General features: G+C 65.4%; 40 protein-coding genes and 1 pseudogene (1 of these 41 running past the window's edge). 14 read left to right on the top strand and 27 right to left on the bottom strand.

Translation table 11 applies throughout. The features are described from left to right. On the bottom strand, positions 1-817 hold the 5' portion of the coding sequence (locus VF643_RS05825) for a glycosyltransferase family 4 protein (protein ID WP_331042434.1). It extends 326 nt beyond the left edge of the window; only the first 817 of its 1,143 coding nucleotides appear in the window; its start codon is at positions 815-817; the stop codon falls past the left edge of the window. Positions 818-1,385: 568 nt separating this feature from the next. Between VF643_RS05825 and VF643_RS05820 the strand changes: the two genes are divergently transcribed. Then, the gene (locus tag VF643_RS05820; RefSeq protein ID WP_331042433.1) at positions 1,386-3,473 is read left to right on the top strand and encodes a hypothetical protein; all 2,088 of its coding nucleotides are present in this window, start codon (positions 1,386-1,388) and stop codon (positions 3,471-3,473) included. Positions 3,474-3,536: 63 nt separating this feature from the next. Next, positions 3,537-4,517, top strand: a complete 981-nt coding sequence (locus VF643_RS05815) for a glycosyltransferase (protein ID WP_331042432.1) — start codon at positions 3,537-3,539, stop codon at positions 4,515-4,517. A 12-nt stretch (positions 4,518-4,529) separates the two neighbouring features. On the opposite strand, the gene VF643_RS05810 is transcribed toward VF643_RS05815, so the two are convergent. Then, positions 4,530-5,897 carry a lipopolysaccharide biosynthesis protein gene (locus tag VF643_RS05810; protein WP_331042451.1) on the bottom strand — a complete coding sequence of 456 codons (1,368 nt, stop codon included), beginning with the start codon at positions 5,895-5,897 and terminating at the stop codon, positions 4,530-4,532. 429 nt (positions 5,898-6,326) lie between these two features. Between VF643_RS05810 and VF643_RS05805 the strand changes: the two genes are divergently transcribed. Further along, complete coding sequence (locus VF643_RS05805) at positions 6,327-7,235, top strand: hypothetical protein (protein ID WP_331042431.1); 909 nt, start codon at positions 6,327-6,329, stop codon at positions 7,233-7,235. Positions 7,236-7,811: 576 nt separating this feature from the next. Here VF643_RS05805 and VF643_RS05800 read toward each other — a convergent pair. The 3 genes from VF643_RS05800 to VF643_RS05790 all read right to left on the bottom strand — a co-directional run bounded on the left by VF643_RS05800 (position 7,812) and on the right by VF643_RS05790 (position 13,621). Continuing rightward, the gene (locus tag VF643_RS05800) at positions 7,812-9,206 is read right to left on the bottom strand and encodes a hypothetical protein (RefSeq protein WP_331042430.1); all 1,395 of its coding nucleotides are present in this window, start codon (positions 9,204-9,206) and stop codon (positions 7,812-7,814) included. A gap of 222 nt (positions 9,207-9,428) precedes the next feature. Then, positions 9,429-11,648 carry an Ig-like domain-containing protein gene (locus tag VF643_RS05795; RefSeq protein WP_331042429.1) on the bottom strand — a complete coding sequence of 740 codons (2,220 nt, stop codon included), beginning with the start codon at positions 11,646-11,648 and terminating at the stop codon, positions 9,429-9,431. Positions 11,649-12,082: 434 nt separating this feature from the next. Continuing rightward, the gene (locus VF643_RS05790; RefSeq protein WP_331042428.1) at positions 12,083-13,621 is read right to left on the bottom strand and encodes a TolC family protein; all 1,539 of its coding nucleotides are present in this window, start codon (positions 13,619-13,621) and stop codon (positions 12,083-12,085) included. 109 nt (positions 13,622-13,730) lie between these two features. Here VF643_RS05790 and VF643_RS05785 point away from each other — a divergent pair, with 109 nt between their 5' ends. Further along, entirely contained in the window at positions 13,731-14,447 is a 717-nt protein-coding gene (locus VF643_RS05785; protein WP_331042427.1) for a polysaccharide biosynthesis/export family protein, read from the top strand. A gap of 71 nt (positions 14,448-14,518) precedes the next feature. Beyond that, positions 14,519-15,889, top strand: coding sequence for an outer membrane beta-barrel protein (locus VF643_RS05780; protein WP_331042426.1), 1,371 nt, complete (start codon positions 14,519-14,521; stop codon positions 15,887-15,889). 31 nt (positions 15,890-15,920) lie between these two features. Here the strand turns inward: VF643_RS05780 and VF643_RS05775 are convergent, their stop codons facing one another. From VF643_RS05775 to VF643_RS05745, 7 genes are all read right to left on the bottom strand, one after another. Continuing rightward, positions 15,921-18,086, bottom strand: coding sequence for a GumC family protein (locus VF643_RS05775; protein ID WP_331042425.1), 2,166 nt, complete (start codon positions 18,084-18,086; stop codon positions 15,921-15,923). A gap of 52 nt (positions 18,087-18,138) precedes the next feature. After that, entirely contained in the window at positions 18,139-19,518 is a 1,380-nt protein-coding gene (locus VF643_RS05770; RefSeq protein ID WP_331042424.1) for an HlyD family type I secretion periplasmic adaptor subunit, read from the bottom strand. Then, on the bottom strand, positions 19,515-21,314 hold the full coding sequence (locus VF643_RS05765; protein WP_331042423.1) for a type I secretion system permease/ATPase: 1,800 nt from the start codon (positions 21,312-21,314) through the stop codon (positions 19,515-19,517). The genes VF643_RS05770 and VF643_RS05765 overlap by 4 nt, the downstream gene beginning before the upstream one ends. A gap of 40 nt (positions 21,315-21,354) precedes the next feature. Next, positions 21,355-22,662, bottom strand: a complete 1,308-nt coding sequence (locus tag VF643_RS05760) for a UDP-N-acetylglucosamine 1-carboxyvinyltransferase (protein WP_331042422.1) — start codon at positions 22,660-22,662, stop codon at positions 21,355-21,357. Beyond that, positions 22,659-23,807, bottom strand: a complete 1,149-nt coding sequence (murB, locus tag VF643_RS05755) for a UDP-N-acetylmuramate dehydrogenase (protein WP_331042421.1) — start codon at positions 23,805-23,807, stop codon at positions 22,659-22,661. Before murB ends, VF643_RS05760 begins: the two co-directional genes overlap by 4 nt. Positions 23,808-24,464: 657 nt before the next feature. Beyond that, complete coding sequence (gene ligD / locus VF643_RS05750) at positions 24,465-27,002, bottom strand: DNA ligase D (protein WP_331042420.1); 2,538 nt, start codon at positions 27,000-27,002, stop codon at positions 24,465-24,467. 4 nt (positions 27,003-27,006) lie between these two features. Further along, entirely contained in the window at positions 27,007-27,888 is an 882-nt protein-coding gene (locus tag VF643_RS05745) for a Ku protein (RefSeq protein WP_331042419.1), read from the bottom strand. A 139-nt stretch (positions 27,889-28,027) separates the two neighbouring features. On the opposite strand from VF643_RS05745, the gene pdxH reads away from it, so the two are divergent. From pdxH to VF643_RS05730, 3 genes are read left to right on the top strand one after another with little or no spacing between them, the layout of a single operon-like run. Further along, positions 28,028-28,603 (top strand): pyridoxamine 5'-phosphate oxidase, encoded by a 576-nt coding sequence (gene pdxH, locus VF643_RS05740; RefSeq protein ID WP_331042418.1) that lies wholly within the window; start codon positions 28,028-28,030, stop codon positions 28,601-28,603. Beyond that, positions 28,600-29,547: a cation diffusion facilitator family transporter gene (locus VF643_RS05735; RefSeq protein WP_331042417.1), complete on the top strand. Its 948-nt coding sequence runs from the start codon at positions 28,600-28,602 to the stop codon at positions 29,545-29,547. The genes pdxH and VF643_RS05735 overlap by 4 nt, the downstream gene beginning before the upstream one ends. Beyond that, the gene (locus VF643_RS05730; RefSeq protein WP_331042416.1) at positions 29,544-30,341 is read left to right on the top strand and encodes a PhzF family phenazine biosynthesis protein; all 798 of its coding nucleotides are present in this window, start codon (positions 29,544-29,546) and stop codon (positions 30,339-30,341) included. Before VF643_RS05735 ends, VF643_RS05730 begins: the two co-directional genes overlap by 4 nt. Before the next feature lie 72 nt (positions 30,342-30,413). Here the strand turns inward: VF643_RS05730 and VF643_RS05725 are convergent, their stop codons facing one another. From VF643_RS05725 to VF643_RS05710, 4 genes are read right to left on the bottom strand one after another with little or no spacing between them, the layout of a single operon-like run. Further along, positions 30,414-31,058: a hypothetical protein gene (locus VF643_RS05725; RefSeq protein ID WP_331042415.1), complete on the bottom strand. Its 645-nt coding sequence runs from the start codon at positions 31,056-31,058 to the stop codon at positions 30,414-30,416. 27 nt (positions 31,059-31,085) lie between these two features. Continuing rightward, a complete protein-coding gene (locus tag VF643_RS05720) occupies positions 31,086-31,802 on the bottom strand; it encodes a hypothetical protein (RefSeq protein WP_331042414.1) in 717 nt (238 codons plus the stop codon). Then, on the bottom strand, positions 31,799-39,997 hold the full coding sequence (locus tag VF643_RS05715) for a filamentous hemagglutinin N-terminal domain-containing protein (protein WP_331042413.1): 8,199 nt from the start codon (positions 39,995-39,997) through the stop codon (positions 31,799-31,801). The genes VF643_RS05720 and VF643_RS05715 overlap by 4 nt, the downstream gene beginning before the upstream one ends. After that, positions 39,997-41,787, bottom strand: coding sequence for a ShlB/FhaC/HecB family hemolysin secretion/activation protein (locus VF643_RS05710; RefSeq protein WP_331042412.1), 1,791 nt, complete (start codon positions 41,785-41,787; stop codon positions 39,997-39,999). Before VF643_RS05710 ends, VF643_RS05715 begins: the two co-directional genes overlap by 1 nt. Before the next feature lie 208 nt (positions 41,788-41,995). Between VF643_RS05710 and VF643_RS05705 the strand changes: the two genes are divergently transcribed. After that, on the top strand, positions 41,996-42,649 hold the full coding sequence (locus tag VF643_RS05705; protein WP_331042411.1) for a response regulator transcription factor: 654 nt from the start codon (positions 41,996-41,998) through the stop codon (positions 42,647-42,649). Positions 42,650-42,662: 13 nt separating this feature from the next. Continuing rightward, positions 42,663-43,952 (top strand): HAMP domain-containing sensor histidine kinase, encoded by a 1,290-nt coding sequence (locus tag VF643_RS05700; RefSeq protein WP_331042410.1) that lies wholly within the window; start codon positions 42,663-42,665, stop codon positions 43,950-43,952. A gap of 49 nt (positions 43,953-44,001) precedes the next feature. Here VF643_RS05700 and VF643_RS05695 read toward each other — a convergent pair whose 3' ends face one another. The 7 genes from VF643_RS05695 to VF643_RS05665 all read right to left on the bottom strand — a co-directional run bounded on the left by VF643_RS05695 (position 44,002) and on the right by VF643_RS05665 (position 51,172). Further along, entirely contained in the window at positions 44,002-46,089 is a 2,088-nt protein-coding gene (locus VF643_RS05695) for an acetate--CoA ligase family protein (RefSeq protein ID WP_331042409.1), read from the bottom strand. Between the two features lie 168 nt (positions 46,090-46,257). Next, positions 46,258-47,094, bottom strand: a complete 837-nt coding sequence (locus VF643_RS05690) for a p-hydroxycinnamoyl CoA hydratase/lyase (protein WP_331042408.1) — start codon at positions 47,092-47,094, stop codon at positions 46,258-46,260. Positions 47,095-47,179: 85 nt separating this feature from the next. Beyond that, positions 47,180-48,604 (bottom strand): aldehyde dehydrogenase, encoded by a 1,425-nt coding sequence (locus tag VF643_RS05685; RefSeq protein WP_331042407.1) that lies wholly within the window; start codon positions 48,602-48,604, stop codon positions 47,180-47,182. Positions 48,605-48,684: 80 nt separating this feature from the next. Continuing rightward, positions 48,685-49,140 (bottom strand): MarR family winged helix-turn-helix transcriptional regulator, encoded by a 456-nt coding sequence (locus tag VF643_RS05680; protein ID WP_331042406.1) that lies wholly within the window; start codon positions 49,138-49,140, stop codon positions 48,685-48,687. Between the two features lie 59 nt (positions 49,141-49,199). Further along, entirely contained in the window at positions 49,200-50,465 is a 1,266-nt protein-coding gene (locus VF643_RS05675) for an MFS transporter (RefSeq protein ID WP_331042405.1), read from the bottom strand. 105 nt (positions 50,466-50,570) lie between these two features. Beyond that, positions 50,571-50,909 (bottom strand): hypothetical protein, encoded by a 339-nt coding sequence (locus VF643_RS05670; RefSeq protein ID WP_331042404.1) that lies wholly within the window; start codon positions 50,907-50,909, stop codon positions 50,571-50,573. Beyond that, on the bottom strand, positions 50,906-51,172 hold the full coding sequence (locus tag VF643_RS05665) for a hypothetical protein (protein WP_331042403.1): 267 nt from the start codon (positions 51,170-51,172) through the stop codon (positions 50,906-50,908). Before VF643_RS05665 ends, VF643_RS05670 begins: the two co-directional genes overlap by 4 nt. 13 nt (positions 51,173-51,185) lie before the next feature. Between VF643_RS05665 and VF643_RS05660 the strand changes: the two genes are divergently transcribed. Next, positions 51,186-51,881 carry a calcium-binding protein gene (locus VF643_RS05660; protein ID WP_331042402.1) on the top strand — a complete coding sequence of 232 codons (696 nt, stop codon included), beginning with the start codon at positions 51,186-51,188 and terminating at the stop codon, positions 51,879-51,881. A 166-nt stretch (positions 51,882-52,047) separates the two neighbouring features. On the opposite strand, the gene VF643_RS05655 is transcribed toward VF643_RS05660, so the two are convergent. Further along, a complete protein-coding gene (locus tag VF643_RS05655) occupies positions 52,048-53,436 on the bottom strand; it encodes a sugar transferase (protein ID WP_331042401.1) in 1,389 nt (462 codons plus the stop codon). Between the two features lie 172 nt (positions 53,437-53,608). Continuing rightward, positions 53,609-53,731 (bottom strand): hypothetical protein, encoded by a 123-nt coding sequence (locus VF643_RS05650; protein ID WP_331042400.1) that lies wholly within the window; start codon positions 53,729-53,731, stop codon positions 53,609-53,611. 284 nt (positions 53,732-54,015) lie between these two features. On the opposite strand from VF643_RS05650, the gene VF643_RS05645 reads away from it, so the two are divergent. The 3 genes from VF643_RS05645 (at position 54,016) to VF643_RS05635 (ending at position 56,941) form a co-directional block, all read left to right on the top strand. Then, the gene (locus tag VF643_RS05645) at positions 54,016-54,483 is read left to right on the top strand and encodes a PilZ domain-containing protein (RefSeq protein ID WP_331042399.1); all 468 of its coding nucleotides are present in this window, start codon (positions 54,016-54,018) and stop codon (positions 54,481-54,483) included. Between the two features lie 171 nt (positions 54,484-54,654). Further along, positions 54,655-55,956 (top strand): UDP-glucose/GDP-mannose dehydrogenase family protein, encoded by a 1,302-nt coding sequence (locus tag VF643_RS05640; RefSeq protein ID WP_331042398.1) that lies wholly within the window; start codon positions 54,655-54,657, stop codon positions 55,954-55,956. Position 55,957: 1 nt separating this feature from the next. Further along, positions 55,958-56,941, top strand: coding sequence for an NAD-dependent epimerase/dehydratase family protein (locus tag VF643_RS05635; RefSeq protein WP_331042397.1), 984 nt, complete (start codon positions 55,958-55,960; stop codon positions 56,939-56,941). Positions 56,942-57,019: 78 nt separating this feature from the next. Here VF643_RS05635 and VF643_RS05630 read toward each other — a convergent pair whose 3' ends face one another. Then, the gene (locus VF643_RS05630; RefSeq protein ID WP_331042396.1) at positions 57,020-57,388 is read right to left on the bottom strand and encodes a hypothetical protein; all 369 of its coding nucleotides are present in this window, start codon (positions 57,386-57,388) and stop codon (positions 57,020-57,022) included. 158 nt (positions 57,389-57,546) lie between these two features. Further along, a pseudogene (locus VF643_RS05625) lies at positions 57,547-57,671 on the bottom strand (IS630 family transposase); the annotation flags it as partial.

Raw genomic sequence — 57,671 nt, 5'->3', positions numbered from 1 at the left:
GGAAACCCGCGAACACCACGCGGTTGCTCGCGCGGGCGAGCAGGTCGCGGGCGTATGCGTCCTGGTGGTCGGCGCCACCGGCGATCACCAGCGTGCGCGGGTCGCCGCTCTGCGCGTGCGCCGCGATCAGCTCGTGAAACGCCTTTTCGGGAACTAGCCGTCCGACCCCCAATATGTAGCCGCGGGGGCTAAGGCCGAAGCGCGCCAGCACTGCCGCGTCCCAGCTGCCGTCGCTCCCGCGGAATACCGCGCCAGCGCCGTTGGGAATGGCGTGGATGCGATCAGCCTTGTGCACGAATCGTTTCCGCAGCGAGCGGGCGACGGCTTCGGACACGACAATCGTCTCGTTCGCGCCGCCGACCGCCAGCCGCTCGGCGAGCTGGAGCAGCGCCTTGGCGGGGGCGTTCCACTTCGCGCGGTCGTAATCCTGCCCGTGATGGGTCAGCAGCACCCGCATCCCGAGCGCGCGTGCGAACGGCGCCAGCAGCCCGGGCCCGATCGCGTGAATGTGGACCAGCCGGGTGCGGCGGCGGAAGCGCAGGAACAGGATGGCGACGAACGTGTGGAGGATCGTTTCCAGATATTTGTTGCGCAACGCCGGCAGTGGCCAGAGTGCCAGGCCGTTCCATTCGCGCCGGGTCGCATCGACATATGGCGAACGCTCCGTCAGGTCTATCGGGCGTCCAGGTGAGAGCCGTCTGAGCCGCGGGTAGAGCTGTTCGACATGGGTTTCGATACCGCCCATGACTCCGGGCACGCCGCGCAGGCCGACAACGCCGATCCGTTCGGTTCCGGGAAGTAGGCGCGGCGCGGTCATGACGAAAATCCGATGCTGGGCTGGTCGCGCGACGCGCTGTTGCCGCTGCTGTAGCGCAGGCTAGGCGGGCGGTTCAACGCGTCAGCGCGGCGCCGAGCGAGAACACGGCGACCCAACTCGCCATGCCAGCCGTAATCATGGCAGTGATTCGGCGGCTCGCGCCCAACCGGCGCTGCAGTTGGGCCGCAGGTGAAACGCAGCGCGGCGGCATTCCGACCCGTCGCGGTTCGTCCGATGCCCTGTCGTATCGCGGAGACCCCGGGTAAGCGCCTGTGAGGCCGAGCAAGACATGTGGCTTATTCCTTACAGGCTTTCGCAGCGAATATGTCCTTCAGTGGATGAAGTTCGACTTTGCCGACATCGTTAACGTAGTGCACACGGTTGTGATACAGACCAAATTCTAGCATTCCAATTTGCCGGCTACTTCAATCCGTCAACCACTCATCTGTAGCTAATCGTGCTTTAACGGTCCTGCGTAAGTCGCTGGTGAAGGCCCACGTGCGAGTTTTGGAACATCGGGAAGGGGTTTGGACCTCGCCCCAATTGTTCAACGGAGCGGAAGCGTATCATGGCCGATCTCTTCATCACCCCAACCGGCAGCGGCAACAAGAGCGGCTCCAGCTGGAGCAACGCCGCTACCTTCACGGCAATCAACAGCATCGCCAAGAAGGCGGGTGACGGAGGCACCGTCTTCCTGGCGGCCGACAAGGGCGTCTACAATGTCACGGGATCGGTCAACATCGCCCAGGCCGGAGTCACGATCACCGGCATCAACACCGACGGCACCGCGGGCATGGCCACCTTCAACGGGACGCGCGCGGCCGATTGGACGGACGGCAAGGCTGAGGGTGGCGAGCTGTTCCGCATCGCCAAGGGCGCAAACGAAGTGTCCTTCAGCAACATTGCGGCGAACAACGTCGGCACCGTGTTCCGAGTATCGGGCGACCTGTCCGATCTCAGCATCGAGCACGTCACCGCAGACAACGTGTCACGCTTCTTCCAGACATACGCCTCCGACAAGAGCGCCGCGATCAGCGGCCTCTCGATCACCGATGTGGATGTCACCGGCTTTTCCAAAGGCGTGATCCGCCTCGCATATGATACCAACGACGTGCTGATCCAGGACGTTCGCGGCGACAGTGAGGGACAGGACGCCGCCGACGACTTTGCGATCGGCATCCATCTGGAAGGCACCACGCACGACGTCGTGATCCGCCGCACCATCATGGAGAACGCGAAGAGCACGGGCGGTGCCAAAAACTATTGGCAGGGCGACGGTTTCGCGAGCGAGGGCAGCACCTACAACGTCCTGCTCGAGGACACGGTCGCCCGCGGCAACACCGACGGCGGGTACGACATGAAGTCCGATCACCTGACGATGGTCCGCGCACTGGCGGAGGGTAACGGGCGCAATTTCCGGTTCTGGGGCGTCGACAATGTCGTCAAGGACTCGGTCGGCCTCGACCCGCACAAGATCGGTGGCATCAGCACGCAGAGTCAGGTCTTCGTCTCGCGAGGCGCAGAGGTCCGGTTCGAGAACAGCCTGTTCAAGGATTCGGGGTCCAGCACCAAGGCGATCTACAACGAAGGCGGCAAGGTGAGCTTCGTCAACTCGACGCTGGAATTGGCGAGCAGCGCCACCGCGTTCTTCGGCAAGATGAACGGCGGCGTGGATACGCTCAAGGTCGTGCGGACCGATGCGACCGGGGGCTGGTCCGCCGGATCGGTGATGGATGGCGTCGCCGACCTCTTGGCTGGGCCAGATGCGGCACCAGTAGTCGTGACGCCCGTGCAGCCCGACCCTGTCGTGCTGCCGCCGGTTGTCACGGAACCCGCCCCGGCACCGACGCCGGCGCCTCCGGCTCCGGTCGTCGCGCCGCCGGTCGTGGTCGCTCCGGTGCAACCCGCCCCGATCGTCACGCCACCGATCGTCGTCACACCGGCGAACCCCGCCGCCGAGCTGCACCGGGTGACCGGCACCGCAGCGAACGAAACGCTGAACGGCACCGCGGCGCGCGACACCTTCTACTTCGACGTGACCGCAGGAAGAACGGGCGTCGACACCGTCCGCGGCTTCGATGCGAACGACATCCTCGTCACCAAGCGCGCGCTGGTCGATAACAACAAGGACGGCATCATCACCTTCGGCGCCGGCACGCTCGACCTGGGCGACGGCGCAAGCAAGCTGCGCCTGGCGGACGTGTCCAAGGCAGGCCTGCGCTTCCTGGGCGCAACCGAGGATGGCTTCGCCTACGGCGAGGCGGCGGTACGGCCCAAAGGCGCCAAGGAAGGCAAGCTCGGCGCCGCCGATACGTTGACCGGCGGTTCGAAGGACAGCGCGACCGACAAGTTCTTCTTCGATCTCGATCTCGGCCTGTCCCTGGGCGTGGACACCGTCGCGAAATTCGGCGTCAAGGACGTGGTGATCACCACCGCGGCGCTCGGCGACGGCCCCGCCGGATCGGTGATCCAGGCGATCGACGGGTACTTCACGCTCGGTGACGACGGGGTCGACTTGGGATCGGTTGCGGCGTCCGACTTGGCGGCGCGCGCGGTGACCGCGCTCGAATTCGATGGGGCCCGTGTGATCGACGGTGTCGAATACTACGTCTACTCGAGCGTCGGCTCGGCGGTGGGCATGGAAGTGCTGGGCTGAACCTAAGCGGTTGACACTCCTCCTCTCCGCCGCGACAGCCTCAGCGGTATGTGGGGAGAGGGAGTGTCAACAGGCCTGAAAGTCTCGGTCGTCTCCGTGTTCTACAATCGCGGCGGGCTGCTGGACGAGACGGTCGCGTGCCTGCTGGCGCAGACCGCGACCGACATCGAGATCATCATCGTCGATGACGGATCGACCGACGACACGGCCGCCAAGCTGCGCGCGATCGACGATCCTCGCGTCCGGGTGCTGATCAAGGCCAACACCGGCTTCGTCAACGCAATGAACCAGGGCGTTTCGATGGCCCGCGGCGAATATGTCGCGGTTCACGGATCGGGCGATTATTCCTTTCCGCAGCGGATCGAGCGCCAGGCGGCGTTCCTCGACGCGCATCCGGAGGTTGGGGTGGTCGGCTGCCGATGGCGCGCCCCCAATCGCGACATCGGGCCCGTCGGCGCAGCCGAACGCGGGCCGATGCGTGCGGTCATGTTGCGGCGCAATCCATTCACCCATGGCGAAGTCATGTACCGACGCGCTTTGTTCGAGCGGGTCGGCGGTTATCGCCCGGCGTTTCGCTTCGCGCAGGATCGTGACCTGTGGCTTCGCATGGGTCGCTTCTGCGACTATGCGGTTATCCCTGAGCTGCTCTATGAGCGCCGTTTCCTGGACGACGGGGTCAGTCGCGACTGGCAGAAGCTTCTCTTGCAGAAGAAGCTCTCCCAATTTGCGGTGCAGTCGGCGGTAGCGGCCGGGTCCGACGGCGTTGATTGGCTCGACCGCTATGGCCCGGCGGCTTTCCTGTTTACGCGGCGGACCGAGCATGTCGCGCGCAAGCTGACGCTCGAAGGCTTGCGCTGGCTGCGCGATGATCGGCTGGAGGGCGGCCAAGCGTTGCTGGAGGCGGGCCTGCGCGAATATCGCAGCGTCTATACTGCCATGGGAGCGTTGCTTGGACGGGCGTCGGTTTCGCCCAGGCTGTTGCCGCTCGTACGGCTGCTGCTGAAGCGGCTCAGCCCGGCGTCGGATCGCGATCGCGAAACCTGAGCGGCAACGCTCCTATTTCCCCCGTAGCCGGCGTGGCAGGATCGCGTCCATGGCGCGCCGAGCGAGCACCCAATCGCCAGATTGCGGGAGCACGATCTCGCGCATACGGATGCCGGTGACTCGCGCGTAGAGCACGACGTAGCCGACCGTCGCCACGACATAGCCCAAGCTGGACGCGATCGCCGCCCCGGCCGCTCCGCTCCGCGGGATCAGCCAGAGCCCGAGGGCGACGTTGAGCACGAGCACTGGGATCATGACGACCATCGCCGCCCACGGCTTGCCGCGTCCGGCGAGGTCGGTGTTGAGCAGCTTGAACACGATGAACGCGGCGATGCCGGGCAACAGCAGCAGGCAGATTTCGGCGCTGTCGGCGAATCGGGCACCATAGAGCAGCGGAAACAGGTATTTCGCCACGATCGCAAGCCCGCCGGCGATGAGCAGCGAAGCGAGAAAGGAGAAGCGCGTGAGCGCCAGCAGCTTGGCCGAGAAGGCGCGTTCGTCCTGGGCATTGACCCCGCGCGACAGCACCAGCGAGCCGAGCACGCTCGGCACCTCCCAGATCAGCTCGGCGATCACGATCGCCTGAGCGTAGAGGCCTACCTCGCGCAGGCTGCCGAGCCGGGTCAGCAGCAAGATCATGATGCGGTAGTTGAGCAGGAGCACGACCATCGCGGCGGCGTAGCTCACCCCCTTGCTCTGCAGCGCAGCGGCGAGGCCGCGATCGAAGCCGAGTCGCAGCGGGGTATCCCGGTGCAGCAGCCATAAAGCATAGGCCGCACCTGCCGCCGATCCGGCTACGCTCGCGACCAGCACGCCTTTCACGCCCAGACGGAATCCCCAGCCGAGCAGCGCCACCAGCAGGAGGTTGATCAGCGCGGGCCGCCAGCTCGCACGACGAAACGCGGCGATTCGCTGCCGACCGAGAAACACGCCGCTCGCGTAGCTCGCGACAAGCGAAAAGGGGATGGCGGCCACAGCAAGCAAGCGAAGACCCCAATCGTCTGCGGCGACTCCGGCCAGTTCAAACCAGCCGAACGATAGGAGCATGGCAGCGGCGCTGGCCATGACGGCAAGGGAAAGCAGAGTCGGGACGAGCCGTTCGGCGGGATAAAGTCCGCGCCCCAGGTGAAACGCCGTCGATTGGCGGATCCCCATCTCGGATATGTTCACCGCGATCTGTGCCGGCACGCTGAGCGCCGCGATTAGCCCGCGCCCTTCGGGGCCGAGCAGGCGCGCGACGAGAAGGCCGGACAAGAACTGCGCGGCCTTCACTGCGATTCGGCTTGTGGCGACTCCAACGAGATCGTGGGCGAATCCGCCGCCGCCCGGCGGTCGCTTCGACGGCTTCGTCGAACGGGTCGTCGGTTCGGGATCGTACATGCTCGGACGTGCCATAATCTTTGCGTAGTTGATTATGTGCTAAAATGGATCATTTTCTTGGGTTTGCTCGACTTCACTTACGGGAACCCTGATCCATGAAGGTGCGTTAGCCACCTCCGGTAAGATTGACGGGCTGCGCTTTGTGCCCCAATCACCAGACGGTGACGACAAAAAAGCCCTATCGCTCAGAGGGTTGAAACCTTTTCTCGCTGCAGGGAGGCTCGAAAATCGATGCCGTGCGTGAGATGACGTGATTTTTACCATAGCCCTAAAAAGTGTACGAGCTCTTCGCGGATATTGTTGACACTTCGTTAGGGAACAGGCATTTGGCGGCCAGGGTTTGGAGAGGCCTGGGAGCGTGATCGCGATCGACAGCGGTCTCAGCTTCATATTCCATCAGTTGAACCTAGTTTACCAGGGAGAAGAGTAATGCCTTTGGACGGAAATTTCAGCCTGTTCCCGACGTATAATGCGGCGAATATCCGAGATTTCGGCGGCGGAAACGCCGGCGAGACCCTGATCAGCACGGCAGGCGCCGATGCGTTCCTGTTCCGTTCGTCGGCTTCGGGCCGCAACGACGCGATTGTTGGCTTTGAGGCTAACGACTCGCTGATCGCCGATCAGGACATTTTCGACGGCAACGGTGACGGCTACATCGACTTCGGCGGCAACAATGTTCTCGACGTCGAGCGTACCGGTGCCGGCAACAGCAAGCGCGGTGACTATTCGGTTTCCGTGGCGGGTCAGGGCGGCGACTCGATCCAGACGATCCGTTACCTCGGTTCCAAGGATGGTAGCTTCGTTTATGCGTCGGCAGATACCCGCGACCAGCTGCTCGGCCACTTCAAGAAGGGCTTCGACAGCACCCAGGGCTTCACCGGCGGCGACAGCTCGCTGACGGGCTTCGCGACCCGCTACGACAGCTCGGTCGCGACCGAAACCTTCAACGTGGGCAACACGTCGGCGGCGATCCTGTTCGACAACCAGCTCGGCCTGAACCTCGGCGGCGACACCGTGAACGGTTTCGGCACCGACGACCTGTTGATCTTCACCTCGGCTCTGTACGATGGTGACCGCGACGGCTTCATCCGCTTCGACAAGAACCGGGTGCTCGACGTATCGGCGCAGGATCCCGACGCGCGCGATCCGGTTACGGTGGCAAACGGCGACAGCACCGGTGCTCCGGGCGGCCAGGTCGACGTGAACGGCGCTACCGACGTTCTGAAGATCGAGTTTCTCGGTTCGAAGACGATCGGCACCGGCCTCGAAGCTGTGACCTATTATTATTATGGTCATATCGACGGCAACTATGCTCTCGACGGCGTCGGCGGCGTATAAAAACCCGTTAGTTTGACGGTTTGAATGGGCTCGTCCTCTCATGAGGGCGGGCCCATTTGCTTGTGGGGGCCACCGGACGCGTTCCGGGAGTTGGGCTCAAACAGCTGCATGTGAAGCGGTCGCATCGTGGCTGAACGGTGAAGCCGGCCTCCCTCGCTGTGCATGGCGGTTTGCACGCCAGCCATCCTGTCTGGACGCCGGCAGGACCAATAGACCGGGCTGGCGAAAATGGCCGCATTGCCGCCGTGGAGCCGGTTGGCACCGATGCAAGGTGCCGCGCGCTCTGATCGGCAGCCGCTGCGAGCGACGGGCACGCCGCGCAATGCCGTTCGCGGCTGCCCCGATTGCAGAGCGTAGCACCAGTGACACTTGCAAACCGGCATCCAGACGCAACGCGCAGGTCTGTGTCGACACTCACAATGCCAAGGACAGCGTCCATCGCCGCTGTTCAATCGTGCAGATCGTGACCCGATCGCGAGCCAATGGCCTCGGCTCACCTACCCGAGCGAAGCGATCGACGAAGGTTGCGCGCGTCCTACGGGACGGGCTCTATCACCGATCGTAGCGGCGGGTATATCAGAGGCCGCTCCGCCGCGCTGTATCTGCTGGATATCGCCGCCCCGACAGATCGACCGCCCCGCTCCCCGCGGGTCGCGAATCACGCTGCGAACGCCGCGCCCGTGCGGCATAGTGCGCGGTGAGCCCGCACAGGAGGGCGTAGAAGATCATCCCTTCGATCATCCACATCGGCATCGTCGCCATATTGAGCAGGATGAACGAAAGATGCGCGGAGATCAGTTTCCAACGAATGTCCGGCGGGGCGAGTGCCGCCATGCCAAGAAAGCCACCCCACAGGATGAGCATGGCAAGCACGCCGACGATACCAATCTCGTACAGTGCAGAGACCAGCGTGTTGTGAGCGTAGATGTCCATCACGCCCGACCATGACTCGGGACCGAAGCCGACCACCTTCTGCCACGCTTCCCCCTCGTCCCAGGCGTAAATGTATCTGCTCCAAATCGCCGGGCGTCCCGACAACAGCCGACGGTCCTCGGTCGACAGCGTGGTCGGCGGCTGGATGATGTCGAACCCTTTCTCGTAGATCACCCCAAGGTCCGCGAATCGTTCCTGACTCGTCACCGCCATGCCCGTCAGCCCCAATGCCACCACCGCGGCGACGAACGCTCCCGCCAGCTTGCGCTGATCTGGGACGAACAATCGCGTGAGCGCGACGAGCAGGGTCACCGCCGCCAGCGGTGCAGCACCGAGGATCGAGGTTCGGTAATTGGCCGCCAGAAGCCCGGCGACGCACCAGAGCAGGAGCGCGAGGCGAATGGGAAAGCGCACCCGGTCGGCGAAGCAGGTGACCAGAACCGCGGTGACGAGCAGCATCGAATACGCTGCCTCGTGATTGAACCCGCCGATGTAACTGGCTGACCCGTCGATTTCCCCCGCCTTTGTAAGACCCAGCGGAACGCCGAGAATCTGGAAACCCAACGGTATCAGCGCGACGGGCAGGAGCAGGCCCATCAGCCGCGCGGCACCGACGTCGTCCGTCGCCTGGTAGGCAAGCACCGCCAGCACGCCGAAATAGGCAAATTTGATTAATGCGCTGCTCGCTTGCGCAATATCGCCGTTCGCCACGGCGCTGACTGCCATGACCAGGATGATCGGCGCGAGCGGCATGACGATGCGGCCGAGTCCCGGCCGCCGCCGAATGACCAGCAAACCCGCAGCACAGATCGCAACGGAAGCAAGCGCATTCCAACTTAGCCCGAGCGGCGATGCCTTGTAGGTATAGACGTGTGCCGCCGCCAAAGCCGAGCGCATGCCGACCGCGACGATCAGGAACGACGCGGGAACGCTGCCTGCCCGTCGCGCCTGATATGCACTGAGCAGAAGGACGAGAAGGATCGCAGGGAGCAGCGCCCAGACCGGCAGCCCGACGGCACTCACTTTTTCGGGGTTCATCCGTCGCTCCGGCGGTGGAAAACGGCGCGGGTATGCCCGACTATCCCGGTGATATGCTGTCCGGCGATCGCCTGGGCGCGCAGATGTCGATGACGTATCCGACCCGATGTCATCGGGTGCGTGTAGCAGACGCGGAGATCGGTGAAAGTGCCTGTTGCGTGCCGGACGAGGCAGACAAGGCAAAGCCGGCCCGACAAGATGTCGAGCCGGCCGGTTGCAAGGTTAGAATGTCAACTGCGCAACGTCCGAAGCCGATCCTTCGAGGCTGTAGACGTAGTAGGTGACGCCTTCGCGGACCATCGCGCCGTCGAACTCCAGCCCGCCGACCTGGGCACCGTCCATTCCCGTCATCGTCACGGAGCCGCCCTCGCCGGCAAGGATGACGTCGCCGGGTCCACCGACTCCGCCAGACAAGCCCAGCTTGCCGCTGGTCAGGGCGATGCGGCCGTCGCCGTTGCCGTCGACCAGCGCCGTGGTCGTGACCAGCAAATCCTTGGCCCCGAAGTTGACAACCGTGTCGTTACCGAGATCGATGTCGAGTGCGGTGTCGAAGAAGAATACGCTCTTCTTCTTGTCGCCGGTATCGCCGCTGAGCAGGTCGTCGCCGAGCTTGCTTTCCACCGTGTTCTTGGGGCGCACGACCAGGGAAGCGTAAACCGACAGACCGGCCTCGTCCGTGCCCATGTACCTGAGCGATCCCATACCCGGCGTGGCGATCGTGTCCTTGAAGCCCTCGGGCGAGTCGACCACCAGCTTGGACTTCTGGTATTTGATGATTCCGTCGCCGTTGGCGTCGGACAACGCGCCCTTGGTAACAAGAATGTCGTTCTTGCCGAAATTGACGATCCGGTCGTTGCCAGAGTCTGCGTCCTTATCGAAATAGAACGTGTTCTGGTAGGACGCGCCGGTCAGCACGTCATCACTCGCGGCCGAACCGTCAAGCGTGCCTGCGCGCTGCAGGAGTGCCGAATCGGGCAACGAAGGGTTGACCGGCGGCGTGGGCGTAGGCGCGGTGACCGTGACCGACACCGTCGACGTGGACGATGCCTTGCCGTCTGAGGCGGAGTAGGTGAAGCTGTCGCTCCCCGCATATCCTGCCTTGGCGACGTAGGTAAACGAACCGTCGGCTGCCAGGGTAACCGTACCGTTGGCCGCGCCCGAAGCCAGTGAGGCGGTCAGCTTGCCGCCTTCCGGATCGATGTCGTTGCTGAGCACATTGCCAGTGCCGGTAGCGGTCCCCACGACGCTTACTGCGTCGGCGACAGCGACCGGTGCCGTGTTCGGAACAGCGGCGACGCTGATCGACACCGTCGCGCTCGATGACGCCTTGCCGTCGGACGCGGTGTAAGTAAACGTGTCCGACCCCACGAAGCCTGCCTTGGCGGCATAGGTATAGGTGCCGTCCGCGGCAAGCTTGACCGTGCCATTCGCCGGGCCGGACTTGAGCGCCGCGGTCAGCGCGTTGCCGTCTTTGTCGGTATCGTTCGACAATACGTTGCCGGTGCCCGCCGCGGTTCCCACCACCGAAAGCTTGTCGGCGACAGCCACCGGAGCGGTGTTGTCGTCCACCGGTTTGGTGGGAACGGTGGGGCTTTCCAAATTGATCGCCGCGATCGTCCCGGCGAGATCATTGGTCAGACCCATGTAGAAGGTCAGCGTCGTCGCCTGACCGGCTTTCAGCGTGCCGACGGAGAACGTCATGTTGATCGCCGCGTCGCCCTTCATTGAATAGCCGGCGGCCTGGGGCGTGTTATGCGCCGCGGCGGCATAGGGGTCTTCGTTGATCCAGCCATAGGTCGAAGCAACGGCGCGGAAGTCGTTCGCGTAAAAGAAGGCCGGATTCGACGTGCCGCTGGCATAGGCCGCGACCAGCGCCTCGCGCCCTCCTTGTTTCACGATGGCATTGTTCGTGGAGTAGGTCGCGCCATGATCCGGATCGAGCGTACGCATGTAGCGGACATCCGCCATGTCGGTGCTGGACTCGTTGGTCAGCGTGATGTCGAAGCGCAGATACTTGGCATCCTGGCTCAGTGTGATCGCCTGAGCGACGTCCAGCTTCTCCTTGGTCTCGCCGTGCCATGTTGCCTGAGCCTGTGAGGCCGATTTGCTCACGTCCCCGGAACCTGCGATTTCGGTCAGGCCGTCCAGCATTTGATTGGACTGGATGTGGGTCTTGCCACCGATCTTGTACCCGATGTTGAAGCCTTCGATCGACACCCCTCCGAGCACCGCGTCGTTGACCGTACTCGCCTTGCCTTTCCCGAATCCGTCAAAATCCGCGAACAGGCCGGTGCTGATGTAACCCTGCGCGATGTTGGTGCTGTAACTGGTGGGCGCAGCGCCCACCGTGCCGAGCGAACCGAATTTGTTGATGCCGACGGACAGGAAGCTGCCCTGGAGAAAAACTTCGCCGCCAGTGGTTTCGGTGCCTAGAATTGCCATGTGAGCATCCTAATCGAGTGAAAAGATCCCCCGACGGCTGGCTCGAGATCAAGCCGTGCCGCCGCCGCTAAGGTCGGGGTCCATCACGGTCCCTCCCTATCGACGTTGTCGCATTGTCCAACCTTACCGAAATGCTACAACAATAGTTTCCGGTTCGTTAAGGCTGTGGTCCGAGCGCCCTGCGATTGTACGCCCGTATTCGTTAGGGAAGATGCCCCCCGGCGTCCCTGCGGAGGTTGTTAGCCCTGCAACCAAGTAAGTTCGCTCTCATTTCGATCAAACGTTGCGTTTTGGCGATGAAATCAGTGGCTTCCAGGGAACTCTCTCGCCGCTAGAGCGTGCGGCGACTAAAATCGTGTAGATTGGTTGCCCGAAAGGCGGGACGTGACTGTCCGCAGCGGGTCCGTGGACTTCCTAGTGTCGGCGCAAGGGAGTCAGCGTGTGACGGCGGGCTGCTGCACGGGCGGCACAGCGTCGTTGACCGGCGCCGTCCAGGCCGCTGGTGGCGTCAGACCGGATGCAGGAAGCGTAACAGGGCGAGTGGAACCAACCGGAAAGCTCGTACCCAGCGGCCCCTCCGGCGCCGGCGTCGCGGCGGGCGCAATGGTAGGGTTGGGAGCAGCCGCTACGTCAGGCGCCGGACGGATGCGTGATGACGGCACCTGGATCTGGTCGATCGGCTTCAGTACAACCTGGAACGGCCCGAACTGACGCGACCGGCGACGTTGTAGGTTCTCCTCGGCATCGTATACGGCAACCGCCTGGTCGATCGCGGCGGCCTCCAGCCGACCCAGAAAAGCGAGCAGCACCGCCTGTCCGGCATAGCGGTCATAGCGCGCTGTGGCGACAATGACCTGCGCGTTGAGAAGACGCTGCTCGGAGTCGAGCACTTCGAAGTTCGACCGGAACCCTTCCTGGAACCCGCGTCTTACACCGATGATCGCCTGCTCCGCAGCCCGGACCCCGGATTCGCCGGCGATCAGCTGGTCTCGCGCGGTGAGTGACCGGTTCCAAGCGCTCTGCACCTGAACGTTGATGTCGCGGCGCGTGGCCTCGACCAGAAATTGCTGCTGCTGGCGGATCGCGATCGCTGCCCGAACTCGCGAATCGACCACGCCTGCGGTCAGCAGCGGCACGCTCAAGGTGGCCTGCCCGCTGAACAATCGTCCAAAGTCCCGTGTCGCGTAACTCACCGGACTGCCGACGCCCGCGTTGGCAGACACGCTTAGAACGGGGTTGCGCTCGGCACGTTCGCGCGCGACCTGGGCACCGGCGGCGCGCTCACTGAGGATCGCCTGCCACAGGATCGGGCTTTCGGTTTCGGCCACACGGTACGCATAGTCCAGAGACAGCGGCATGCCGGGAAGCGCAGGTTCGGGATCCAGCACCCCTGGATCGCGGCCCACCACGCTTGCGAATCGAGCTCGGCCTTGCTGAAGCCGGGCACGTCCCGAGGCGAGCTGCGTCCGCACGATCTCCAGCTGTGCCTGCGCCTGAGCGATGTCCGTTCGGGTCAGATCGCCGCCGCGCTCGCGGGCAACCGCCTGCTCCACCCAGCGCTCGTAGCTCTGCACCGACCGTTCCTGGATCCTGACGATCTCCTGATCGCGACGTACGGAGACATAGGAGTCGACGACCTCCAGCAGGATTTCGTTCTCGGCCTGACGCAGTTGCTCGCGCCCGGCCAGCACCGTCGCCTCCGCTGCGGAAACCTGCGCCGCGGTGCGCCCGCCGTTGCTGATGATCTGGGATGCGCCGATACTCGCGTTCAGCGAGCGCGATTTCAGTGTCGCGAAATCGCCGAAAATGTTGCGCTGCTGCTGCGACGCATAGTCCAGCTGTGCCACTACCCCGGCGTTCAGGCGATAGGGCGATGCCGCCTGGATCACCTGCTCGTCGGTTGCACGCAGCTGCGCGCGCTGCGCCTCCAGCCGCGGATTGTTGCGGTACGCGTCGGCGATCGCCTGCCCCAACGTGTCTGCCTCAGCTGCCCCAGGCAGTCCGCAAAAGGCAGCACCGGCCAGTGCCCAAACGATGATCCTACGCATATGAAATTCCCTCAACCCCAAGGCTGCCTAACACATGGCATTTGCGCTGCCAAACCGGTTTGAAGCGGGCCGTGCCATAAGCGATATCGCGCGTGGCAATCGTATCGGCGCTTGGCACATTCGCACTCGCGGGGCTATGATGCGTAGTCTAAGTCGTAAGGGGAAGCCGGTGAGCGTAGGAAGAATGCGGGCACGCAGCTTGAGTGGACTCGCAGGCGCGGCTCTCCTGCTGTCCGCTTGCGAAAGCATGGAGACGGCACCGCTTGCGGCGACGGCGCTGCCGCCCGCAAGTGACGTGTACCGCCTGGGGCTCGGCGACAAGCTGCGGGTCAATATCTATGGCGAACCCGCGCTGAGTGGCGAATATCAGGTGTCGGGCGGCGGCGTAGTCGCGATGCCGCTGATCGGTGACGTCCAGGCGGTGGGCCTCAGCGCGCGCGAACTGGAGGCGGCCCTGGTCGCTCGCTATGCTGGCGGATATCTCAACAGTCCTCGCGTTGCCGTCGAGGTTTATGACTTCCGGCCTTATTTCATCCTGGGTGAGGTGCAGCGTCCGGGCCGGTTTCCGACCACCGAAGGTACGACGGTCCTGAGCGCCGTCGCGACCGCAGGCGGATATACCTACCGGGCCAATCGCAAAAAGGCATATCTGCGGCGCGCCGGCGAGACTGTGGAGCATGAGGTCAGCGTCAGTGAGAACCCAAAGATCGCGCCTGGCGATGTGATCCGCGTCGGCGAGCGCTACTTTTGATCCGGCGGCACCCGCGCGCCGAGGGAACGGCGTCGAACGGACTTGGGCTTGTGCGGCGAGGTTTGGCCGGCATGGGTCTGACCGCCGCGGTGCTCACCGCACCCGCGGCGGGGCAGAGCATCGGGCAGAGCATCGGGTCGACACGGTCCGACTTGCCGCTGCCGCTCGACCGGAGCACGATGGGCCAGACGGGAACCGTTCGCGGCGATCCGTTCCTGCGACTGCCGCGCGTCGACGTCGGAGCGGATTCGGGGGTTGCCGATGCTTCGACGGTCCTGACGCGAGGTGTGACGGTGCAGGATCGCCCGCGGCCCGAGTTCAGCAACGAACCCGTACCGGTCGGTGCGTTTCTGCTGACCGCGGAGGGCGGCGCTCGGCTGGGCTACGATGTCAACGTCTTTCGCCAGCGCCAAGGTGCATCGGATGCTTATGGCCTGTTGACCGCGAACGGACGGCTGGCTTCAAACACGTCGCGCCATTTGCTGCTGTTGGAGGGTGGCGTGGCGGAGCGCGCCTACACCAAGTTCACGACCGAAAGCGGGCTCACCTATGCCGGCCATGCCGGGGGGCGACTCGACATCGGCCAGCGCGACTCGCTCTCGCTCGACGTGCGGCACGAACATCAGTTGCGTGAGCGCAACACCGCGACCGAGATCCTCTCGACGCGGCGTCCCGTGCGAGTCGATCAGACCGCGTTGACGCTGAGTGGGCACAAGCGACTGGGCCGGATCGGATTCGACCTTGCGGGGGTGGTAACCCGTTCCGACTACGAGGACGCGGAGACCGTCGACAGGATTCCGATCGACCTGGATGTACGCAACAACCGTTCCTACGGCGCCAGACTTGACGTGTCCTACGAACTCGGCCCGGGTCCGATCGCGTTCGCGGCCGTCCGGACCGAGCGGCGGCGGTACGACCGGCGCATCGTGGAGGGCCGAAATCGCGACTCGAAACAATATGAGGTTCTCGCGGGACTGCGTGGCGACATCACACCGCTGCTCCGCGGCCAGATCGGTGTGGGCTACATCTACGCCGAACTGAACGACGGCCGCGGGGCGGGGGGGCCCAGTGTGGACGCGCGGCTCGATTACCTCCTCACCGATCTGACCACCGTCTCCTTCGAAGGCCGTCGCGAACTCCGCAACGTCGCGTCGATCACCACGCCTGAAGCGCTTGCGTCCCGGCTCACGTTACAGGTCGATCACGAACTGCTGCCCAACCTGATCCTGTCCGCGACTGCCGGCTACGACCGGGCAAGCTATCTGGATGAGGACGGCGGATCGACGGAGATCGAGGGCCGGGTCGGGGCGACATATCTGATCAACCGCCGCTTCCGGCTGACCGGCGGCGTCGGCTACCGTAATCGCAACGGCTTTGGTCGAATCGCGGACCGCGATTACAACCAGCTTGGGGCCAACATCGGCATTGTCGCCCGCTTGTAGGCCGTTGTGAGGCGATCGAGAATGATGCCATTCAGGCGTAATAGCTCTTGAACTTGTTGTAGTAGGTCATCTCATCGCCGTAGCCGCCGCGTGCCTGCGCCGTCAGGTTGACCACTGTCAGAGCGGCTCCCTGTACGCTGGCCCCCGCACGGGCCAGCATATCAAGCGCCAGCTGCGCGGCGCGGACGGGGGTTCTGCGCCAGCGAGCGACAAAGAGAACCCCGTCCGCCATGCTCGCAACCGCGCGCGCCTCGGCGAGCGGGAGGATGGGAGCCGTGTCGAGCACCACGAAGTCGAACCGACTCCCGAGATCGCGCACCAACTGCTCCATCTTCTCCGAGGTGAGCAGGTCGTATCCTTGCGCGCCCTTCTTGCTCTGCCCCAGCACCAGCATGCCAGTCGGCTCGTCGCGCAGCAGCGCCTGGTCTAGCGTCGCCTCTCCTGACAGAACCTCGATCAGCCCGATATTCGCCTCCCCCGCCATTATCGATCGGCTCGACGCACGACGGCGCATGTCGCAGTCGACGAGCACGACCCGCATGCCCGCCAAGGCCGCAGACCGCGCCAGACAGATTGCGGTGGTCGTCTTGCCCTCGCTGGGCAGCGCCGAGCAGATCGCCAGCGTGCGGACCGTCTGGTCCGCATGGCCGAGCCGCAAGGCGGTCCTGATGCTGCGGAACGCTTCGCCAAAGATCGTGCCGTCATTAGCCACGAGGTAATCGGCCGGACCCATCTTCCCGCGCGCGGCACCGCCGGCACCAGGAACGCTACGCAGGTCGGGCACGTTGGCGAGCACCGGCAGGCCGAGTTTGCCTTCAATGTCCTGGCGCGACTGGAATCCGTTTTCCAGAAGCTCCAGCAGAAGCACCAGGACGGTGGCGGCGAGTAGCGCGGCAATGAGCCCGCCAATCAGAAACAGCGGCAGTTGCGGGAAATCAGGAGCACCGGGCACCGGAGCCTGCGAAATCACGTACGCGTCGCTGCGATCGGTGCCCTGACCGGCGACGGCCTGACGGTAGCGATCGAGGAAAGCCTGATAGAGCCCGCGGGCGCTTTCCGCGTTGCGTTGAAGCTCGGCGAGCTGCACTGACGCGGTGTTACCGGCCCGGAGCCCCCCCTGCGCGCGATTGAGCGCGGCAGAGAGCGACGCGCTGCGGCCGCTCGCTTCACGCAAGTCGGCCGCAAGCGTGCTGCGCACTCGGCGCGATTCGTTAGCGATGTTGCCGTTGATGTCGGCAAGCTGCCGGTCGATTCGCGCCAGGTCCGGATGAAGGCGGCCATAGCGTTGCGCGAGATCGGCCCGCTGCGCACTCAATTGCGCCTGTTGCGAGCGAAGAGTCGAGATCAGCGTCGACGCCGCAGCGTCCGTGGACGCGGAGGTGCCGCTTGCCGCGACAGCGGCGAGCTTGGCTCGGCTTGCTGCTTCGTCGGCGCGCGCGCCCGCAAGCTGTGTACCTAGCGTGGACAGCTCCTGCTGTACGACCGTCGAGTCCTTCTGGACGTCGATCAGGTTGGTCGCGCCGCGATACCGCGCCTCGGCGGTTTCGGCGCGGATCACGTCGGCGCGCAACGTCTGCATGCGATTGCGAAGCTGGGTGATCTGGTCGCCGCGTAGCGACTCGCGTCCGATCCGCTGGCGGTCGACGTAATCGTTGACGACGGCGTTCACGACCTTGGCGGCGAGCTTGGGGTCGCGCCCCTGAAAGGCGACGGTGATCGCATATGACACGCCAGTGCGCTTTGCTGTCAGTCCGCTCCGTACGGCACTGATCGCACGGCGGCGCGCTGCCTCGGCGGAAGGTGGTGGAGCATCCGCCGTACGCCCGAACCCTTGCTCGCGGTCGAGCCGCAACACGTCGACGACTTCGCCGGCTAGCGCGGGAGAGGTAAGAACCTGAACCGCAGTGTCGACGGAGGGCGAGTCGGTGAGCAGATTGCTATCGCCGCCGCTTCCGGACTGGCCAGAAACCAGCTCGCCAACCTTGCGATCGAGCGCGACGACCGCAGTCGCGGTATAACGACGGGGCAGGGTGAGGTAGGCGAAGGCGGTCAGGCCAAGCACGATTGCGATCGTGCCGAGCACCCACCATTGTCGCCGCCGCAGCGTCGCAAGGATGCGCCGTAGGTCGATGAGTTTCTCATCGCGCTCCCCCGCCGCCACTGCGACCGCGGGCGCGTTGCTCGTGCTCATGTCCATTTACGCTATTCCTGACATCTTGGCGATCGCCCGCTACCTTGTCCTTAGCCGATCAACGCTCGTGCATCGACCTTGAGAAGGCTTCGGTCAACGGATCGAGCATGTATTGAAGCGCAGTGCGCGCGCGCAGCTTGACCAACACCTGAACGGGAACGCCGGCGCGGACGCCAACGTCGGCCCCACGCACCGCCTTTAGCAGATCGAGCTGCGATTTCGGCACCTCGATCTCCGCCGAAAAATACGCCTGGCCCGTCTTCTCGTCGGTCAGGGCGTCTGCCGAGACGTTGCGCACCGAACCGAGAAGGATCGGCAGGTCGCGCTCGTGAAGCGACAGGAACTTAACCTCGGCCTGACGTCCTTCGTGAACGCCGTCGATGTCGCCTGGCGAGAAGTTGGCCTTGATAATCAGCGGTGCCGCATCGGGCACGATGTCCAAAATGGGCTGGCCCGGCTGGATCACGCCGCCGACCGAGAATACCTTGAGGCCTACCACGCGACCCGCCAGTGGCGCGCGGATGATCGTGCGCTCGAGCTGCTCGCGTGTAGCAAGCCACTTGGGCATGATTTCGTTCAGCTGAAATTGCGTGTCGCGCAGCAGGGTGGCGCTGTCCTCCACATATTTGCGCGACGTCGCAGTCGCTTGCTCGCGCGCCTGTCCGACCTGTTCACGCGAGGCGGCGGCGCGCGCGCTGTAATCGGCGTCCGCGCCCTCCAGCTGCTGGATCGCCCGCTCGATCGAGCGGACCGAATTGCGCGACACGTAGCCTTCGTCGGCCAGCTTGCGCGTGCTCTCCAGCTGCTGTTGCAACGACACGCGCTGCTGCCGGCTGGCGTCGGACTGCGCGGCGAAGCCAGTGACCTGGTTGGCGACCTCCGCCTCCTGCTGGCGCAGCACTGAACGGTTGGCCGCGAGCGAATTGGCCCGCGCGCTGCGCTGCGCGATCTGGAGCTGCTTGGCGCGGGCCACCAGCGCCGCATCGTCGCCAGTCGCAGCGGCGAAGGATGCCGGCCATGCGATCGGCGTGCCGCGCAAGTCGGCCTCGAGCCGGGCGCGCTGCGCCTGCAGGTCGATTACGCTGCTTGCCAAGGCCCGCTCGGTTGCGGCCACCTCGGCACCCTGCAGGCGGATGAGGACTTGGCCCGCATTCACGTGTTGTCCTTCTCGCGCGGCAAGCGACTGAACGATGCCGCCTTCGCGGTGCTGCACGGTCTGACGATGGCCGGAAACGGTAACTTGACCCTCGCCCCCGGCCGCGGCGTCGAGTCGCGCAAACGCGGCCCAGCCGAGCAGGACCACGAAAAACAGAAACGCAATGACGGTGCCGGTACGAACAGCGCCCTTGCTTGAGTCCTGAAGTTGAAGCCGTTCCGCGATGCTGCGCGGTGCCGGAATTACCTCCTGCCGCGGATTTTGTACGATGTCGCCGCTCACCCGTTCGTTCCTTCAGCTGCGGGGCGATCGTCGGCATGACCCCGGTCGGTGTTCGGATGTCTGCCCTCCCCCGGAAGCCTGCCCTCCGGCACGGGCTCGACCGACGTTGGCCGGATAACCTTCGCGCGATCGTCAAACACCTGAATGGTGCCGTCACGCATCAGCATCACCTTGTCCACAGCCTGCAGCAGCCCGGTCCGATGTGTCGAAACGATCACGGTGGCACCGCGCGCGCGCAATTCACCCAAGGTCTGCATCAGCCGCGCCTCGCCGCTCATATCGAGATGTGCGTTTGGCTCGTCGAGGAACAGCAGAGTAGGCCGGCCGAACAGCGCGCGCGCGAGCGCCACGACCTGGCGCTGCCCGGCGGAGAGACCGCCGCCCTCACGCACGGACAGTTGCGTGTCATAGCCGTTTGAAAAGCGCAGGATGAGGTCATGCGCCCCCGCCATCTGAGCCGCGCTGACCACTTCGCGGTCAAGCGCCTCGCCGATCTCGCCGTTGAATGCGCGGAAACGTGAGATATTGCCGTGCACGGTAGCCGGAAACAAAGTGGGGGTTTGTGGCATGTAGCCGATGTGCCGGCCGAGGTTCTCACGGTTCCAATCCGCCAGCCGCGCTCCGTCGATCCGAACTTCGCCTTCGTCGGGCTCCAGCGCGCCTGACAAAACCCGCAACAGCGTCGACTTGCCCGCACCGCTCGGTCCGACCAGCGCGACGATCTCGCCCGGATTGATCGTGAAGGTCAGGTCGTGGAGCAACACGCGGTCGGTGCCCGGCGCGCGGACGACGATGCCGTTCGCCTCCAGCCTGCCCTGGGGCGCGGGCAGCGCGGTGGGCGTAATCGTGACGTCGGGCAACCGGCAAAACGAGTTGAGTCCCTTGTACGCATTCTGCGCGCTCATCACGTTCTTCATGGCGTTCAGGATCTGCTCGATCGGCTGGAGCGCACGGCCCAGGATCAGCGACGCCGCGAAGATCGCGCCGGCGGAAATTTGCTGGTGGATGGCTAGCCAAGCGCCGAGCCCAAGAGAGAGCGACTGGAGCAACATGCGCAGGAACTTGGTGACCGCAAGGAAGCCACCGGAGGATGCCGCCACGTCGCTCTGCTGCCGGACCACCTCTGCTCGTTCCAGCAGGTGCCGCGTGACGAGCGCGTCGCGCATGCCCAGCGCCCGGGCCACTTCCGACGCTTGGATCGAGTAATCCTGGCTGCGATACGTAGCGGTGGACCGCTGCGCAGTCTCCGCAAGCTGCTTCTTGGTTGCAAGGTCGCTCCACACCGCCAAGCCGATCAGCAGCAGCGAACTGAACAGCGCGAGGAGGCCGATTAGCGGATGAAGCAGGTAGGAGATGGCAATGTAGATCGGTGCCCAGGGCGCGTCGAACAATGCTACGATGGCCGGGCCGGTCAGCGTGCCGCGCAGCGTGTCGAAGTCGCGCATCGCCTGCGCGCGCTGCAGCGGGCTGGCCGCTCCGGTGCCTAGAATGCGGTGAAGGATGTTCGACGCCGCCATCCGCTCTAGCCGGATGCTTGCCCTGAGCAGAAGGCGCATGCGCACCGCGTCGAGCAGCGCGAAGACGATCAGCGACACCGCCAGAATGACGGTCAGCACCAGCAAGGTGGTGGTGCCGCGCGTCGGCACCACGCGGTCGTAGACCTGGAGCATGTAGATGGACGGCACCAGGTATAGCACGTTGATCAAGCCGGAGAACACCCCGGCGAAGATGAAGTGTCGTCGGCACGCGCGAAGCGCATCGCGCAGCGGGTTGGATGAGGAGAGGTGTTCCGACACTGTAATACTTATCCCGTTCAGACGACCGTGGCATGCACGATTATCGCTGGTAGCTTATGTTCGCGTTAAGGGCGCGCGCCTTGGCCAAAAACCTATCATAGCCGCGTTCGATCTGCCAAGCATCCAAGATCCGCGTCGTGCCGTCCCCCACGAGTCCAAGCAGCGCCAGCGCCGCTCCGGCGCGCAAGTCCAACGCGCGCACCTCCGCTCCGCGGATCGCCGCTCCGCCCACGATCAGTGCGGTGTCTCCTTCAATGCGGCAGTCGATCCCCAGCCTGCGAAACTGCTCCAGATACGCGTAGCGCCCGGCAAAACGCAGGTCGACGATTCGCGACTCGCCGCGGGCGCACGCGCCATAAGCAGCGAACAGCGGCTGCATGTCCGAGTTGATCCCGGGATATGGCCCCGTGCTGATCTCGACCGGATAGGGCCGGCCCGATCGCACGATCACGGTGTCTCCGTCGCGGTAAACCCGGGCACCGCTTTCGCGCAGGAAGATCAGCGGCACTTCAAGATCGTGTGCGGGGAAATCGTGGATCTCGACGCTGCCGCCGGTGATGACCGAGCCGATCAGCCACGTCATCGCCTCCATGTTGTCGGGCATGACGCGGTGGGCCACGCCGTCCAGCTGCTCGGCGCCGGTGATCTCGATGCTTTCCTGTCCGTGGACGGTAATCCCGGCACCCATCTTGCGCAGGAAGGCGCAGAGATCCAGGATCTCCGGGCGGATGTGAGGATTCCAGACCCGGGTCGTACCGCGCGCGAGACTGCCGGCGATCAGCGCGTTCTCGGTCGCGCCGGTGGAACGGAGCGGCAGCACGATATCGGTTCCGGTCAGCCCTTGCGGCGCTTCGGCGAACAGCCGGTTGCCTTCTGCCCAAACGCTCGCGCCAAGCTTGGTCAGAACCAGTTCGTGCAGGTCGTACTTGCGGTCGCCGAGATCGCACCCGCCCGGCAGCGGGACGCTTCCCGCGCCCGTCCGCGCCACTAGCGCCCCCAGGATGAGCAATGTATTGCGGATCGAGCGGCCGGCCCAGTGGAGGCGACTGTCGGGCGCGTGCGTCTCGGCGTCAATCACCAGCGTTTGGGCGGTGATCGTGCAATTCTTGCCCAGCCGCTTCAGCATCCCGACGTGCACCGCCGCGTCGAGCAGGCCTTCGGGGTAATTGTCGAGCACGACCCGTTGCGACGTCAACAGCGAGGCGGCGAGCAGGCGAAGCACGCTGTTCTTGGCACCGCTCACCCGCACCTCGCCAACGAGCCGCGAGCGCGACACCTCCAAGACATGAGCTTCCGTCGCGCCGACATCCTCGTCGGCCGCGGGCGGCATGGTCGCGTTCGCCGTCATGCGTTCGCCTGTTCTGCGGTTGCATCACAGGGATGCCCTGCGACTTCGTGGGCCGGGCGCATCGTGCCGTCCGCAGCCAGATGCCGGACCTCCGCCTGCATCGCGACGCCGGTCAACTCCAGAACACGGCGGCGCGCAAGGCCGATCAGCGCCAAGACGTCCGCTGACCGCGCCTCGCCCGTGTTGACGATGAAGTTGGCGTGCTCAGGCGAGATCTGCGCCCCCCCGATCGACAAGCCCTTCAGTCCCGCTCGCTCGATTGCCGCACCCGGTGGGCCGATGCGTGCATACAGTGCAGGGTCGCTGACGAATACCGATCCGCAGTTGGCACGAACGCGAGGAAACTTGGCCCGGCGCGCGGCAAGGATGGCAATTGCCTCGCGGCGGAGTGCCCCGCGATCGCCCGGCTCGAACCGCAGCCGGACCGAGACCGCTATTGCGCGGCTGATCTGCAGCACCGAAGCGCGATAACTGAATCGTAGTTCGTCCCGATCCATTCGCCTGCGAACCCCGTTGCGCTCGACCACGTCGACCGACACGACGTTGTCGCCAATACCGCGACGTTGGCTGCCGCCGTTCATCGCAACAAGGCCGCCGAGTGTCCCCGGTATGCCGATCGCGTGCGTAGCACCAGCCAGCCCGGCACCGATCACCTGCCGCACCAAGGCGGGAACCCACGACCCTGCGCCCGCATGGACACAACCATCGGGATCGACTGCAAAGCCGCCAAATGCGCGACCGATCCGTACAACCACTCCGCGGAAACCGGCATCGTCGAACAACAGGTTGGATCCGTCGCCAATTACTGCATGCGGCACGCCCGTTTGCTCGATGACCGCCAGCGTGGCAGCGAGGGATTGAGAATCGGTGGGCGTTACGACCAGGTCTGCAGGCCCGCCGATCCGCCAGCGACCGATCAAGGCGAGCGGCACGTCGCGGGCGACTTCCGCGCGTGCAAGTACCTGGTTGAACGCCCAAGTGGCGGCCACAACACGCTCGTCGTGGGCAAGACCATGGCTATCAATCACCGGCCGACCACCGCGTGCATGAGGTTCAATCCTTTGGATGGCGGAGTTCCAGACTTCGTGCCCCGCGTCCCTTTGATCAAGCACACACTCAGTCGCCACGGCCTTCGCCGGGGCCATAGCAGGATAGTACCGGATTGGAACCGTCGATTATCATCGGAATAAACAACGCTGCAGAGTGTCCCTTCGGCTCGTACCAAACAATTAACTAAAATTCTCGGGCGGCCGCTTGTGCGCATAGTAAAAATGCGACATTCCCGTTTCGGGACGTCGAATGGTTCGAGCTCGGGATGCAAGTCCTGCGCGGTGAATCGATATTTGGGAGCGGCCGTTGGATGAGAGGATGGCTGAAGTGAAGGTGATCGATCCTGGGCGCACTGGCGCGTCCGGCGTCGATGATATGGTGTCTCCGGCTACTATCCGAGCGTTGGCCGGATCTTTGGTCGTTGGAGCGATGTTTTGGGCAGGAGCGCTTGCGGTCCTTTTCAGCCTCTAAGAACGAATTAGGGTTGGGATATCCCGCGCCTGGGGTGCGTTGGTCTTCACGTTCACAACATTGCTTTTAGCCTTCTACTACCTGCGCGTGTTGCAGGACGTGTCGCGGCTGGCGATCGGCACGGGATGGTTGGAAGCTTCGTTCTAGTCGGCGGTTTCGGGTCGCTCGCATCAATAGTGATTCACCATGTCAGTGACGGGGCTATCACGTCCGAACTCGTTATCCTTGACGGCGCTGCCCGGCGCGTGGCCGGCTGAAAGGTCGTGATCCTCGCCTGCGTCCTACAGATCAGGCAACACCTGGTCTGCCACGCCCCACCCCTGCAACCCACGCGCGTTCGCTCTCGCAATCAGTTCGTCGCCGTCGCGGATGGTCCAGCGGGCGGCGGTTTCGATGTCGCGAAGTTCGGTCCAGGACACGGGAGCCGCGACGGGCGCGTTGGCCCTCGCGCGGGCCGAGTAGGGCAGGATCGCGGTGGCGCCGCGCTGGTTGCGCAGCCAGTCGATGAAAATGCGGCCTTTACGCTTGGCCTTGGACATGACCGAGACGAAGCGGTCGGGCTCTGCCTGGGCGAGCGCCTGTGCGAAGCGATTGGCGAAATCCTTGACCGCGGGCCATTCGGCCTGCGGGTTGAGTGGCACGACGACGTGGACGCCTTTGCCGCCGGAAAGCATCGCGAAGCTCACGAGTCCGAGTTCGGCCAGCTGGCCTTTGATATAGTCGGCGGCCTTCTTCGTGTCGGCGAAGTCGAGGCCTTCGTCGGGGTCGAGATCGAATACCAGCCGGTCTGGCTTTTCCAACGTCGCGACAGACGAACCCCAGCCGTGGAACTCGATCGCTCCCATCTGGACACATGCGACCAGCCCCTCGGCATCGACGATGTAGAGGTATGGCTCGGTCGAGCCGTCCTTTTCGCGAATGTCGACATGGTGGACCGCGGCGCCGAACGATCCGGCGTCATGCTTCTGGAAGAAGCAGGCACGGGCGCGGCCCTGCGGGCAGCGAACGAGGCTGACCGGGCGGTTGGCGGTCCACGGCAGGATCAGCGAAGAGACCTGGACGACGTAGTCGGCGAGATCGCCCTTGGTGAGTTCGCATTCGGGAAAGATCACGCGGTCGCGGCTGGAAACCTTGGCGGTGATCCTGGGCGCGGCGGCGACAGGCTGTGGGGTTTCGGCGACGACCTCCGCTGCTGGCTTGTCGGCGCGCAGGGCGATGAAGCTGGAGTGGCGGAGCACCTTGTCTGGGGTGACTTCCGCATAGGCCACTTCGGCGACCAGTTCGGGCGCGACCCAGCGTGCGCCGCGCACCGCGGCGCGCGGAGCCTCCACGGTTGCGGTCTCGCGGGCGAGGGGCTCGAGTTTTGCCGCAAGTTCGTCCATCGTCGCGCCGTCGAAGCCGGTGCCGACCTTGCCTGCGTAGCGCAACCTGCCGTCCTCGTGGACGCCGAGCAGCAGCGATTTTAGCCCGCGGTGCTTGTCCGAGGGCAGCCACCCGACGATCACGAATTCCTGACGCAGGATGCATTTGGTCTTCAGCCACGACTTGGTGCGCTTGCCCGAATAGGGAGCGTCGGCACGTTTCGAGACGATGCCTTCTAGACCTTCCTCACACATCCGCGCGAACAACGCCTCGCCCGAGCCGAGTACATGTTCGGAATATCGGAGGCGCTCGTCGCTGCCGATCAGCCGCCGCAGCCGCTCCTTGCGTTGGATATTTGGCAGCGCGCTCAGATCTTCGCCGTCGAGTGCGAGCAGATCGAAAGCGCAGAAGGTCATGTCGCCCGCGGTTGAAATGGCGTCCTTCAGGGTCGAGAAATCGGGTTTTCCCTGCTTGAAGGCGACGATCTCGCCATCGAGCAGAGCGGAGGTGACCGGAAGGTCGGCGGCCGCCTCGGCGATCTTCGCGAACTTGTCCGTCCAGTCGAGGCCGCTGCGGGTATAAACCTTGGCTGAGCGGTTGTTCGGGCTGCCACCAACTGCGATCAGGGCGCGATAGCCGTCGTATTTTACTTCGTGGAGCCACGCATTGCCGGGCGGGACGGCATCCACCAGCGTGCAGAGCTGGGGTTCGGTGAACGCAGGCAACGTCCTTTGTCCGCCCCGAGCTTTGCTCGGGGAAGGGGACCGCCGGCCGGTGGTCGGTAGTGGAGGGGGCGCCCCGCGCGTGTCGGCGTGTGGCTGCGCCCCCACTACCTGACGGCGCGGGGAGGTTCCCCTCCGCTGCGAAGCAGGGGAGGACTTGGAAGGCGTTCCTTCCGCGATCTCAACCATCGTGCGGCCCGTGGCGACGCTGGTCAGCGCCTCGTCGGCCAGCGTGTCCGTGCCGCCCGCCTCGGCGTCGTCGATCTTCCTCAACAGCCAGTTTTCGCGCTTCTCCTTCGCCTTTGGTTTCAGGCGGATCAGCAGCCATTCGCCCTTCATCCGTTCGCCATCGAGGACGAAGTGGAGGTGGCCCTTCTCCAGATCCTTGGCGGATTTGCCCGCGATTGGCGCCCACGTGCCGCGGTCCCACAGCATCACGGTGCCACCGCCGTATTCACCCTTGGGGATCGTCCCCTCGAACGTCGCGTAGGACAGGGGATGATCCTCGGTACGCACCGCCAGGCGCTTCTCTTTCGGATCGAGACTGGGGCCGCGCGTGACCGCCCAGCTTTTTAGGACACCGTCCACTTCAAGCCTTAAGTCCCAATGCAGCCGCGTGGCGTCATGCTTCTGGACCATGAAGCTGTTGCCGTTGCCGGGCGCGAGCATGCCCGCGGGTTCCGCCGTCTTGGCGAAATCACGCTTTGCGTTATATTGGGCGAGCGGATCGGCCACCGGTTCAGGCACGTTTCTTGGCAGCAGCAGGTTTCGGCGTCGCCGCCTTGCGCGCTGGCGGCTTCTTCGCAGGCGGCTTCTCCGCTGCCTCCTTAGCGCCGGGCTTCTCCATCGACTTCTTGAGCGCGGCCATCAGATCGACGACGTTCGATCCCTTGGCCGGGGCGTCGTCCTTGTCCTCGATGATCGTCTTGCCCCTTGCCTTGCGCTTGCGCTCGATCAGCGCCTTCAGGGCATCGACGTAGCGGTCGTGGAATTCGGATGCGTCGAACGCACCCGTCTTGCGGTCGATCAGCGCCTCGGCGAGGTCGAGCAGTTCGGCGTCAGGCTTGGTGTCGGAAATTTCGCGGAAATAGCTCTGCGCCTTGTTGACCTCGTCGGCGTAGCGCAGAGTCTCCAGCACCATGCCGCGCCCGCACGGTTTCAGGCTGACGACATATTCGCGACCGCGCAGCGCAAGCTGGCCCAGGCCCACCTTTCTCGTTCGCTTGAGCGCCTCGCGCAGCACGATGAACGCTTCTTCCGCCAGGTCATCGGCCGGGACCACGAAATACGGCTTTTCATAATAGATGACGTCGATCTCGCTGGCGTCGACAAACTGGGTCAGTTCCAGCGTCTTCTTGGACTCCAGCTTGACGGCGTCGATCTCCTCCTGCTGGAGGAGGACATATTCTCCCTTTTCGACCTCATAGCCCTTCATGATCTCGGTCGTGTCTATGGGGCCGATGCCGGTGACGACCTTCTCGTAATGGATTGGCTGGCCGCTGGGTTCGTGGATCTGCTTGAACGACACCGCGGCGCCGCTCTTGGTTGCCGAGTAGATCTCGACCGGGATGGAAACGAGGGCCAGGCGGATCTGCCCTTGCCAATATGCGCGTGCGGCCATGCGGGTAACCCTCGTTGCGGAGGCGACTCAATTCACGGGGAGGGGAGTCGTTCCGCCTCGTGGAAGTGCGGCGTACCGGCGTGCCCGACATAAGCGCTATGTTGGCGCACCAAGCCGTTTTACCGTATGGAGCGGCGCGATGACTGATCCGATCGCCCTGTTCGACTCCTGGTTCGCCGAGGCGCAGGCCTGCGAGCCGAATGATCCCAATGCGATGGCGCTCGCCACGGCGGATGCGCGCGGGCGGCCGTCGGTGCGCATGGTGCTGCTCAAGGGACATGGGACCGACGGCTTCGTCTTCTACACCAATCGGGACAGCCGCAAGGCGGGCGATCTGGCCGTCAATGCGCAAGCCGCCCTGCTCTTCCACTGGAAGTCGCTGCGCCGCCAGGTGCGGATCGAGGGTACCGTGACCCATGCGACCGATGCCGAGTCGGACGCGTATTTCGCCAGTCGCGGGCGGGACTCGCGGCTCGGCGCCTGGGCATCGGATCAGTCTCGCCCGCTGGATTTGCGGGCGACGTTCGAGGCGCGGTTCGAGGAAGCCAAAGCCCGATTCGAAGGCATTGACGTGCCGCGCCCTGCGCATTGGGGCGGCTACCGCGTCAACCCTATAGCAATCGAGTTCTGGCAGGATGGCGCACACCGTCTCCACGAACGCCGTCTGTTCGTGCGTGCAGGCGATGCGTGGACCGAAGGGCAGCTCTACCCATGACGCTGGACGAACGCCGCAAGCTGCTGCCGTTGGCCACGCGCGCGGCGCTCGCGAGCGTCGGGGTGGCGGTGTTCCTGTTCGCGTTGAAGTCCTTTGCAGCGTGGCACACCGGATCGGTGGCGATGCTGGGCAGCCTTGCCGATACCGGCCTGGACCTGCTTGCCAGCCTCGTCACCCTTTACGGCGTGCGGCTGGCCGCGACACCGGCGGACCACGACCACCGCTTCGGCCACGGCAAGGCGGAAGCGTTGGCGGCGTTGTTCCAGGTGGCGCTCATCACCGCGTCCGCGGTCGGCATCGGCTGGCGCGCGGTGCTCGCGATGGGGAATTCGGAGCCGACCAGGGATGCCGATTTCGGCATCGGCGTGTCGATCGTCGCGATCGCCGCGACGGGCGTGCTGCTATGGTATCAGCGGCGGGTGATCCGCACCACGGGGTCGGTCGCGATCCTGGCGGACAATGTTCATTATCAGGCGGACGTGCTGCTCAATGCCGCGGTCATCGCCGCGCTGGTCCTCGATCAATATCTCGGGCAGCATGGCGCGGACCCGCTGTTCGGCATCGCCATCGCATTGTGGCTGGCATTCGGGGCGTTCAAGGCATCGTCGAACGCGATCGACCAGCTGATGGACAAGGAATGGCCCGAGACGCAGCGCGCCGCCTTCCTCGACGTCGCCGCCCGGGAGGTGGGGCTGAAGGGCATCCACGATTTCCGCACCCGCCGCTCGGGCGCCCAGGACTTCGCGCAATTCCACATGGAGGTGGATGCCGGGCTGACGGTCGCGCGTGCGCACGATCTGGTGGAGGCGGTCGAGCACAACCTGAAGCGCGCCTTCCCCAAGGTCGAGGTGCTGATCCACCTCGACCCCGAGGGCCATGTTGATACCGACAATCCGCTGGTCGAAGCGGACGTGACCCCCCATTGGTTCGGGAAAAGATTGTGAGAATAGTCTTCACCCAGGTCGATGCCTTCGCCGATGCGGCGTTTCATGGGAACCCGGCGGCGGTCATGCCGCTTGCCCGCTGGCTCGACGATGCGATGCTGCTCGCCATCGCCGAGGAGAACAATCTGGCAGAAACCGCCTTCATCATTCCGTCCGACGGTGGCGAGGCGGACTTCGAACTTCGCTGGTTCACGCCTGCCGCCGAGGTCGCGCTGTGCGGCCATGCTACACTGGCGAGTGGCCATGTCGTGCTCGCGGCAGACCCCACACGGGAGCGGGTGCGCTTCGCCACGCGTCAGGCAGGGGTGCTGGAGGTCGCGCGGGACGGCTCGGGCTATGCAATGGCGCTGCCCGCCTGGGCACCGCACGCCAAACCGCTGCCCGCAATCGCCGCGGCGCTGGGCGCCGATCCCGCAGGCGAGAGCCTGTGGCATGACAAGGGCTATGCGGTCGTCGTGCTCGAAGACGAAGCCGCCGTCCTCGCGCTCGTCCCCGACATGCGCGCGCTGGCCGCTGAGGGACCGGTCGTGGCGATCGCCACCGCGCGCGGGACGACGGCGGACGTGGTCACCCGGGTGTTCGTGCCCGCCTTCGGCATTGACGAAGACCCGGTCACCGGCTCCGCGCATGCGGTGATCGCACCGTGGTGGGCGCAACGGCTCGGCCGCGACGCCTTCACCGCCTATCAGGCCAGCGCGCGCGGGGGGCGGATCGGGTGCAGCGTCGCGGGTGACCGTGTGACGCTACGCGGTGGGTGCGTGACGGTGATCGAGGGCATTTTCCTGCTGCCGTGAGGAACCGTGTCGCGAACTATGGCCATGCCCAAAGGATCGAGGCATTCGGCGCGAGGAACATTCACCGCGGACTTAGTTCGAATCCTTGGTTTTGACGCGAACCAGGACGTCGGGCTTGCCCGCATTTGCGACATAGGTGACCCGCAGGATTGCCGGCCCGGTGGGAACCGCACCCTGGTTGCTTTCGGTATCTACCCCGTTCGCAGCCACCTCGACGGCGGCGTTCTTGCGATCGACGGCCGCGTACAGGCTGACCGCGCCGATTCCCGTTACCTTTGGCGGTGCCACCAGCCGGGGTTGCGGCTTCAGGTTCTGAAAATAGGCCGCGAGTTGCAACCCGGCCGCCAGCACGGCTGCGCGCTCGGCGGGTGTCGCGCTGGGCGGAAGCAGCCAGGCCAGTTTGACGGTGGTCAGCGCCTTGGATTTCGCGCCGAAGATATAGGTCACGGTAGCCGAGCCCGGACCGGGTTCCAGCGTGGCGAGGCTGACCTGGAGCAGCTTGGTTCCCTCTGCCGTGTTCGATGCGTCGGCGATGGTCGTGCCGGGAAAATCCACCCCGATCGCAGCGCGTGCTTCGGCTTCGCTCATGCCGAACGCGGTGTGGCGGAAGCCATTGATCTCATATTCCTGCGCGGCGGACGTCTGGGCGAAGGCGGCCACGGGCGTGCCAGCGCATAGCGCGAAGGCGAAGAGATGGGGGAAAGAGAAGCTGGTCATGGGCATGTCCCTGAAAGCGAGGGGCGATCAGAAATCGCCGGACTTGATCGTGGTGATGTCGGGCTGGTCCGCGGTCCGGGCAAAACTGACGTGGAGGAGAGCGGGACCGTCTGCGGCTGGTTGCCACGGCTGGGGAGCGGGCGTGCGCAACGTGTAGGGAACCCCCTCCAGCCGGACATCCACCGCGCCGCCCGCCTCGCCGCTGCCGGCGAACAGGATCAGCGTGCGCGGGCCGATCGCGGCGCCGCGGGTGACGCTGCCGATCTTCCAGTAATGGCCGACGAAGTCGGCGACGATGGCCGCGCCCGCGGCGGCGAGCGCGTCGCGCTGCGCCGGGGTCGGCGCAGCGACCTGCCAGTCGAGATTGACCTGTATCAGCCGCCCGGTCTTCGCGCCGAAGACATAGCCGACGAACGCCGGCCCAGGGCCCGGCGCCAGCGCGGGCACGCTGGCAACCACTATCGTCGTTTCCAACACCGGATCGCGCTGGTCCGCGGCAATCGGCGCCGCCGGAAAGTCGCGGCGGATCGCGGCGCGGACCTGATCCGGGGTCATCCCCCAGGTCGCGCTGCGATAGCCGCGGACGGCATAGTCGACGCCCTGCATCGCATAGCGGGTCGGCTGACCGGTGTCCGAAAAGCCGACCGCCGGCGGCATCGTCTGCGCGGACGCGACGGTGGCGAGGGCGACGATGGCCAGCATCGTAAAGGCGCGGCGCATCATTGTGATGGCTGATCCGATCATTTCGACACCATCTTCAGCTGGCCGTTGTCGATCACGATCTGCGCGTTCATCTGCCCGAATGTGCCAAGCAATTTCGCTTCTTCGGCCCGCAACGCCTGCGCGGCCTTCATATCGGCCAGGGTGAGGCCCGCGGGATCGGCGCTGACCTTTTTCGCCAAGGCCTGCTGGCTCCTGACAAGCGTGTTGACCTGTTCAGGAAGCGAGCCATAGCGGTCAGCAATCATGTAATACTGATCTTTTCTTTGTTGGTTGCTCATCACGAAAGCGACCTGTTCGGCAGTGGGTACACCTGAAGCATTCTTGGGAAGCTTCGCGAAATCGTCGCTCATGACCTTGGCAGCCGCCTGGCGCGCGGCTTGTTCGCGCGCCGGAGCTTCCGCTTCCCACTTTTCCTTTGCCGCTATATAGGCGTCGGCGTTGGCCTTGGACCTTTCCCTCTGGCACGCGCCGTTGCAGCTCAGATCATCGCCCAGGTCGGTGTAGAATTTTTTCGAGCCCACCGTCTCCCACGATTCGGCGACAAGCGAGCCGGCTTTCTCGATATTTTCGGTGCTGAATGACAGATTGGCCCCGATTTCCAGGCCGCCGATGCCGATCGCCAGGCCCAGGCTGAAGCTGATCGAGAAGGTCTGGTTTTCATAGCCGCTGTCCGACTTCGCGCCGATGTACAGCGACCCCGGCGTATAGACGGTGGCCGACGCACTGCCGGAAACGCCGCCGCCGCTCGCGCCGAGCGTGATGCCGGTGGACAGACCGACCCCGACGAAATTCTGGGTTTCCACGCTCAGCTTGCCGTTTTTGATAGCAATTTTGTTTTCCGCGAACGCGGTCGCGAAGGCATCGCTGGCCGATGACAATTCGCCGCTCAGCCCGCCGCCGAGCGCGCCGCGGACGCCGGCGCTGGCCGCAAGGCCGGCCCTGACCATCGCGCTCAGTTCGATGCTGGGTTCAGCGGAGAACAGATTGATCTCGAGTGTGCCTTTGGCCTGGGCATAGGCGCTGTAGTCCACGAAGCCGGGACCGATCTGCAGGCTGACCCTGGCGCTGCCCCCGGCCGTCGCTTCCGCCTCGACCTTTCCTGGGGCGAGTTTGACCTCGGCGTCCACTTCGCCCGTGGCCCCGACAGTGACGCTCTTGTCGCCCGAGCTGGACGTCGTGCTGACGGTGCCGCTCGCACCGGCGCTGGCTTCGAGCGACGTGCCGTCGATCTTGAAGTCGGCCGACGTGTCGCCGTCGATCTTGGTCGTCGTCAGCGTTCCAGTCGGCCGCGGCGTGACCGGCGCGGCGATGGGCGGCTTGCTGATGGCGGCGGGCGCGACATAGACGCTGTTGGAGCCATCGATCAGGTTGCCGAAGTTGAAGATGCTGATGTCTTCAACGGCCAGTTCGCCGGGATCGGCGAACAGGCGGTAATTGCCGGCATCGGCACCCGTCAGCGCGATCGGCACGATCCTGTAGTTGCCGACCGGCAGCGTCTGCGCGGCATCGACGGTGAGGCCGCTTTGGGTCTGAAGCGCCAGTACCGGCGTGACGACATCGCCGGCGACCAGGGCGTTCATCGCGACGCCGTTCACGACCGGGCCGTTGCTGCGCAGATAACTGGCGACGCCCGGCGTGCCGATGGTCTGGAAATTGCCCTTCGCCGCGTCGAGATACAGCCGCCCGCCGCTGCTTATCGACACTTTCAGCGGCGCGGGCAGGATGAACACCGCGCCAGCGCTGCTGCCGGCTTGCGAGACGGCGTAGTTCCTCACCTTGGCGGCGTCGCCGAATAGCGCGATCGTCTTGGCATAGGTGCCGGCGTTGGTGTTCTCGTTATAGTTGAACACGGTCCTGCCGTCGGTCAGCTTCACGTCGTAGCCGACGGCGGCCTTGTCGATATCCAGGATGCCGCTGACGGTGGCGGTGCCCACCTCGTAACCGATGTACCGGGTATCGAATTCGCACCCGGCATTGCACGTCGGCAGGCTCAGCCCGCCATATAGCGCGCTGAATCCCGCGGAGACATAGGTGACCGGACGGGGTGTGACGGTCAGCGTCTGCGTGCCGCCGGAGTTGAAAATGATGTAATTTCCGGCATCGGTTCCCGTGACGTTCTGGAGCGAGAATTGCACGGTGCCGACGTTGCGGAGCAGTTGGCCAAACCCGAATCCGGTGCCGCTCGCGGCCAGCACGTCGCGGGTGCCGTCGCCGTAGAAGACCGATGCCGTCAGATCGTCGCCGGCGATCATGCCGGGAAGCGTGATGAGGTTGGCGAGCGGATCGCCATAGACGCCGCTGATGGCGCCATATTGCGCGGAGACTTCCTTCTTCAGGACCGCGAGCTGGGTCGCGCTGCCGGTCGCGTCATAGTTGAAGGCGTCGGCGCCTTGCAGCCGCAGGTCGAACCGGTAATTGTTGCTGGCATCCAGATTGGCGGGCAGATTGGCCACCGCGCCGATCGCCGTCGGGACGCCGTCCTTCTCCTGGATGATGGTATAGGCCGGGGTGCCGCCGCCGAGCGTGCCCGAAAAGCTGACGCCGAGCGGAACGACATCGCCATAGGTGGACACCGCCTGCGAGGTGACCTGATAGGTGAGGGGCCTGGGCAGGACGGTCAGCGCGACCGGAGCCTGCGCGACGACGGGAAGGGTATAGAGGCTTGCGTTGCTGCCGGTCAGCAGCCCCGTCGCCGCCCCGGCATCCGCGCCGAACGTCACTTGATAGCTGCCGGCCGAAAGCCGTGCAGTACCGCCGTTCAACGCACCAAAGGCGGAGGGGCTGCCGGAGGCGAGCGCATCGATTGCCCCGATCACGAACGGGCTGCCCGCCGCGGCGGCGGTGCGGCGCGTGTAGACCGTCGCGAAGATGCTGTCGCCGTCGATGACGCCGTCCAGCGTCACCAGACTGTTCGGATCGATGGTCGATCCATAGATGAGGGTCGCCGGGTTAACGCTGTAGGTCAGCGGCCTGGGCGTGATGATCCGGTTGCCGAAGACGTTGCCGGTGTCCGCAATCGTGTAATTGCCGGCAGCCGCCCCGGTCAGCCCCGAGATCCGTAAACCGAAGATGTTGATTTTGTCGGCTGCGGTAAAGCCGAAGGGCGAGGCCGCCACCCGATCGTCGCTGACCAGCCCGGAAAAGGTCACCGTGGGTTCGGCGGCGGCCGTTCCGTAGACCGACGTGACGTCGCCGGTCGTATAGGTGATCGGCTTGGGCGCGATGAAGAATTGCCCGATCGTGTCGGGGGTGAAGACGTAGTTGGCGGCATCCGCTCCGCTGATGCCGCTGGCGACAATATCGTACGGGCCGGCCGCCGTTTGCGGCGTTATCGCCACCGCGGTGCCGCCTCGCGCCAAGCTGAAATCGGTGAACCCGACGACGTCGCCCCTTGCCGCCAACGGAGACGCGCTGTTCGCCAGGCTGCCGACCGATCCGTAGGTCGCCTGGGCCGAGCCCGGCAACACGCCCAACGTGCCACGCGCGACCGTGATGGTCAGGCTGTTGGCGCCGGTCAGGACGTAATTGCCGGCCTTTTCACCCTGGAGCGCACCCGCCGTCGCGATATAGGAACCGGCGTTGACATAGCCTCCGGTCGATAGCGGGAACGACGGCAGGGTGAGTGACGTGGACACCTTGGCGGGGTCAAGGACGTTGTTCAGGAACGCGCCGGACCCGATGCCATCGGGACGGACGCCATAGCTCAACAGGCGGGGAGCGGTATCGAGCGTGATCGGCCGCGGCGTGACCGTATAGGTGCCCAGCGTGTTGCCGGTGGCGGACAGCGCGTAATTCGGATTGCCGGCGATCAGCGCCTCGACCGCATAGGTGCCGACGTTGCGGTAATCGTCGAAGGTCTGGATTCGCTCGGTGCCGCCGACGAACTGCGCGGTGGCGACCGAGCCTTCGTCGCCGGCCAGCACGCCGCCGAAAGTGATCGCGCCCGAGAAATTATAGGGGTCGCCGTAAACCGACGTGCTGGCGCCGATCGCATAGGTGATCGGCTTGGGTGTCACGGTCAGCGATCCGAACGAGCGGGTGGCGGACAGCCGGTAATTGCCCGCCGCCGCGCCGGTCAGCGTATCGGCGCGGGTGACGTAATTGCCGACCGACGTCCGTGCCGACACCGCAGCGCCCGCCACCAGTACCAGCGGCGCGACGTCGTCGCCTGCCACGACACCGTCCAGCGTGACCGGCAGGGCCGCCATCGTGCCATAGACCGACGTCGCGGATCCCAACGTATAGCCGAGCGTCCGGCGATCGATCGTCAGCGCCCCGCCGGTGCCGCTGCCCAGCACATAGTTGGACGCCGCCGCGCCGGTGATGCCGGTGACCGCCACGGTATAGGCGCCCGCCGGGGTACGCGCGTCGAGCGCGACCGGCGTCGATCCGGACAGCAGCGCGGTAACCGCGCTCACGCTGTCGCCATTCACCAGACTGGAGAAGCTGATCGCGCCCGGGCTGGCGAGCGATCCGTACGTCGATGTCGCGAGCGATCCGGTATAGCCCAGGGTGCGCGGCGTGATCGTCATGATGCCGGGCGTGTTGCCGGTGGTCGCCAGCACATAGTTCTGCGAGCCCGCCCCGCCCAGCGACCCGACGCTGAGCGTATAGGCGCCGACGCCGTTGTTCAGCGCGGCGAAGTCGACCGTGCCGCCGCCCGGCCCGGTGGTCAGCAGCGATCCGGTCAGCGATGCATTGACGCCGCCGTTGAAGGTGATTGTCGGCGCGGCAGCCGTAGTGCCATAGATCCTGTTGAAGCTGGCGATGCTGTAGGTGACCGTGCCTGGAGTGACGGTCAGCGTCGCCGTCGTCGTCGGGCCGGCGAACAGGTCGATGCGGTAATTGCCGCTCTGCGCACCGCTGATGCCGGTCAGGTTGAACGCATGGCTGCCGACATCGGGGTTGAAGCCGATCCCGGTCGCGCCCACCGCGACGGCACCGCCATTGTAGTTGAACAGCGATCCCGCGGCAAAGACCTCGTCGCCGCTCACCACGCCCGACAGCGTCGCGATGGCGGCGGGGGTGCCGTAGCTCTGGGTGACGTCGGCGACGGTATAGCTCAGTTGCAGGCGGTTTATCGTCAGCGTGCCGGTGGTGTTGCCGGTAGTGGCGAGGGTGTAATTGCCCGCCGCAGTGCCGGTCAGTTGCGGCGTGATCGCATAGCTGCCCGCCGCGGTCCGATCGGCCAGCGTCAGCGCCTGGCCGCCGAGCAGTCGTGTCACACCGACGGTATCGCCCGCGACCACGCCCGACAGCGTCGGCGTCGCCACACTGGCCAGCGTGCCATAGGTCGATGTGACGCTGCTCGCGCTATAGGTCAGCGTCTTGGGATTTATGATCGCGGCGCCAACGCTGCTGTTTGCGGCGTCGATGGCGTAATTGCCGGCCGCCGAACCGGTCAGCGCGGATGCGACGGTGGTGTAGGTCCCGACGCCGGTCGTGGCGGTCAGGCCGGTGGTGACGCCGCCCCGGCTGACGCCGGCGAGGCCGATCGCCACGTCGTCACCCGACAGCGCTCCCGACAAGGTGAAGCCGGTGGTGTTGAGCGTGCCGTAGGTCGAGGTCTCGGTCGAGCCGGCATAGGTCAGCAGCCTGGGCGTGATCGCCAGCGTCGCGCCGATCGTCCCCGACAAGTCGAGCGTGTAGTTGGCGGCGGCAGCGCCGGTCAGCCCGGTGAGCGTGAAGTTGCGCTGCCCGGCGGCCAGGTTACCGGCAAACGCATAGCCGCCGGCGTTGCCGCTCAGCGTCTGCGTGCCAAGGCCGGTAACGGTCGCCGCCAGCCCGACGCTGTCGCTGCCGACCAGCCCGGCCAGGCTGGCGACGTTGGCTGGCGTGCCGTAGCTGTAGGCGCCTGCGGCAACCGTGGCGGTCAGCGTCTTGGGGGCGATGCGCAGCGTGTCGTTGGCGGTGCGGAGGTCGACGAAATAGCCCGACTTGCCTGTCGCCAGTGCAAAGCCCGAGGTGGCGCTGGTCGTGACCGCATAGTCGCCGACACCCTGGCCCGCTGTCGGACCGGTCGTACCGGTCGATCCCGCTGCCAGGATAGCGCCGAGCGTGTCGCCGCTCTTCAAGGTTCCCGAGACGAGGTGGAGCGCGTCGAACGCGCCATAGGAACCGCCATAGACCGCGCTGTAATCGACCCCCGCCGCGCCCCTGCCCAGCGCGAGCCGGGTGGTGTCGGTGGCGCTGCTGCCTTCGCCGCCGTCGAGTATGCCGGAGTGGGTCAGGACGCCGTTTTCGGTGAAGCGGATCGCAGTGGCGGGGCTCGTCGCGGTCAGTGCGGATGAGGCCTCGCTGAGCCAGCTGACGGTTCGCCCGCTGAACGTCGCGCCGCCGCTGGCCTGGACGCGGATCGCGCCGTTCAGCGTCAATCCTTCGGCCGCGCCGAGCGACGCGGCGTTGAAGTCGCCGGAACCGAACAGCTGCACCGTGCGGGTGCCGGCGTCGATCGCGATCGACCGCGCGGCGATTGACGTCAGGCGCATGCCGTCAGCGCCATTGTTGGTCAGCCCCGCGCCGCTGCCGAGCGTCAGGCGGATGTTGCCGCCGGTCCCGCCGCTGTCGATCGCGCCGGTGATCTGCGCGTTGAAGGCATTGATCTCTGCCGCACCCGCCTCGCGATCGGCATTGATCACGCCGTTGGCCGCGGTGTCGTTGGCGACGACGGTGAGGTTGGCCTGATTGAGCGTCAGGAAGCCGCCGATCGCCACCGAACGCCCGGCGCTCAGGAACAGGTCGCCCGGATTGGCGCTGGAGCCGACGCTGAGGTTGGCGTTCCACTCGATGTCATTGCTGGCGCGCAGGAAGACGTCGGTGCCGCCGTCCATCAGCGTCTTGATATCGGCGACGTTGAAGGTCGCATCGGTGCCAGCGGCGTCGGCGTAAGCGACGCTGGCGGGGGGCGCCGCCCCGGTTCCGGCCTGGACGAAGATGTTCTTGGGATCGAGCAGCAGCGTGCCGCCGCGTCCTGTCGTCACCCGCGACAGGCCGGTGGTCAGCGTTCCCTTCGACGACAGCTCGATCGCGCCGCCAACGGCGCCGGTTGCGGTGACGGTGCCCGACTGGCGCGTCCGATCGCTGCTCCACGCGACGATCGCGCCGCCGGCCGTGCCGCCCGAAGCATCGATCGTCGACCCGGCATCGATCGCGGTCGTGCGTGCCGCCGCAAGCGCGGCCACCTGTCCGAAGCCAGCCGTGAAGATGCGCCCAAGCGCCGCATCGGTCGCGCCCCCTTGAAACGCGCCGCCGACCCGCACCAGGCCGCCGCGCTCGATGCCGGCCGCGCTCAGCGTCGCGCCGGTGAGCGCGACGTCGCCGCCGGTCACGTCGATCCGTCCGCCCAGCTGACCGGAAACGTCGACAGTGCCGGCAATGCCGACCGCGCCATCGCCGCCGTCGAGCAGCACGGTGCCGCCCGCCTGCGACGCCGACGTCGCGCGGATGATCCCGGCCATGTTGATCGTCTGCCGCACGATCTCGCGCGCGGTGGCGACCTTCAGCATCACCGTGCCGCCGGTGGCGTCGATCAGGCCGGTATTGGTGATGAAGGCAGCGTCGCCCGAAAAGTCGCTGGGAATGGCGACCTGCAACAGCCCGTCGCCGTTGAGGTCGAGCGTCGCCTGTTTCGCCGCGCCGATCGCCACCCGTCCCATCGGCGATACGATCATCCCGTCATTGGACACCTGCGACCCGAGCAGTGCCACCGCGCCCCCCGCGATATAGCCGCGGTTCGCCACCACGCCCGTGCCGCCCCCGCGGAAATCCAGCTTGCCGCGCATGAAGTCGTCGTCGCCAATATCCAGCGTCGAGGCGACGAAGCCGCCGCGTGCCTGTACCTTGCCGGTCTGGTCGATGACGATGCCGTTGGGGTTGATGAGGAACACTTGGCCGTTGGCGGTGATGTCGCCGGCGATGCGGGACATCTCGCTGCCCTTGACCCGGTTGAGCAGGGCCGACGTCGCCTTGGGCTGCTCGATCGCGACCGTTCCTCCCGCGCCGATCGAGAAGCGCTGCCAGTCGATGATCGCGCGGTCGCTGGTCTGGCGGATCGTGGCGGCCGGACCAGCGGCTGTGATCGTCGCGGACCCCGCCGTGACTACGCCGCCGTTCGGCATCTCCTGCGCTCGGACGGGTAGCACACCGACAACCGCGATCGCGGAAGCCAGCAGCACGGAGCGCAAATGGCGGGTCGGAGCGGAAGTCAGGCGGGGCATCAGAACTGCACTCCCAGCGCAATATTGAGGCGATCACGGAGGCGGACAGCGCGGTTGGCGTCGCCGCGGCCATATTCGAGCGTGACAGACGGCGCCGCGCCCAGCGGCAGGCCGCCAGCGGCCAGCCGCATGCCAATCCCATAGGCGGCGGCGACGGTCGGAAAGAATGGATCGGCGCGGATCAGGTGAGCGCGTCCTCCGGCGGCGAAGACGTAGGGTACGATCTGCACGTTCGATCCACCGATCGGCAGCAGCCAGGCGCGAGCGACCTCGCCCCGCACGGTGACGCCGCCATCGGCGTTCAGCGCCCCCGCGGTGAAGCTCGACACGCTGTCGAGCCCGGTCAGGTCGAATGTCTCCGAATTGGGGACGACCGTGCCGAACGATGTCTGCCCGCGGACGATGACATCGGCCACGATGCCGCTGGCCAACGTGCGAGAGAGGGCAGCGCGCGCCTCGATCCGGGTGAAGCGCGGGTCCGATCCGCGCGAGGCCGACGCGTCGGAGGCCGCGATCTCGGCAGCGCTCCGGGCGCCGAACAGCCCCACTCCCTGCGACAGGGTGATAACCACCGCGGCGGTCCCGCTGCGCTGAGGCTGCCCCTGCCAGGACATGCCGCCGCGCAGCACCGTCAGCCGATCCTTGGCAATGACCGCGTCGAACGCCGGCAGCCGCTGCGTCTCGGACGCGATCTCCAGGCCGGTTCGTGCGGTCAGCACGCCGATTGCCGTCGTGATGACTGGCGCCGACAGATTGAGCGCGCCACGATACAATCGTCCGTTGCTCCGGAACAGCGGGTTGAGGACCAGCGGGTTGGTGTCGGAAACGGTGAACTCGGGATTGATCGTCACGCCTTCCCCACCAACCGGCACGATCACACCCCCGCCCGCCACGCGCCGCGGTGCATTGCCGCGGAAGGCGCGGTCCAGCCGCGGTTCGCCCGATAGAAAAAGATATACCTGCTCGCCATTCCCCGTCGGCGAATTGAGCTGCGCCTGGATATTGATGCCCCAGTCGTCGAAGCTGGAGCCGAGCCGGTTGTCGCCGCCGATTCCCCCGCCGGCCAGCTCGTGCCGCCCGTCGAGGATCAGTTTTGTGCCGCCGGGTTGTTCGCCGCGGGCCAGCGTGGAGCGCAGCGTGAGGCCGGGGACGCCGCTCGCCAGCGTCAGCCGGTGCTGCATCCGTGCGAGCGTGAGCCGGCGGTCGCCTATCACGGACGCCAGCCGCGCCGCGACTGGCGTCCGCGCCCGGCCGGGGACGGCACTGACGTCGACCGCTTCGATAAAGCCTTCGACGACCTTGATCCGGAACACGCCGCCATCATCGACGCGCTGCTTGGCGACGATCACGCGCGCCAGGAAATAGCCCGCATCGGCATAGGCCTGCTCGAGCGCGCCCGCGGCCCGGAACAGGTCGGCGACCGTTCCGCGTCGCCCGGCGATCGGCGCGACGATTGCGTTGGTCGCCGCGGCCATTTCCGGGTAGCCGCCGTCGGCCTCAATGCGCAATATCGTGACCGCGATGGTATCGGCACCGGGTGGGATTTCGCCGGGTCGGCTTTGGGGCAGGTCGATCGTAGCGGGTAGGGTCGCCTGTTGCGGCAGCAGCGATCGCGGGGTGACCTGGCTCGGTGCGATCGGCGCGCGAGCGGGGGGCAGGGTCTGTGCGGCGCCGGCATGGGGCAGAAGCGCGCCCATGCCCGCGATGGCGAGCGCAGCCGCGGGCCGTCGGTGTCCCCGCGCGTTACCCCGGCGCCGCAGCACCGCGAAGCCCGCGGCGTTTCTGTTCATCGACTGCACATCGTCCCCCGCTCCGACCTGGCGGACGAAGGCAGTCGCTGCGGAACGCCCCCAGCGTCGACCCGCAATAACCCCGCCACCGTTTCCGGATCGCTAAAGCATCGCTAGCCGCACGCCGCCGGTTTGATGTAGGTCGATGACCTACAACGGGCGTGATGACCTGAAATACCGCCGGCGGATCGGATGGGGCGGGCAAGGCATGTCTATATTTCGACTGTTGATCGTCGACGATCACCCGATCGTGCTGACTGGGCTCAAGCTGCTCCTCGACGACGACGGTCGATTCGCGGTGAGCGGGGAAGCCGCGTCTGCGCCCGCAGCCTGTGCCGAGGCGGAGCGGCTCCAGCCCGATGTAATCATTACCGACCTGACGATGGGGGAGGGTGACGGCATCGCCCTGATCGAAGACCTGCGCGCCCTGCTGCCGGCGACGCGGATCATCGTCTATTCCAGCCGCGACGAACTGGTGTGGGGTCCGCACGCGGTCCGTGCCGGCGCGCATGCCTATGTGGCCAAGTCCGAACCGCTCGACGCCGTCGCGGTCGCGCTCGACCGCGTCATGGCCGGGGCGATCCACGTCAGCGAGCCGGTGCAGCAGTTGTTGATCGGCGATCTCGCCCGCCAGCGCGATCGCCGCAGCGACATCGGCGATCTGTCGGCGCGCGAACTTCAGGTCTTGCGGCTCATCGGCAGCGGTGCGACGCTCCAGTCACTGGCCAAAGAACTCGGACTTGGGGTGAAGACGGTCGGCACCTATCGCGAACGGCTGAAGATCAAGCTGGGGCTGGACAGCGTGCGGATGCTCGAACGCTATGCGGCCGTTCACGTTGCCGGGCGGCTCGACCCGTCGTGAAAAACGGATTCGCGTGAAAGGCTGGCTGGCACGCTGGAACGTAACCGCGGCCGAGCAGGCCGCGTTGTCGTTCGAGCAGGTGCTCACCCTCATCAACATGCGCCGCGTCGAAATCGCGTGTCTGCTCGCGCTGTTCACCAAAAGCATCGAAGCGAGCATGGCGGGCCGGCCGACCCTGCTGGTCGTCGAGATCCCGACCACCTTGGGCTTCCTACTTGCATCGCTGGCGGTACGGCGCTGCGACAATGCCTGGGTCGTGCGCGGGTTCGTGACCGCGTTCCTGATTGCGGCGTTGATCGTCACCCAGGTTGCCGTCGCTGCATTGGGTAGCCAGGGACGGTTGACCAGCGGCTATCCCCTCATGCTCCTATCGCTGACGTTGCTGTTCGTGGTGCCGCCTCGCATCGTCGCTCTGGGGCTGGCGGCGCTGTTCGTCAGCTATTGCGCGATCGTCCTGCAAACGCCCACCCACCCCGCCGAACAGGCCGTCGCGATCGTTAACACCGCGATCGTATCGGTCATCGCGGTCGTCGCGGCGGCGCTGATCCATTCCGGGCGGCGGCGCGATCACGAGCAGAAGCGGGAAATCCAGATCCAAAACGATCGGCTACGTGATCGCAACGCCGAACTCGACACGCTGATGGCGATCACCGCGCACGATCTGCGCAGCCCGCTTTACGGCCTGCGCAACCTTTTCGACCTGACGGTGCGCCGGGCGTCGCGCGAACCCGGGTTGCCGCTCGTCGTGCTGGGGCAGGCGCTGCCGAGCATCGACGCGATGCTCGCGCTGGCGACCCGCCTGCTGGAGGCGCATGCCGCAGAGCACCGACCGCTTACCCGTCTGGTCGGGGAGGATGTCCGCGCGCAGGTGCTGGCGGCGGTTGGGCGGATCGGGCCGCTCGCCCAGTCCGCCGACGTTCGGGTGGAGGTGGAGGTGAGCGACCGTCCGCTGATCGCCACGTTCGACATAGGCGCGCTGGCGCAGATTCTGGATAATCTGCTGAGCAACGGCGTGCGCTTCAGCCCCGTCGGTGGTGCTCTGGTCGTCGCTGCTGCGCGCGACGGCGCTCATGTCGCGATCACCGTGCGCGATCAGGGGCCAGGGATCGACCCGGCAAGCCGGGACACGTTGTTCAGGAAATTTCACCGCGATCCTGGCCAAGACGCAAACGACATACCCGGCACAGGCATGGGTCTTTTCATCGTGGCAACGCTCGCCGAGCGCATGGGCGCAGCGGTGCGTTGCGAACCTGCCGCAGGCGACGGCGCGACCTTCGTGGTCTCACTTCCCGCCAGGCGTTGACTGCGCCGGAAGGAAGGCCTTTGCCGCCTTCATGCGGAACGCGACGCGCTCACGCCGCCAGGATCAGCGCGTCGAGCGCAACTGCGCCCTGGCCACGCGGATAGACGACGACCGGGTTAAGATCGATTTCGCGGATCGAAGGCGTGCCGAGCAAGAGCGATCCGAGCGCGGAGATGATCGTGGCGACCGCATCGACGTCGAGCGCAGGCGAGCCACGGAAGCCATCGAGCAACGCGCCGCTCTTGAGCAAGCGCAGTTCCGCCGCGATCACCTGCGGCGTCAGGTCTGGCGCCAGCAGGCGGACGTCGTGGAGCAGTTCGGCCTGCACCCCGCCGAAGCCGACAAGAATGACCGGACCCCATTCGGGATCGTTCTTCGCGCCGACGATCAATTCGGTTCCGCGCGCGCCCATCGCCTCGATCAGCCCGCCGTCCAGCGTGATGGCGGCGTTATAAGCCGCGACATTGTCGTAGAGTTGGCGCCATGCCGCGATCAGTGCGGCTTCGTCGGCGATATTCAGGATGACGCCTCGGGCATCGCTCTTGTGGCTGAGCGCTGCAGCCTGTGCCTTTAGAACGACGGGGTAGCCTATGGTGGCAGCAATCGCTCTGGCGTCGTCGACATTCGCGGCGAACCCGCCCTTTGGGAATGGCACGCCCAGCGGAGCGAGCAACTGCTTCGCGCGATATTCGGGGATAACCCCGCTCGGCAGGTCGATGGTGACCGGCGCGACATCGGCCTGCGCATTGTCCTGCTCTCCGGCTGCCATCAACCGCCGCAGTGCGCGAAACGCGCGCTCAGGCGAGGGGAAATAGGGCACGCCGGCAGCGCGAAGTGCAGAGATATAGTCGATCGGCACAGCCGCGCCGTCGTCCAGCCCGGCAAAGATCACCGGCTTGTCCGGTGCGAGAGCCGAGATCGCCGCGGTGATTGGCGGGAACTTGCGCGCTGCGGTCGCCGCGTCGGTCTGGATGATGCCCAGCACCACGGCAGCAAATGCATCGTCCGCAAGCAGCGGCGCCAAGGTGCGGCGATAGAGGTCGGGATCGACCAGCGCCTGTGCGGTCAGGTCCATGGGGTTGGATACGGGGATGAAGTCCGGGATAGCCGCGCGCATCGCCGTGCCGGTAACGCCGTCGATCGCAGGAAGCGAAAGCCCGATTCGCTCGGCCAGGTCGAGCGTCAGCGCCTTGAACGCGCCAGATTCGGTCAGCACTGCGGTGCCGCCGCTACGTACCGGCTTCGCCCGCAGTGCGATGTCCAGGACGTCGCCGAGTTCCTCCAGGCTGTCGACCAGGATCACGCCCGCGCGCACTACCTTGGTCTGCATCAGCTGCCAGTCGCCGGCCATCGCGCCGGTGTGGGTCGCCGCGCTCTCGCGTGCAGCGCTCGACGTGCCGGGATGGAGAAGGACGATCGTCTTGCCCGCGTTTCGCGCTTGCGCGGCGAGGCGCAGAAACCGTGCGGGACTGCGGAATTGTTCGACGATCATGCCGATCACATGCGTGTTCGGTTCGTCGATCAAGTGCGCGACATAATCCTCCACTCCCGACGCGGCCTCGTTGCCGGTAGAGACCGAGATCGAAAGTCCTAGATCCTTGGCCATCAGCGTCGTGCCCAGCACCACTGCCATCGCGCCGGACTGGCTGACGATGCCGATGCCCGGCCTGCCATCCAGACGCCGCGCCGGCGTCTCGACGAAGGTCAGCGGCACGCCCGCGATGTAATTGGTCATCCCCAGGCAATTCGGCCCCTCGATTACCATGCCGCTCTCGGCCGCAATCCGCGCTACCTCCGCCTGTGCGGCGAGTCCCTCCTCGCCGCCTTCTGCGAACCCGGCGGCGAAGATCACCGCGGCACCGACCCCCTTTGCCGCCAACGCCCGCACTGCGCCGAGTACGGCCGAACGGGGGATAGCGAGGACTGCGGCGTCGACGCCGTCGGGCAGATCGTCGATCGACTTCAGGCAGGGGCGCCCGTCGATCGAATCGCGCTTGGGGTTGATGAGGTGGATGGCGCCCGCAAACCCGTGGCGTTCGAGATTGTCGAGCACCGACTTGCCGAGCGCACCGGGGGTGGGAGACGCGCCCACGATCGCGACCGAGCGGGGGGCGAGCAGGCGGGAGAGGTCGGGCATGATGTCGCTTCCGAATGTGTGTCCAATTCCTCCCCGGCACGCGGAGGGGGACCAGCGAAGCTGGTGGAGGGGTGGCCGGCCGCAAACAGAGCGTTCCGAGACAGGCGAGCCCCCTCCGTCAGCCCTGCGGGCTGCCACCTCCCCGCGCGCGGGGAGGTGTTTTCGAGGTCAGGCCCCCGCCTTGTCCTTGTCGTAGGCGCCCAGACCCGGCTTGTAGCTCTTCTCGTCGATGAACTGGCGGATGCCTTCCTTGCGGCCGTGATTGTCGTAGCTGTTCGCCGCTTCCTGCGCGCGGATCAGATAATCCTCGGCATCGTCGTAGCTCATGATCGACACGCGGCGCACCGCATCCTTCGTGGCTTTCAACGCGACGGGGTTCTTGGCCAACAGCACGTTGGCGACCGCCATGACCCGCTCCTTCAAAGCGGCAAGCGGCAGCGACTCGTTGACCAGGCCCCAATCGGCAGCGGTCTTGCCGTCGATGTTCTCGCCCATCATCGCGTGATACATCGCCTTGCGGAACGGCAGCAGTTCGACTGCGACCTTGGTCGCGCCGCCGCCAGGCAGGATGCCCCAGTTGATCTCGGACAGGCCGAACTGCGCCTCGTCGGCGGCGAACGCCAGGTCGCACGCGAACAGCGGGCCGTAGCCGCCGCCGAAGCACCAGCCGTTGACCATCGCGATCGTCGGCTTCTGATACCAGCGCAGCCGCCGCCACCAGCCATAGCTTTCGCGCTGCGCAGCCCGCGTCGCGCCCAGCCCCTTGGCCTCGGTCTCGCGGAAATATTCCTTCAGGTCCATGCCGGCCGACCAGGCGGTGCCTTCGCCCGACAGCACCAGCACGCCGGCGTCGTCGCGATGTTCGAGCAGGTCGAGCACCTCCATCATGTCGCGGTTCAGCGTCGGCGACATGCAGTTGCGCTTCTCGGGACGGTTGAAGTTCACCCACGCGATACGATCCACGATGTCGTAGCTGACGGTGCCGTTGCTGCTGAGTTCGGTCATAGTACAATCCGTTCGTTTCGAGCGAAGTCGAGGATCAGTGCGCCAGTTCTGTGTCTCGACTTCGCTCGACACGAACGGCGCGCATTCAAATCGGGTAATGCCCCGGCTCGGTTTCGATCGTGATCCAGCGCAATTCGGTAAAGGCGTCGATCCCGGCCTTGCCGCCGAAGCGGCCGTAGCCCGAGGACTTGGTGCCGCCGAACGGCATCTGCGCCTCGTCGCGCACGGTTGGCCCGTTGACGTGGCAGATGCCCGATTTGATCCGGCGCGCGACCCGCAGCCCGCGCGCGGTGTCGCGGGTGAAGACGGCCGCCGAAAGTCCGTATTCGGTGTCGTTGGCGAGCGCGATCGCGTGATCCTCGTCGCGGGCGCGGATGATGCCCACGACGGGGCCGAAGCTCTCGTCGCGAAACAGCTTCATCGCGGGCGTCACCTTGTCGATCACGTGCGCGGGCATCAGCACGCCGTCACTCGCCCCGCCGTTGACCTGCACCGCGCCAGCGCCGATCGCATCGGCAATCAGTGACTTCACATGATCGACCGTCTTCTGATCGACCACCGCGCCAAGCGGCGTCTTGCCTTCGCGTGGGTCGCCGACCGGCATCGTGCCGACCTTGGCGGCGAACTTCTCGACGAAGGCGTCCGCCACGCTGTCGACGACGATGATCCGTTCGGTCGACATGCAGATCTGGCCGGAATTCATGAACGCGCCGAACGCCGCCGCCTTCACCGCTTCGTCCAAATCCGCATCGTCGAGCACGATCAGCGGCGCCTTGCCGCCGAGTTCGAGCAGCACGGGTTTCAGATGGGCCGCCGCACGCTGCGCGATGATCCGGCCCACATGGGTCGATCCGGTGAAGTTGATGCGCTTGATCTCCGGATGGTCGATCAGCGCGCCCACGATGTCCGCGGCGTCGACCGGCGCATTCGTGACCATGCTGACCGCGCCGTCGGGTAGGCCGGCGTCGGCGAACGCTTGCGCGATCAACTGGTGCGTGCGCGGGCATTGCTCGCTGGCTTTCAGCACCATCGTATTGCCACATGCCAGCGGCACTGCGATCGCGCGGACGCCCAGGATGATCGGTGCGTTCCACGGTGCGATGCCCAGCATCACGCCGACCGGCTCGCGCAGCGCCATAGCGATGCAGCCGGGCTTGTCTGAAGGGATGACCTCACCCGCGATCTGCGTGGTCAGCGCCGCGGCCTCGCGCACCATGCCGACCGCGAGCATCAGGTTGAAGCGCGCCCAGCCTTCGGTCGCGCCGATTTCGCCCATCATCGCGGCGACGAAATCGTCGGCCTTCGCGGCCAGCGCGTCGGCGGCCTTGTTCAGCAACGCGCGCCGGGCATTGGGGCCAAGCGCAGACCATGCGGGGAAGGCGGCAGCGGCGCGCTCAACCGCGGCATTCGCTTCCTCGACGCTGGCGGCGGTTGCGGTCGTGGCAACCTCGCCGGTCACCGGATTCAGCCGATCGAAGGTGCGTTCGCGTGCTTCCAGAACCGTCGCCATGCGTCCTCTCCCAATTATTGCTATGATGTATAACTTATCGAGAATGAGCAATCAACCGGTTTCGTACGCGTGATGGGAGTTCAGGCCGACACTTCCTTGGCCTCAATGCGAGCCAGCAACGCGACAAGGTCTGCGCGTTCGGTGGCGCTGAGATCGCTCAGCAACGCATCCTCGTGCACGCGGATACGCTCGAGCACCGCCGCCACGCTTTCTTCCCCCGCCGGCGTGAGGTTCAGCGCAAATGCACGGCGATCGTCGGCCGCGGTTTCGCGGTTCACGAGGCCACGATCGACGAGATCGTTGACTAGCGCCACCATATTCGCCCGCTGGATGCCCAGAGCGCGACCGACATTCCCCTGATTGATGCCGGGATTGGCGGCGATGATGGAGAGGATGCCGAACAGCACCTGGCGCATCCCCGTGTCCGCGACGGCGCGGCTGAAATCGCCGGCGAACACCGCGGACGCGCGCCGCATATGGTAACCCATAAGTCCGTCGAGGACGCCCAGGGCGATCCCATCATTGCCTTCTGTCATAGCCGCCACGTGCCTCGATCGTCCCGTATCGTTGGCGATAGTCGTCGTTGGCTGCCGTCTCAAGCGGCGACGCCCCGGGGGTGCAGCAGGACGATCGCCACCGCCGCTACCGCGGAGCCCAGCGCCATCAGGATTGCGACGGTGGGCAACAGATAACCCGCAGCGAACAGCATTCCCGCAAGCGCAGGCGCCAGTGCCGATCCGCCACGGCCGACGCCGATCACGAATCCGGTCGCCGTCGCGCGCACGCCGGTCGGAAAGCTCTGAGCGATGAGGGCATAGAGTCCGACGACGCCGGCGTTGGTCGCAAAGCCGGCAACCGCCGCGATCGCCGACAACGCACCTATGCTGGTCTGCCCGCGCCCGAAGGCGACGATCAGGATCGTCGACAGCACCATCGCGCTGATGGTAAGCGAGACGAGCCGCACGCGAGCGGTGAGCAGCCCTAGCGCCAGCGATCCACTCGCGCCGCCGACGCTCGCCCATACCAGTACGCCGGCAGCAGCGGACGGGGCGAACCCCATGTCGACGACGATCTTGGGTATCCATTTGAGGATGAAGTAGAACGTCATGATGTGCGCGAAATAGGCGATCGTCAGCACCAGCGTGGTACGCCGCAGCGTGGCGTCGAACAGTTGCGCCAGCGGCACCGTCGCCCGCGTCGCATCGGCCTCAGGCAGCGCGGCGATCGGCGGGTGACCCATCCGGCGGAGCGTCGCATTGATCCGCGGCAGGGCGCCCGGTGGCCGCCGGTGCATCAGGAACGCGACCGATTCGGGCGCCCGCCATAGCACTAGCGGGATCATCGCCAGGGTGACGATTCCGCCGAATACGAACACCGCCCGCCAGTCATAGCGTGCCAGCAACACCGCGGAAACCGACCCGCCGATCACGCTGCCAAGGGGGTAACCCCCCGCCATCAACACCACGCACAAGGCGCGGCGGCGTGCATTGGCGGCCTCCGCCGCCGCCGCGTTCGTCGCCGCCAGCATGCCGCCGATGCCCAGCCCTGTCAGCACCCGCCAGGCCGACAGCGTAGTAACATCATGTGCGCTCGACGCACCGAACATGCCGCATGCCATCACCGCCAGGCACGCCAGGATGGTCGCCCGGCGGCCGATGCGGTCGGCGACGCCGCCGAGCACGAGCGATCCGATCGCCATGCCGATCAATTCCATCGATAACACGAACCCCAGGGCCGCGCGATCGATGCCCCAAGCGGCGGCGATGCCGGGCGACGCGAAGCTGATCGAGAGCACATCAAATCCGTCGAGCGCGTTCAGCCCAACCATCGTCGTGATGATGCCCCACTGGAAATGGGACATCGGCGCGGAATCTATGATCGCCCGCGGATCGCTAGCCATTCGCCTGTGCCTCCCGATCATCCTTCATCGGATCGAAGCGATCGCGACGTAACGGATCATTGCCCATCAGAACCTGAAGTCCGCGCTTACACCCATTCCCCCGGCCGGTCGTAGCTTACCTCCGCCAGCCCGAATGCGCCCAACACGTTGCCCGATGCCACATACAAGGTGTTGGTCAGCTTGGTGCCGAAAAACCGATAAGATCACACGTTTGCCCGGCAGCGCATAGCTCAGCCGTGCGTTGAGTAGACCATAGCCATCGTCGGCGATGATCGGCGAATTGGCGACGTCGTGAAAGATGCGGCTGTACACCGTGTAATCAAGGCGAAACGCAGCCTCGCTGGCGTCTGCGAGTTCGTGGCTCAGATCGACGCTGGTTGTCACCGTCCATTCGGGCGCCTTCACGAATTGACTGGCCGGCGTGACCGGCAGGATCTGGGTCGGCCCCAATCCTTCCCGGCGGAGGTGTATTTCGCGTCGAGATAGCGGACGGCTGTGTTGAGCGAAAACCGGCGGACAGGCGCATGACGGCCATAGTTCAGCCGATCGTCCAGCAGCTTGGCGGCGACCTGCACTTCCTGACTGAACTGCCATTGCTTGTCGCGGTTGGTAGTCTGGCGGAAGAGAAGCGGCGAATTCTCGCCGTCGCGCGTCAAATAAGCCTTCATGTCGCGATAGTGGGTGATCGATACGCCAATGCGCCGGGCCGATGCGGACACGTTGCGCGGCAGCAAGGGCGACGACACGCTGATGAGCGGAGGCGGCAACGACGTGCTGAACGGCGGCGCCGGTGTCGACACGCTGTCCGGCGCTGGCGGCAACGATACGATCCAAGGTGCCGGCAATGACGTCATTGCGGGCGATCTTGGCAATGACAGCCTTCCGGGAGGCGCGGGCGACGATCGCATCACGTTCGATAGGCTGGACGCGTGGATCAAGGGAGACGCGGCCCGGATCGGTTCACCTTCGATGCCGATGCCATCACGGGCGGTTCTGCTCGACTGTTCGACTCGTCCTATGCGCAGGGCGACAGGATCGACCTGGCTGGGCTGGGCTGGGCTCGACGCGATTGCAGGCGGAGCGGACAATGCGTTCGCGTTCATCGGAACGGCGGCCTTTGGCAATGTCGCGGGGCGGCTTCGCTATGCAGCCATGAGCGGAGGCCTGACCGTACAGGGCGACCTGGATGGCATGGCGTCGCCGACTCAGCTTCTTCGTCTCGGGTGGCTCGCTCAGCGCGACCGATCTCCTGCTCTGAGGCGTCGAATCGCTGCGACCTTAAGAACCCCGCGGCATCATCGGATGCGGCGAGGTTTTCCTTGCCACGGCCCGGCTTCCCCGAGCGGGAGCGCATCGCCCCCGACGCGGATTTGTTAGGGAAGAAGGCGCCGAGTTCCACCTGCCTGCTCTCTTGGCGCAATATTGTGATACTGTGAAGGGTGGACCAAGTACGACAGTCCGCATGCCAACAGCCTGCCGCTTGCGGCAGGCTGTTGGTTGGAAGTCACCGAAGCCGAGCGCACCAAACCCGATCGGTGCTGGCTCAATAGGTGTTGTGGTGAACCACGACCCGAACGGTCGATGCCAGGATCATGACGTCGCGCCAAATGGACCAATCGGCGGCATATTCCAGGTCCGCCTGGAGTCTGCGCGTCAGATCGTCCCGGTGCTGGGTCGCGCCGCGGAAGCCGCGGACCTGGGCCAACCCGGTGATGCCCGGCTTGAGCACGTGACGATGCCAATACCGCTCATCGACATCCCAGAAGAGATCCTCGCCGGCGAGCGAGCCCAGCGCATGGGGGCGCGGGCCGACCAGGCTCATCGACCCGCCGACGACGTTGAGCAGCTGCGGCAGCTCGTCCATGCTGGTCCGCCGTATGAAGCGTCCGACGCGGGTGATCCGGTCGTCGTCGCGGCTCGTAGATTGATTGCCGTCGGCATCGCACATGTCGACGCGCATGCTGCGGAATTTCAGGATCTCGAAGAAGGCATTGCCGCGGCCGATGCGGCGCTGCTTGAAGAAGACCGGGCCGCGGCTATCCAGCTTGATCGCCAGGGCGGTGATCACGAGGACGGGAGCCAGCGCCACCAGCGCCGGAATGCACAAGGCTAGATCGAAACTGCGCTTGGCGATCCGCTGGCTCATGTCGAGGGGGCCGGCCGACACCGTCAGCGTGGTGTGCCGATCGAGCGCGCTGAGGCCGATCGCGCCGATGGCGGCGATGTCGTCCACCACGACTTCTCCGTTAACGTTGGCTCCTTTTAGCATCATCGCCCAGTTCTTGCGGGACTCAGCGGCGCAGGCGATGACGACCCGGTCCATCCCCTTCACCAGTCCGGCGAAACGATTGAGCATCACGGGATCGCGCAGATCGGGCACCACCCCCATCCGCTGCGCATCGACGACCCGCATCGGCGGTGTGACGTCGATATGCACGCCGTCGCGAATGACCATCTCGGCGGTAAGCGCGCCGCGCCATCTTTTCGCGACGATGGCACTCACGCCGTAGCGGAAGGCGATGATCAGCAGCGCCGAGGTTCCCATCGTCGTTGCCAGCAGCAATCGCGACAGATCCTGCTCGGCGCGAAAGAAGTAGGAGATCAGGAACAGCGTCGCAAAGGTGAACAGCAGCGCCTGGAGCGCGCGCGAGATGCTGGCGGATGCACGGCGCAGTGTCTGGACGGAAAAGCCACCGGCATTGAGCGCGGTGCCCATGTAGATCGGCAGGCCCACGGCCAGGATCGCGTACCAATTGTCGCCGGTGTGCTTGAGCAGCCGCGCCACGAGGAACGCCATCGTCATGGCAAACGAATCGAGCGCCGCAACCGCCAGACACAGGCGGATACGCATCACATGAGGCGATACGCTATGCGACAGGTGGAGGAGATCACCAGGCGAATCGCCCGCGTGATCCACAGATGGTCCGTTCACTCACTTTCCCTCATCGACCCAGAAGCGCTGTAGCCGCCCCGCAACGGTTACGCGCGAAAGACTAGGAGGGTATTAAACAAAAGCCGAGGTCAATGCATCCGACCTCGGCGAGGTACATTTTACAATAGCACGATCATCACCGCCCGGCGCACAACGTCCAACCGGCGATGGTCTACAGAAAGAGCGCGATCAGCCCCGCCCATGCGGTCATGCCGATGAGCAACGATCCTACCAGGCCGCGTGCGAAGCTCCCGGGCATCAGATCGACTGTCGGGGGCGGCTGTACCGTCATCATGATCCCTCTCCGCGCAATTTGGTTTGCGCTTGGTACGTTCAATTATCGTTAACAACCGATTTCAACGTTTTTGTACGATTGCGCCAGTCCTAAAATGAAATTTTTTGTTGGCCACGCGACGAGCGTTCCCGAGCGGCCGAATCTGGGCGGCCTCAGATGACTGAAGGGAGGACTTTTGCGGGCGTTTGCGCAGGCGCGCGCCATCGGTCGCAGCCATCTTAAGATGACGGCAAGGGTTTGGGCGCACAACGGGGGGAACGACCCGAATTAGGACGCCAGCACCGATGGCTACCACCGCCCGTCAAGCCGCTCATCGCTTCGCCGACCGCCGAGCAACCCCGCGTGCCGCTTTCGGCCGAACGGGAACGCTGCGCATCGACGGGCAGGATCCGGTCGAGGTGACGGTCAGCGATCTGACCCGCGACGGCTGCTGCATCCAGACACCGGCCGAACTAGAGCGCAACGCCTCCGCCAGCATCGGCTTGGCCAATGTGGGTCTTACGCCTTGCCGCATCGTCTGGAAGAGCAGTCGCGGCTATGGCTGCGCGTTTGACGCGCCGCTCTCGGCGGGGGCTGTGACGTCCGCCTTCGGACCGAGCAACATCGCTTCTTTTCCGAATCAGTCTGCCTCGTGGAACGCTCCCGCCGCCACGGCGAAATGGAGCCCTCGCGCGCGTATGTCGTTGCTTGGCATCGCAGTGACCGCGTGTTGGGCAGCAGTGGCCGCCGGAACTTTCCTGCTTTTCGGCTGACCGCGTACACCGCTGAGCGTCCTCCGCGACACTCGGCTCTGGTTTTCGCGTTCTGCCGTGCTAAAGCGCGGACTGGTCATTCTGGGATGGCCGGTTGGCGACCGCATAGTCCCCAATTGAGGGTGGCAGACGCGAGCAGCCTGATCATCAGACAAGGGGTAAATCGACAGCATGCGCATCACCATGATTGGATCGGGATATGTCGGTCTCGTTTCCGGAGCCTGCTTTGCGGATTTTGGGCATGAAGTCGTCTGTGTCGATAAGGACCAGCGCAAGATCGACCTGCTGCTGAACGGCGTGATGCCGATCTTCGAGCCGGGCCTGGACGAACTGGTCGCGCGCAACGTCGCGGCCGGGCGGCTGCGCTTCACCATCGATCTGCCTGAGGGCATCAAGGATGCCGAAGCGATCTTCATCGCGGTCGGCACGCCGTCGCGGCGCGGCGACGGCCATGCAGATCTCAGCTATGTCTATGCCGCAGCCGAGGAGATCGGCCGTTCGCTGACCGGCTTCACGGTGATCGTCGACAAATCGACTGTACCCGTGGGCACCGGTGACGAGGTCGAGCGGATTATCCGCGAGGTCAATCCGGAGGCCGACTTCGCTGTGGCATCCAACCCCGAATTCCTGCGCGAAGGCGCCGCGATCGACGATTTCAAGCGTCCGGATCGCATCGTCATCGGCTCCGACGATCCGCGCGCGCTGGCGGTGATGCGCGGCGTGTATCGCCCGCTGTACCTCAACAAGTCGCCGCTCGTCGAAATGAGTCGCCGCGCGGCCGAATTGACCAAATATGCCGGCAACGCGTTCCTGGCGACCAAGATCACCTTCATCAACGAGATTGCGGACCTGTGCGAGAAGGTCGGCGCAGACGTTCAGGACGTGGCGCGGGGTATCGGCCTGGATGGCCGTATCGGCAACAAGTTTCTCCACGCCGGTCCCGGCTACGGCGGATCGTGTTTCCCCAAGGACACGCTGGCGCTGCTCAAGACCGCGCAGGATTACGAGGCGCCGCAGCGGATCGTCGAGGCGGTCGTCGCGGTCAACGATAATCGCAAGCGCGCGATGGGCCGCAAGGTGATCGCGGCGATGGGCGGCGACGTCCGCGGCAAGACCGTTGCGGTGCTCGGCCTGACCTTCAAGCCCAATACCGACGACATGCGTGACAGCCCGGCGATCGCGGTAATTCAGACGCTGCAGGATGCTGGCGCCACCGTGCGCGCCTATGATCCTGAGGGTCATGAACAGGCCAAGAAGGTTCTCGACAACGTCGTCTATTGCGACGGCGCCTATCAGACGATGGAGGGCGCCGACGCACTCGCGATCGTCACCGAGTGGGATGCCTTCCGCGCGCTGGACTTCAAGCGGGTGAAGGAGCTGCTCAGCGAGCCGATCATCGTCGATCTCCGCAACGTCTATCCGCGCGAAATGGTCGAGCAGGCCGGCTTCGTCTATCACGCCGTCGGTCGGTGACATGGCGGCGCCCATCCTGGTTACCGGTGCCGCCGGTTTCGTAGGCCATGCCACCGCCCACAGTCTGCTCGCCCGGGGTGAAGAGGTCGTCGGCGTCGACATCGTCAATGATTATTACGATCCGGCGCTCAAACACGCTCGATTGGCGACATTCGAGGGGCTGAAGGGATTTCGGTTCGAGCGGATGGACATCGCCGATGCCGGCGTAGTCGCAGAGCTGATGAAGCGCGAGAAGATCACGCGGGTCGTCCATCTCGCCGCACAGGCCGGGGTGCGATACAGTATCGAGAACCCCTTCGCCTATCAGCGTTCCAACCTGGCCGGGCATCTGGCCGTGATGGAAGGGTGCCGCCATGCCGAGGGGCTGGAGCACCTCGTCTATGCCTCGTCCTCGTCGGTCTATGGCGACAAGCCGATGGGCGGGCAGGGGTTCAGCGAGGACGAACCCGCCGCCTCGCCCGTTTCGCTCTATGCCGCGACCAAACGCGCGTGCGAGCTGATGAGCCAGTCTTACTCGACGCTCTACAAGATGCCGCAGACGGGCCTGCGCTTCTTCACCGTCTATGGCCCGTGGGGTCGCCCCGATATGGCCTATTTCTCCTTCACCCAGCGGATCATGGCCGGCCAGTCGATAGAGGTTTACGGCGAAGGCAAGATGGCGCGCGACTTCACCTACATCGACGACATCGTCGACGGGGTGATCGGCGCGCTCGATCATCCCCCCGCCGATGGCGGCCACCGGGTGCTCAACATCGGCGACAGCCATCCCGTCGGATTGATGGAGATGATCGAGACGCTGGAGCAGGCGATCGGGCGCAAGGCGGAAAAGATCATGCGGCCGATGCAGCAGGGCGACGTGACCGCCACCTATGCCGACGTGTCGAAGCTCCACGCGCTCACGGGTTACAAGCCCAAGGTGATGTTGGCTGAGGGCCTGGGCCGCTTCGTGGAATGGTATCGCGGCTATTACGGCGATGCGGCGTAGAGGCTGACGAACCGGCCAGCCGCTACTCGGGGATCGTGTTCGCTCCCTGACCGCGACGTATGATGGCCGGAACAGCGGTCATGGCACGCTGGCAGGATCGACCGCGGTCAGCGGCAGCGGCGGGATCGTCCGCCGTGGCAGCGGCCGGGTCGCGCAACGGGCGATCCCGTGCCATGTCGCGGATGGCGACGCCGTCCAGCGCAGCGAGCGCGGGGGTGAACAGCGGAAGTCACCCTTTCGGCGCACATGCTCGAAATGCTCGGTCGGGTCATACGTCGGCAGTCCGGCATATTGCCCTTGCGAAACCTGTCGCCGTCGTTGACGTGGATTTGGGTGACCGTGCCAGCCGGGCGCCGCCGTCAACGGCCGCGGGGTGATCGAGCAGGTGGTATCGACAGTCGCGCCTCCGAACGCGCCTGCGGAGCGGACGAGGGTCGCGGCCGACATCCTCCGCAACCAGGCAGCGCGTCGCGCCGTGGATGACGTAATAGCTCGGCTACGAGCAGGCGCGCATATCGGATATCAGCCGGGGCAGCGCCGGCTTGAACTACATTTTGAAAGCTTAGCCTGGGCGGCCATTCGCGGGCCCTTAGAGTCGGATGACATCAGGCTGACCCGTATCCGGAGTTGACGAGATATTTTCGGCATTCTGAGGCGGAGAATGTATCGAGGAGTGTGCCGACGCGGCGCCATGTCGCCTCGTGGGATCGCTCGGCTGCCTTTCGCATCA

This window comes from Sphingomonas sp., from assembly GCF_036387595.1.
Classification (GTDB): domain Bacteria; phylum Pseudomonadota; class Alphaproteobacteria; order Sphingomonadales; family Sphingomonadaceae; genus Sphingomonas.
The sequence above is the reverse complement of the archived record's forward strand: the minus strand, read 5'-3'. Positions and strand labels throughout refer to the sequence as shown.

Excerpts from the sequence above, each read along its gene's own strand:
- VF643_RS05820 (WP_331042433.1), top strand. The coding sequence starts at position 1,386 with ATGGCCGATCTCTTCATCACCCCAACCGGCAGCGGCAACAAGAGCGGC.
- VF643_RS05810 (WP_331042451.1), bottom strand. The coding sequence starts at position 5,897 with ATGTACGATCCCGAACCGACGACCCGTTCGACGAAGCCGTCGAAGCGA.
- VF643_RS05805 (WP_331042431.1), top strand. The coding sequence starts at position 6,327 with ATGCCTTTGGACGGAAATTTCAGCCTGTTCCCGACGTATAATGCGGCG.
- VF643_RS05800 (WP_331042430.1), bottom strand. The coding sequence starts at position 9,206 with ATGAACCCCGAAAAAGTGAGTGCCGTCGGGCTGCCGGTCTGGGCGCTG.
- VF643_RS05795 (WP_331042429.1), bottom strand. The coding sequence starts at position 11,648 with ATGGCAATTCTAGGCACCGAAACCACTGGCGGCGAAGTTTTTCTCCAG.
- VF643_RS05785 (WP_331042427.1), top strand. The coding sequence starts at position 13,731 with ATGGCATTTGCGCTGCCAAACCGGTTTGAAGCGGGCCGTGCCATAAGC.
- VF643_RS05780 (WP_331042426.1), top strand. The coding sequence starts at position 14,519 with ATGGGTCTGACCGCCGCGGTGCTCACCGCACCCGCGGCGGGGCAGAGC.
- VF643_RS05775 (WP_331042425.1), bottom strand. The coding sequence starts at position 18,086 with ATGGACATGAGCACGAGCAACGCGCCCGCGGTCGCAGTGGCGGCGGGG.
- VF643_RS05760 (WP_331042422.1), bottom strand. The coding sequence starts at position 22,662 with ATGACGGCGAACGCGACCATGCCGCCCGCGGCCGACGAGGATGTCGGC.
- murB (WP_331042421.1), bottom strand. The coding sequence starts at position 23,807 with ATGGCCCCGGCGAAGGCCGTGGCGACTGAGTGTGTGCTTGATCAAAGG.
- VF643_RS05745 (WP_331042419.1), bottom strand. The coding sequence starts at position 27,888 with ATGGCCGCACGCGCATATTGGCAAGGGCAGATCCGCCTGGCCCTCGTT.
- pdxH (WP_331042418.1), top strand. The coding sequence starts at position 28,028 with ATGACTGATCCGATCGCCCTGTTCGACTCCTGGTTCGCCGAGGCGCAG.
- VF643_RS05735 (WP_331042417.1), top strand. The coding sequence starts at position 28,600 with ATGACGCTGGACGAACGCCGCAAGCTGCTGCCGTTGGCCACGCGCGCG.
- VF643_RS05725 (WP_331042415.1), bottom strand. The coding sequence starts at position 31,058 with ATGACCAGCTTCTCTTTCCCCCATCTCTTCGCCTTCGCGCTATGCGCT.
- VF643_RS05720 (WP_331042414.1), bottom strand. The coding sequence starts at position 31,802 with ATGATCGGATCAGCCATCACAATGATGCGCCGCGCCTTTACGATGCTG.
- VF643_RS05715 (WP_331042413.1), bottom strand. The coding sequence starts at position 39,997 with ATGCCCCGCCTGACTTCCGCTCCGACCCGCCATTTGCGCTCCGTGCTG.
- VF643_RS05710 (WP_331042412.1), bottom strand. The coding sequence starts at position 41,787 with ATGAACAGAAACGCCGCGGGCTTCGCGGTGCTGCGGCGCCGGGGTAAC.
- VF643_RS05705 (WP_331042411.1), top strand. The coding sequence starts at position 41,996 with ATGTCTATATTTCGACTGTTGATCGTCGACGATCACCCGATCGTGCTG.
- VF643_RS05695 (WP_331042409.1), bottom strand. The coding sequence starts at position 46,089 with ATGCCCGACCTCTCCCGCCTGCTCGCCCCCCGCTCGGTCGCGATCGTG.
- VF643_RS05690 (WP_331042408.1), bottom strand. The coding sequence starts at position 47,094 with ATGACCGAACTCAGCAGCAACGGCACCGTCAGCTACGACATCGTGGAT.
- VF643_RS05685 (WP_331042407.1), bottom strand. The coding sequence starts at position 48,604 with ATGGCGACGGTTCTGGAAGCACGCGAACGCACCTTCGATCGGCTGAAT.
- VF643_RS05680 (WP_331042406.1), bottom strand. The coding sequence starts at position 49,140 with ATGACAGAAGGCAATGATGGGATCGCCCTGGGCGTCCTCGACGGACTT.
- VF643_RS05675 (WP_331042405.1), bottom strand. The coding sequence starts at position 50,465 with ATGTCCCATTTCCAGTGGGGCATCATCACGACGATGGTTGGGCTGAAC.
- VF643_RS05665 (WP_331042403.1), bottom strand. The coding sequence starts at position 51,172 with ATGAAGGCTTATTTGACGCGCGACGGCGAGAATTCGCCGCTTCTCTTC.
- VF643_RS05650 (WP_331042400.1), bottom strand. The coding sequence starts at position 53,731 with ATGATGACGGTACAGCCGCCCCCGACAGTCGATCTGATGCCCGGGAGC.
- VF643_RS05645 (WP_331042399.1), top strand. The coding sequence starts at position 54,016 with ATGGCTACCACCGCCCGTCAAGCCGCTCATCGCTTCGCCGACCGCCGA.
- VF643_RS05640 (WP_331042398.1), top strand. The coding sequence starts at position 54,655 with ATGCGCATCACCATGATTGGATCGGGATATGTCGGTCTCGTTTCCGGA.
- VF643_RS05635 (WP_331042397.1), top strand. The coding sequence starts at position 55,958 with ATGGCGGCGCCCATCCTGGTTACCGGTGCCGCCGGTTTCGTAGGCCAT.
- VF643_RS05630 (WP_331042396.1), bottom strand. The coding sequence starts at position 57,388 with ATGTCGGCCGCGACCCTCGTCCGCTCCGCAGGCGCGTTCGGAGGCGCG.